44 protein-coding genes (1 of these 44 running past the window's edge) are annotated in these 57671 nt (G+C 68.0%); 19 read left to right on the top strand and 25 right to left on the bottom strand.

Annotated elements, in window-relative coordinates:
* On the bottom strand, positions 1–1118 hold the 5' portion of the coding sequence (locus ABE483_RS07510; RefSeq protein ID WP_346481444.1) for a DJ-1/PfpI family protein. Its footprint begins 10 nt before the window's first position; the window shows 1118 of its 1128 coding nt (coding positions 1–1118); the start codon lies at positions 1116–1118; the stop codon falls past the left edge of the window.
* Between the two features lie 191 nt (positions 1119–1309).
* Between ABE483_RS07510 and ABE483_RS07505 the strand changes: the two genes are divergently transcribed.
* Positions 1310–2170, top strand: a complete 861-nt coding sequence (locus tag ABE483_RS07505) for a PA4780 family RIO1-like protein kinase (protein WP_313210901.1) — start codon at positions 1310–1312, stop codon at positions 2168–2170.
* 93 nt (positions 2171–2263) lie between these two features.
* On the opposite strand, the gene ABE483_RS07500 is transcribed toward ABE483_RS07505, so the two are convergent.
* The gene (locus tag ABE483_RS07500; RefSeq protein WP_346481443.1) at positions 2264–4396 is read right to left on the bottom strand and encodes a methyl-accepting chemotaxis protein; all 2133 of its coding nucleotides are present in this window, start codon (positions 4394–4396) and stop codon (positions 2264–2266) included.
* A gap of 204 nt (positions 4397–4600) precedes the next feature.
* Here ABE483_RS07500 and ABE483_RS07495 point away from each other — a divergent pair, with 204 nt between their 5' ends.
* Both ABE483_RS07495 and ABE483_RS07490 read left to right on the top strand, forming a co-directional pair.
* The gene (locus tag ABE483_RS07495; protein WP_346481442.1) at positions 4601–5578 is read left to right on the top strand and encodes a L,D-transpeptidase; all 978 of its coding nucleotides are present in this window, start codon (positions 4601–4603) and stop codon (positions 5576–5578) included.
* Positions 5579–5581: 3 nt separating this feature from the next.
* Entirely contained in the window at positions 5582–6271 is a 690-nt protein-coding gene (locus tag ABE483_RS07490) for a M23 family metallopeptidase (RefSeq protein WP_346481441.1), read from the top strand.
* Here the strand turns inward: ABE483_RS07490 and ABE483_RS07485 are convergent, their stop codons facing one another.
* A complete protein-coding gene (locus ABE483_RS07485) occupies positions 6272–6625 on the bottom strand; it encodes a hypothetical protein (protein ID WP_313210909.1) in 354 nt (117 codons plus the stop codon). It abuts the gene before it with no gap.
* A 204-nt stretch (positions 6626–6829) separates the two neighbouring features.
* On the opposite strand from ABE483_RS07485, the gene ABE483_RS07480 reads away from it, so the two are divergent.
* A complete protein-coding gene (locus ABE483_RS07480) occupies positions 6830–7243 on the top strand; it encodes a hypothetical protein (RefSeq protein WP_346463058.1) in 414 nt (137 codons plus the stop codon).
* 99 nt (positions 7244–7342) lie between these two features.
* On the opposite strand, the gene ABE483_RS07475 is transcribed toward ABE483_RS07480, so the two are convergent.
* The 4 genes from ABE483_RS07475 to hflK form a co-directional block, all read right to left on the bottom strand.
* Positions 7343–8635 carry an adenylosuccinate synthase gene (locus ABE483_RS07475; RefSeq protein WP_038686937.1) on the bottom strand — a complete coding sequence of 431 codons (1293 nt, stop codon included), beginning with the start codon at positions 8633–8635 and terminating at the stop codon, positions 7343–7345.
* A 441-nt stretch (positions 8636–9076) separates the two neighbouring features.
* On the bottom strand, positions 9077–9262 hold the full coding sequence (locus ABE483_RS07470) for a DUF2065 family protein (RefSeq protein WP_121038863.1): 186 nt from the start codon (positions 9260–9262) through the stop codon (positions 9077–9079).
* Positions 9263–9331: 69 nt separating this feature from the next.
* On the bottom strand, positions 9332–10195 hold the full coding sequence (locus tag ABE483_RS07465) for a protease modulator HflC (RefSeq protein WP_019186091.1): 864 nt from the start codon (positions 10193–10195) through the stop codon (positions 9332–9334).
* Complete coding sequence (hflK, locus tag ABE483_RS07460) at positions 10192–11313, bottom strand: FtsH protease activity modulator HflK (protein WP_259259501.1); 1122 nt, start codon at positions 11311–11313, stop codon at positions 10192–10194. Before hflK ends, ABE483_RS07465 begins: the two co-directional genes overlap by 4 nt.
* Before the next feature lie 221 nt (positions 11314–11534).
* Here hflK and ABE483_RS07455 point away from each other — a divergent pair, with 221 nt between their 5' ends.
* Positions 11535–12530 (top strand): YhdH/YhfP family quinone oxidoreductase, encoded by a 996-nt coding sequence (locus ABE483_RS07455; protein ID WP_346481440.1) that lies wholly within the window; start codon positions 11535–11537, stop codon positions 12528–12530.
* Positions 12531–12619: 89 nt separating this feature from the next.
* The gene (gene pilH, locus ABE483_RS07450; protein WP_313210920.1) at positions 12620–13003 is read left to right on the top strand and encodes a twitching motility response regulator PilH; all 384 of its coding nucleotides are present in this window, start codon (positions 12620–12622) and stop codon (positions 13001–13003) included.
* Between the two features lie 82 nt (positions 13004–13085).
* Here the strand turns inward: pilH and ABE483_RS07445 are convergent, their stop codons facing one another.
* A complete protein-coding gene (locus tag ABE483_RS07445; protein ID WP_121038875.1) occupies positions 13086–13982 on the bottom strand; it encodes a DnaJ C-terminal domain-containing protein in 897 nt (298 codons plus the stop codon).
* A 250-nt stretch (positions 13983–14232) separates the two neighbouring features.
* Between ABE483_RS07445 and ABE483_RS07440 the strand changes: the two genes are divergently transcribed.
* Together ABE483_RS07440 and ABE483_RS07435 are read left to right on the top strand one after the other, a co-directional pair.
* Positions 14233–14715 carry a peroxiredoxin gene (locus ABE483_RS07440; RefSeq protein WP_346481439.1) on the top strand — a complete coding sequence of 161 codons (483 nt, stop codon included), beginning with the start codon at positions 14233–14235 and terminating at the stop codon, positions 14713–14715.
* A 29-nt stretch (positions 14716–14744) separates the two neighbouring features.
* Positions 14745–15317: a ferritin-like domain-containing protein gene (locus ABE483_RS07435; protein WP_102788120.1), complete on the top strand. Its 573-nt coding sequence runs from the start codon at positions 14745–14747 to the stop codon at positions 15315–15317.
* Positions 15318–15580: 263 nt separating this feature from the next.
* Here ABE483_RS07435 and pbpC read toward each other — a convergent pair whose 3' ends face one another.
* From pbpC to prpB, 10 genes are all read right to left on the bottom strand, one after another.
* Positions 15581–17956, bottom strand: a complete 2376-nt coding sequence (gene pbpC, locus ABE483_RS07430; protein WP_346481438.1) for a penicillin-binding protein 1C — start codon at positions 17954–17956, stop codon at positions 15581–15583.
* Between the two features lie 45 nt (positions 17957–18001).
* Entirely contained in the window at positions 18002–22921 is a 4920-nt protein-coding gene (locus tag ABE483_RS07425; RefSeq protein WP_346481437.1) for an alpha-2-macroglobulin, read from the bottom strand.
* 156 nt (positions 22922–23077) lie between these two features.
* Positions 23078–24535, bottom strand: coding sequence for a bifunctional 2-methylcitrate dehydratase/aconitate hydratase (locus tag ABE483_RS07420; protein WP_070471381.1), 1458 nt, complete (start codon positions 24533–24535; stop codon positions 23078–23080).
* 20 nt (positions 24536–24555) lie between these two features.
* A complete protein-coding gene (gene prpF, locus ABE483_RS07415) occupies positions 24556–25740 on the bottom strand; it encodes a 2-methylaconitate cis-trans isomerase PrpF (protein WP_102788124.1) in 1185 nt (394 codons plus the stop codon).
* Complete coding sequence (locus ABE483_RS07410) at positions 25737–26171, bottom strand: type II toxin-antitoxin system RelE/ParE family toxin (protein WP_346481436.1); 435 nt, start codon at positions 26169–26171, stop codon at positions 25737–25739. The genes prpF and ABE483_RS07410 overlap by 4 nt, the downstream gene beginning before the upstream one ends.
* Entirely contained in the window at positions 26134–26391 is a 258-nt protein-coding gene (locus tag ABE483_RS07405; RefSeq protein WP_019186079.1) for a type II toxin-antitoxin system ParD family antitoxin, read from the bottom strand. Before ABE483_RS07405 ends, ABE483_RS07410 begins: the two co-directional genes overlap by 38 nt.
* A gap of 41 nt (positions 26392–26432) precedes the next feature.
* Positions 26433–27149: a hypothetical protein gene (locus ABE483_RS07400; protein WP_346481435.1), complete on the bottom strand. Its 717-nt coding sequence runs from the start codon at positions 27147–27149 to the stop codon at positions 26433–26435.
* 97 nt (positions 27150–27246) lie between these two features.
* Positions 27247–29862 carry a Fe/S-dependent 2-methylisocitrate dehydratase AcnD gene (acnD, locus tag ABE483_RS07395; RefSeq protein ID WP_346481434.1) on the bottom strand — a complete coding sequence of 872 codons (2616 nt, stop codon included), beginning with the start codon at positions 29860–29862 and terminating at the stop codon, positions 27247–27249.
* A gap of 139 nt (positions 29863–30001) precedes the next feature.
* Positions 30002–31159: a 2-methylcitrate synthase gene (gene prpC, locus ABE483_RS07390; RefSeq protein WP_088432970.1), complete on the bottom strand. Its 1158-nt coding sequence runs from the start codon at positions 31157–31159 to the stop codon at positions 30002–30004.
* A gap of 27 nt (positions 31160–31186) precedes the next feature.
* Positions 31187–32077, bottom strand: a complete 891-nt coding sequence (gene prpB, locus ABE483_RS07385) for a methylisocitrate lyase (RefSeq protein WP_070425708.1) — start codon at positions 32075–32077, stop codon at positions 31187–31189.
* Positions 32078–32234: 157 nt separating this feature from the next.
* Here prpB and prpR point away from each other — a divergent pair, with 157 nt between their 5' ends.
* Entirely contained in the window at positions 32235–33857 is a 1623-nt protein-coding gene (gene prpR, locus ABE483_RS07380) for a propionate catabolism operon regulatory protein PrpR (RefSeq protein WP_346481433.1), read from the top strand.
* A gap of 12 nt (positions 33858–33869) precedes the next feature.
* On the opposite strand, the gene aac(6') is transcribed toward prpR, so the two are convergent.
* Together aac(6') and pdxH are read right to left on the bottom strand one after the other, a co-directional pair.
* Positions 33870–34325: an aminoglycoside 6'-N-acetyltransferase gene (gene aac(6'), locus ABE483_RS07375; RefSeq protein ID WP_313210945.1), complete on the bottom strand. Its 456-nt coding sequence runs from the start codon at positions 34323–34325 to the stop codon at positions 33870–33872.
* Positions 34322–34921 carry a pyridoxamine 5'-phosphate oxidase gene (pdxH, locus tag ABE483_RS07370; protein WP_313210947.1) on the bottom strand — a complete coding sequence of 200 codons (600 nt, stop codon included), beginning with the start codon at positions 34919–34921 and terminating at the stop codon, positions 34322–34324. The genes aac(6') and pdxH overlap by 4 nt, the downstream gene beginning before the upstream one ends.
* 41 nt (positions 34922–34962) lie before the next feature.
* On the opposite strand from pdxH, the gene ABE483_RS07365 reads away from it, so the two are divergent.
* Positions 34963–35790 (top strand): kinase, encoded by an 828-nt coding sequence (locus tag ABE483_RS07365; protein WP_313210949.1) that lies wholly within the window; start codon positions 34963–34965, stop codon positions 35788–35790.
* Between the two features lie 26 nt (positions 35791–35816).
* Here ABE483_RS07365 and ABE483_RS07360 read toward each other — a convergent pair whose 3' ends face one another.
* Positions 35817–36020, bottom strand: a complete 204-nt coding sequence (locus tag ABE483_RS07360; RefSeq protein WP_123730473.1) for a dodecin family protein — start codon at positions 36018–36020, stop codon at positions 35817–35819.
* Between the two features lie 95 nt (positions 36021–36115).
* Between ABE483_RS07360 and ABE483_RS07355 the strand changes: the two genes are divergently transcribed.
* The 6 genes from ABE483_RS07355 (at position 36116) to mdtD (ending at position 41036) form a co-directional block, all read left to right on the top strand.
* Complete coding sequence (locus tag ABE483_RS07355; RefSeq protein WP_313210952.1) at positions 36116–36658, top strand: shikimate kinase; 543 nt, start codon at positions 36116–36118, stop codon at positions 36656–36658.
* The gene (aroB, locus tag ABE483_RS07350; RefSeq protein WP_313219137.1) at positions 36655–37764 is read left to right on the top strand and encodes a 3-dehydroquinate synthase; all 1110 of its coding nucleotides are present in this window, start codon (positions 36655–36657) and stop codon (positions 37762–37764) included. Before ABE483_RS07355 ends, aroB begins: the two co-directional genes overlap by 4 nt.
* A 71-nt stretch (positions 37765–37835) precedes the next feature.
* Positions 37836–38087, top strand: a complete 252-nt coding sequence (locus tag ABE483_RS07345; RefSeq protein ID WP_313210956.1) for a WGR domain-containing protein — start codon at positions 37836–37838, stop codon at positions 38085–38087.
* A gap of 76 nt (positions 38088–38163) precedes the next feature.
* On the top strand, positions 38164–39237 hold the full coding sequence (hemE, locus tag ABE483_RS07340; RefSeq protein WP_313210958.1) for a uroporphyrinogen decarboxylase: 1074 nt from the start codon (positions 38164–38166) through the stop codon (positions 39235–39237).
* 134 nt (positions 39238–39371) lie between these two features.
* Positions 39372–39575, top strand: coding sequence for a hypothetical protein (locus tag ABE483_RS07335; protein WP_346481432.1), 204 nt, complete (start codon positions 39372–39374; stop codon positions 39573–39575).
* A gap of 57 nt (positions 39576–39632) precedes the next feature.
* A complete protein-coding gene (gene mdtD, locus ABE483_RS07330) occupies positions 39633–41036 on the top strand; it encodes a multidrug transporter subunit MdtD (RefSeq protein ID WP_313210960.1) in 1404 nt (467 codons plus the stop codon).
* A 38-nt stretch (positions 41037–41074) separates the two neighbouring features.
* On the opposite strand, the gene ABE483_RS07325 is transcribed toward mdtD, so the two are convergent.
* From ABE483_RS07325 to ABE483_RS07310, 4 genes are all read right to left on the bottom strand, one after another.
* Positions 41075–44605 (bottom strand): ATP-binding protein, encoded by a 3531-nt coding sequence (locus ABE483_RS07325; RefSeq protein WP_346463290.1) that lies wholly within the window; start codon positions 44603–44605, stop codon positions 41075–41077.
* Positions 44606–44658: 53 nt separating this feature from the next.
* On the bottom strand, positions 44659–48123 hold the full coding sequence (locus ABE483_RS07320) for a response regulator (RefSeq protein WP_346481431.1): 3465 nt from the start codon (positions 48121–48123) through the stop codon (positions 44659–44661).
* A 41-nt stretch (positions 48124–48164) separates the two neighbouring features.
* Positions 48165–51671 (bottom strand): ATP-binding protein, encoded by a 3507-nt coding sequence (locus ABE483_RS07315; protein ID WP_346481430.1) that lies wholly within the window; start codon positions 51669–51671, stop codon positions 48165–48167.
* Between the two features lie 194 nt (positions 51672–51865).
* Complete coding sequence (locus ABE483_RS07310; RefSeq protein WP_346481429.1) at positions 51866–55414, bottom strand: ATP-binding protein; 3549 nt, start codon at positions 55412–55414, stop codon at positions 51866–51868.
* A 228-nt stretch (positions 55415–55642) separates the two neighbouring features.
* On the opposite strand from ABE483_RS07310, the gene ABE483_RS07305 reads away from it, so the two are divergent.
* The 3 genes from ABE483_RS07305 to ABE483_RS07295 are packed head-to-tail and all read left to right on the top strand — an operon-like array spanning position 55643 to position 57461.
* A complete protein-coding gene (locus tag ABE483_RS07305; protein WP_313219757.1) occupies positions 55643–56323 on the top strand; it encodes a YceI family protein in 681 nt (226 codons plus the stop codon).
* Positions 56320–56892 (top strand): cytochrome b, encoded by a 573-nt coding sequence (locus ABE483_RS07300; protein ID WP_346481428.1) that lies wholly within the window; start codon positions 56320–56322, stop codon positions 56890–56892. The genes ABE483_RS07305 and ABE483_RS07300 overlap by 4 nt, the downstream gene beginning before the upstream one ends.
* Positions 56893–56894: 2 nt before the next feature.
* Positions 56895–57461 (top strand): YceI family protein, encoded by a 567-nt coding sequence (locus ABE483_RS07295; protein ID WP_019186059.1) that lies wholly within the window; start codon positions 56895–56897, stop codon positions 57459–57461.
* Positions 57462–57671: the final 210 nt, after the last annotated feature.

The raw sequence follows: 57671 nt of genomic DNA, 5'->3' as shown, positions 1-57671 counted from the left end.
ATCGTGTCCTTGAGCTGCTTAGCTTCGGCCATGTCCGGGTGGGTTTCCAGCAGTTTGCCGAGTACCGTGCGCGCCTGGGCCACCTCGCCCAGCCGCCAATGCGCCTGTGCGATGCCGAGCGGCAGCTGCGGTTCGCTCATGTACGGGGCCGCCAGCTGCATGATCGACAGCGCGTCACGTACCGCCGCATCGTCCTGCGCGGCCTGCAGCTGGTAGTAGCCGAGCACGCCGATCAGCTGATCGTGATAGCCCGTACGATTGCTGGCCAGCTCGCGCTTGACCGCCTCCCCTTCACCGGCCAGCAGACGCTGCACCAACGCCATGCTGGCCTCATCGCGCCACGGCGTGCGCGCGATCGGCGTGCGGCCGGTGGCCCGCACGATCGCCTCGGCGACCGCCGGTGTCGAATACGGGTTCTGCCCGGTGATCAGGCGTCCGTCCACCACCAGTCTGGGCATCATCAGCGGCGCCTGTTCCCAGCGCGCGCCGCGCTCGCGCAGGGCCGTCTCCAGCAGGAACGGGAACTCCTTCGCCCAGCGCTTGCCGAACACGCCCTCCTCTGCGTTGGTGAAGCCGGTCATGCGCCGCCCGGCGACCAGCAGCGTTCCGTCTGCCAGCCGCACGTCCATCAGCGCAGCCGGGCCGTGACAGACCGCCGCGACCACTGCGCCGCGATCGTACATCGTGCCCAGCAGACCGCGCAGTGCGGCATCGGCGGGCAGATCGAACATCGCCCCCTTGCCCCCGACCACGTAGACGGCCGCATAGTCGGCCGCCCGGAGGGTGGCGGTGGCGCGGGTGTCGGCCAGCAACGCGGCCGCAGCCGGATCAGCAAGGACCCGTGCATTGAAGGGCTCCTTGGCATCGAACTTGTCGGCCTCCACCGGCCCGCCGCGTGGGCTGGCCACCTGCACGGCCAGGCCGTTGTCGCGGAAGATCAGGTAGGCCTGGGCGAATTCGTCCATCTCGAACCCGGGGCGGGTCTTGCCCTGGTCGCGGCCCTCGCCGCTGACCACGATGAGCACCGTCTCGGCCGCTGCCGGGCCGGCGTGGAGCGAGGGAACGGCCAGCAACAAGGCCAGCACAGCACCGGTACGGCGCAACAGGGACAGCATCATGGGCGGCACTCCTTGGGAAAGTGATCCCAGCCTGCGCGCCGGATGTGAATCAGATTTCAAGCCCGCCTGGGCGTGCACACAGCTGAACGACCCGGCGGCCGAGTGCCGTGTCGATGGCTCCATCGGCCCGAAGATGCGAAAATCCCTCCCCCTCCAGGGCAGGCCCCGCGCCAGCCGATTCCCGAGATACCGTGAAGACCCCCCAAGGCTTGCAGGCGCTGATCGACGACGGCGTGATCGATGAAGTGCTCCGCCCGCTCAAGAGCGGCAAGGAAGCAGCGGTATACGTGGTCCGCAGCGGCGACGATGTGCGCTGCGCGAAGGTCTACAAAGACATGGCGCAGCGCAGCTTCCAGCAGCGCGTGCAGTACCAGGAAGGCCGCAAGGTCCGTGGCAGCCGCGAAGCGCGCGCCGTGGGCAAGGCCAGCAACTACGGCCGCAAGCAGCAGGAAGCGGCCTGGAAGAACACCGAAGTCGATGCGCTGTACCAGCTGCGCGATGCCGGCGTGCGCGTACCCGAGCCGTATGGCTACTTCCACGGCGTGCTGGTGATGGAGCTGGTCACCGATGCCGAGGGTTATTCCGCCGCGCGCCTGGGTGAGGTTGAACTGAGCCCGGAGCAGGCACGCCAGTTCCACCAGATCCTGGTCCGCCAGGTGGTGCGCATGCTGTGCTGCGGCCTGATCCACGGCGATCTGTCGCCGTACAACGTGCTGGTTGGCCCGGAAGGCCCGGTGGTGATCGATTTCCCGCAGGTGGTCAGTGCGGCGGGCAACAATGCCGCACGCACGATGCTGCTGCGCGACGTCAACAACCTCACCGCGTACCTGGGCCGCTGGGCGCCGGAGCTGCTGGAGACCTGGTACGGCGAGGAGATGTGGGCGCTGTTCGAGGCTGGCGATCTGCTACCGGACAGCGTGCTGACCGGTGAATTCGAGCAGGATGAAAGCAGCATCGATCTGGATGGCGTACGCCATGCCATCAACGATGCGCGCGAAGAAGCGCTGATCCGCCAGCAGGGTCGCGAAGCCGCCGAAGAAAACGACGACTGAGCAGGGCGCGCCGCTGCGTCGGGCGGCCGGATCGGCATGAGAAAAGCCCCGCCGATGCGGGGCTTTTCTGTATTACTCAGCGCGCAGGGGCCGTCATGCTGCCTGCAGTGTCGCCGGGCGACGCAGGCTTGCCGCGCTGTTGTCCAGCTTGAACACCGCCACCGATTCGGTCAGTGCATACGCCTGTTCTTCCAGCGCGCGGCTGGCGGCGGTGGCTTCTTCCACCAGCGCAGCGTTCTGCTGGGTCACCTGGTCCATCTGCACGACCACCTGGTTGACCTGCTCGATGCCGGCGGCCTGTTCCTTGGTCGCGGCGGCAATGTCGCTCATCAGCTGATTGGTGCGCGAGCTGGCCTGGGTCAGGCGGGCGATCGCCGCTTCGGACTGCACGGTGACGCTCAGCCCGGTCTTGACCTTGCTGCTGGACTCATCGATCAGGTCTTTGATCTCCTTGGCCGCCGTGCCGGCGCGCTGCGCCAGCGTGCGTACCTCGGTCGCCACGACCGCGAAGCCGCGTCCGTTCTCACCGGCACGGGCCGCTTCAACGGCCGCGTTCAGGGCAAGGATGTTGGTCTGGAAGGCGATGCCGTCGATCACCGAGGAAATCTCGGCGATACGCGCCGAGGACTGGTCGATCTCGCTCATCACCGCGGCCATCTGCGCGATCGCCTGCTCGGTCGCCTTGACCGCCGCACCCGCCGCATGGGCTTCATGGTCAGCCTGGTTGGCCAGCTCGGCGTTCTGCCGGACCGTGGAGGTCAGCTCCTCCATCGAGGCCGCCGCTTCCTCCAGGTTGGCTGCCTGCTGCTCGGTCCGGCGCGACAGGTCATGGTGGCCGGCCGCCAGTTCCTGCGCGGCATCGTTGATGCTGCCGGCCGCGCCCTGGATCTGCTGCACGATACCGGTCAGCTGCACCGCGGTGACATTGGCATCGTCGCGCATCTGCGCGAACACACCTTCGTAGTGGCCATCCATCCGCGAGGTCAGATCGCCGGTGGAGATCGCGCGCAGCACCTGCGACAGGTCGGCGATGCTGGCCTGCGAGCTGGCCATCATCCCGTTGAGCTGGGCGACCATCGCGCGGAACTGGAACTGGAACGCCGGCGCATCGCCGCGCACGGAGAAGTCGCCGGCACGGGCAGCCGAGGCCAGTGTCTCGATCTGCTGGTTGATCGCCATCAGGCTGGCCTTGACGGTGGCCATGGTGGTGGTCAGCACGGCCTTCTCGCCCGGGTAGCTGTCCAGATCACGGCTCAGGTCGCCGATGGCGTAGCGCTGCATCACCTCGACCATGTGGAACTCGACGGCCACGTGCGAACCGACCAGCTCGTTGGTGGCGCGGATCATCCGACCGAAGTCGCCCGGGAAGGCCGTTTCGTCCATGCGATGGCTGATGGCACCGGCCTCATGCTGGCGGGCCATGTCCAGCTGCGCGGTGATCGCGCCCTGGACGCTCTGGCGAACGGTGGCCATTGCGTTGCCGAGCTGGGTGATCTCATCGCGGCCGCCCAGATGGACGTCATGGGCCAGATCACCCTTGGCCATCCGGGTGGCCAGGCCGACGGCGCGCGCCAGCGGACCGGTCATGCTGCGCCCGATCAGCACGGAGGCGGCGATGCCGACCACCAGCGCGATCGCGCCCAGCACCAGCAGCTGCAGCAGGGTCCGCTCGCCCAACCGGATCGCTTCGGCAGCGGCCTGGCGGCTTTCCTTTTCCTCGTAGACCACGCCATCGCTGAGCGCCTGGTTCCAGCCATTGGCAGCGGCCTGCACGGCGCCCAGGGTGAGGGCCGTGGCAGCGGCAACATCGCCCTGCTGCAGCTGTTCGCTCATCTGCTTGTTGAGCGGACGCGCCACCGCGCGGGCGGCCGCGATGGCGTCACCGACGGCGGTGTCTTCCGGCTGCGCGGGCAAGGCCTGGTAGGCGGCCCAGCTGGCTTCATAGCGCGCGACCAGCGCGGCGATGCGCGCCTCATCCTCGGCCAGACCGTCGCCTTGGCGGAGCAGCATCTCCCGGCGCACGACCATCATCTGGTTGTTGGCATCGAGCATGTCCGAGAGCAGCCGCACCTTGGCCACGTTGACTTCGACCACCTGCTGCATCGCGCGCTTCTGTACCGCGCTACCGGTGGCGCCGGTGGCGACGACGGCCGCGACCAGCAGCAACAACAGGCCAAAGCCCATACCTAGACGCCAGACAACGCTGACCTTCCGCAAAAATTCCATGAGACATCCGAAAAACGTGGGGGGGGTGGGCTGGTATCGGCGTCAGACCCAGCGCCTTGACCGACGGCCGTGAGCCCGCTGTGAATGGATTCACATAACCTCGGCGTTGCTCCCGCGTCGCCGCTCAGCCCCCCGTCAGGGTTTTCACGGCAAGTGCGCACGCCCGGCAGGCATGGTGGAAACACGTTCCCGCTGGAGTTGCCGATGTCCCTTCGCCTGCACCGTATCGCCCGCCTCACCGCGCTCGCCCTCGCCCTGGGGGTCTGCTCCGGTTGGGCGGTCGCACAGACGGCACCCGCGCCCGCCGCGATCCCGGACGCCGACGCGACGCCGCTGGCGACCGGGCCACGCTCGGATCTGCATGCGCAGGTGCTGCTGGACCGCGCGCACTTCTCGCCCGGCCAGATCGATGGGGAGCGCGGCTCCAACCAGAAGCGCGCCGTGTCCGGCTTCCAGGCCGCCCGCGGGCTGAAGGTCAGTGGGGAGCTGGACGATGCCACCTGGCAGGCGCTGCAGCCCGATGCCGCCCCGCCGCTGGTGCGCTACACGCTCACCGCGGAAGACGTGGCCGGTCCGTTCCAGCCGGTGCCCAAGGGTCCGGCCGCGCAGGCCAAGCTGAAAACCCTGGGCTTCGGTTCGATCGAAGAAGCGCTGGGCGAACGCTTCCACGCCTCCCCCGAGCTGTTGAAGACGCTCAATCCCGGCGTCGACCTGGGCAAGGCCGGCAGCGTGATCCAGGTGCCCAACATCGCGGCCGCCCCGCTGCCGAAGGCCAGCAAGCTGGTGATCGACAAATCCGACTCCACGCTGCGGCTGTTCGATACGGACGGCAAGGTCTACGCGCAGTTCCCGGTGTCCTCGGGCAGCAAGCATGACCCGCTGCCGATCGGGAAATGGAAGATCCTCGGCATCTCCCGCGATCCCACCTTCCACTACAACCCCAAACTGTTCTGGGATGCCAAGGCGGGCGACAGCAAGGCGGTCCTGCCGCCGGGCCCGAACAATCCGGTCGGCGTGGTGTGGATCGACATCTCCAAGCCCCACTACGGCCTGCACGGCACGCCCGAACCCGGCCATGTCGGCAAGACCGAATCGCACGGCTGTGTGCGCATGACCAACTGGGATGCGCTGCAGGTCGCCGCCGCGGTCGATGCCTCGGTACCGGTCGTGATGCAGGAGTAAGCCATGAAGACCTTTCGACTGCTGGCCGTGGGACTGGTGATCGGCGTGGTCGGTTACTGGCTGCTGGGGCCGGGCCCCTCATCCCGGCTCGGCGCCGCCGAACCGGCCAAGGTGGGCTCGGCCACGAGTTCGGCCCGTGCTGCGCTTGATGCCCCGCGCCCTACGCCGGCCACGACGCCGGTGCCCACCGGCACCTCAGCCACACCGCCCGCGCCGGACGCGGGAAGTGCCGCACCCGCACCGGCGAGCGCGGCCGGAGCGCTGCTGCTGCCCGTGCAGGGCATCGGTGCGGATCAGCTGCAGGACACCTTCACCGATGCGCGCAGCGAAGGCCGCGTGCATGATGCGATCGACATCCTGGCGCCAAACGGGACGCCGGTGCTGGCCGTCGCAGACGGGACGGTGGAGAAACTGTTCGACAGCGTGCGGGGCGGACTGACGGTGTACCAGTTCGAACCAAGCGGCCGTTACTGTTACTACTACGCGCATCTGGACCGCTATGCCGATGGGCTGGCCGAGAAGAAGACGATCAAGCGCGGTGAGGTGATCGGCTATGTCGGCAGCACCGGCAATGCGAGTCCCGAGGCGCCCCACCTGCATTTCGAAATCCATGTACTGGGTCCGGAAAAGCAGTGGTGGAAAGGTGAATCAATCAATCCGTATCCCGTGTTGAAGGGGCAGCAGGCCCTTTGATCAACGCGCACCGGGGGGAGCGTCCCGGATCGCCCGCGCCAGTTGCCAGGCGCGCCCGCGCAGTGCATCCAGGCGCTCATTGAGTTCCTCCGCGTCTGCGCGCCACTGGAAGTGGCCGTTGCTGTAATCCATGCCCAACGCAACATCATTGAACGACCCCATGCCGCCATAGGCGCGCAGCACGCTCTCCGGCGCGCCTGGATCGCCCTGCTCAAGCTGGGTGATGACCCGCTGCATCCAGTCGGCCCAGTGGGTTTCCCCGTCGCCGCGCAACAGCGCTTCAAGCTCGGACACCACCGCATGCAACGCGCGGTCCGCGCTGCTCATGCCGGTGGCCACGTGATCTTCAGACACCCGGTCTGCCCTGCTGATTGGTGAGGTGCACAGCATGCCATGGCCCCGCGCTGGCGGGCGTGGTCACTGCGGTCCGATGGCTGCGGGCAACCAGTAAAACTACTGGCGCGAATGCGGGAAATTGCCGTTGCCCCGCGCATCGACGCGGCGGACACTGCGTGCTGAAGACATGCCCCCCTCCCCTGCGGTCTGGAGACACCTGTGATGATGCTCGCGCACCGCGTTGCCCTGCTCCTTCTATGCGGCGCTGTCGCCGCAAGTGTTGCCGCGGCGCAGGATCTGCCCGCCACCGCGCCGGATCGTTTCGCGATGCTGGACCGCAATGGCGACGGCAAGGTCAGTCGCGATGAGTACGACGGAGATGCCTTCTTCCGCCTGGTCGATGCGGATCACAATTACCGGGTGAGCGTGGAGGAAGTGCAGGCGGTGCTCGGCCCGCAACGTGATGGCGAGTTCTCGGCCGCCGAATGGGTCCGCATCGCCGACCTCAACGGCGACGGCGAATTGAGTGCCGAGGAGATGCGTCGCTCATCGCAGATGCGTTTCCAGACCCTGGATGCCAACCACGATGAGAATCTGGAACTGTCGGAACTGCAGATGGGCATCGGCCGGCGCTGACCCGGGCTTGGCAACGAAAAAGCCCCGCTTGCGCGGGGCTTTTCTTTACGCCTTACACCGTTACGCCATACCGGGAATGGCCCGGCACTACGCGCCTGATCAGGCGAACGGATCCTGCAGGACCATGGTGTGGTCGCGGTCCGGGCCGGTGGAGACGATGCTGACCGGGCAACCGGCCAGCTCTTCCAGCGCGCGCAGGTAAGCGCGGGCGGCCGGCGGCAGGTCGTCCCAGTTGGTGATGCCGTGGGTGTTCTCGGTCCAGCCCGGGAACTCCAGGTACACCGGCGTGCATTCTTCCCAGCCCTGCGCGTCCAGCGGGGCGTATTCGGTACGCTTGCCGCGGTATTCGTAGGCGATGCAGACCTTCAGCTTTTCCATGCCGTCGAGCACGTCGAGCTTGGTGATGCACAGGCCGCTGATGCCGTTGATGGCGACGGCGCGCTTGAGCGCGACGATGTCCATCCAGCCGCAACGACGCGGGCGGCCGGTCGAGGCGCCGTACTCGGCACCGCGGTCGCGGATGCCCTGGCCGACTTCATCGTCCAGCTCGGTCGGGAACGGACCACCGCCGACGCGGGTCGCGTAGGCCTTGGCGATACCCAGCACGTAATCGATCGCGTCCGCGCCGACGCCGGCACCGGCCAGCGCGCCGCCAACGGTGGTGTTGGAGCTGGTGACGTACGGGTAGGTGCCGTGGTCGATGTCCAGCAGGGCGCCCTGGGCGCCTTCGAACAGCACGCGCTTACCCTGCTTGCGCAGGTCGTGCAGGATGCCGGCAACGTCGGACTTCATCGGCTCGACGTATTCGCCGAAGGCCAGCGCTTCGTCGTAGGTCTTCTGGAAGTCGACCGCGTCGGTCTTGAGGTAATTGGTCAGCACGAAGTTGTGGTAATCCAGCGCGGTACGCAGGAGTTCTTCCAGCTGGGCCGGGTAATGCAGGTCGGCGATGCGGATGCCGCGACGCGCCACCTTGTCTTCATACGCCGGGCCGATGCCACGGCCGGTGGTGCCGATCGCCTTGCCGCCGGCAGCGCGTTCGCGCGCCTGGTCCAGGGCGATGTGGTACGGCATGATCAGCGGCGCGGCCGGGGAGATCTTCAGGCGCGAACGCACTTCCACGCCGGAGGTTTCCAGCTCGGCGATTTCCTTCTGCAGCGCAGCCGGGGAGATCACCACGCCGTTACCGATCAGGCACAGCGCGTCGGCACGCAGGATGCCCGACGGGATCAGGTGCAGCACGGTCTTCTTGCCATTGATGACAAGCGTGTGGCCGGCATTGTGGCCGCCCTGGAAACGTACTACGGCACCGATTTCCTCGGTGAGCAGATCGACGATCTTGCCCTTGCCTTCATCGCCCCACTGGGCACCCAACACGACAACTGACTGACCCATGACGGGTAACTCCTGGTTTTTGTGCGGCCATCGGGGCCGCGGGTTTGGGACCATGCCGGGGTGGCCGATCAGCGCGGGGTGGCGGGCTCCAGCGGGGAGCGCGCCGACGCTGGGGTACCCAGACACGGAAAAAGCCGGACGAGTGACTCTGAAACAGAGTGCCCGTCCGGCTTTTGTGCATTATCCGGGTTTCCGGTGGCTGCTGCCACCCCGGCGGCCGGTGGACTTCACCGGCCGGTCAGGACCGCCGCGGGATGGAGTCGGCCAACGGCCGGTTCCAAGGCGGTAGTGCCGGCCGCTGGCCGGCTCCAGAGCTTTCGGTAGTGCCGGCCGCTGCCCGGCTCCAAGCCGTTCGGTAGTGCCGGCCGCTGGCCGGCTCGCAGGATGGCCTGGAGCCGGCCAGCGGCCGGCACTACCAACGAGCGCATGGCGGGAACCCTTTCAGTGCTTGAGCCACCACAGGGTAGTGAGGCCCGCCAGCAGGATCACCCCGCCCCAGGTGCGCAGGGCACTGCTGCGCAGCATCAGCAGCTGCTCGGCCATGCGCTTCCAGGCCAACGGGGCGGCGAACAGGAACAGGCCTTCGAGCACGGCGACCAGGCACAGGGCCGAGAACAGATCTTTCATGACATCTCCACAAACAAAACGGGGACCCGGTCTGCACCGGGTCCCCGTGGATGACTACCGCCTGCGGCCTCAGCGATCGCTCTTGAGGTACTGCAGGAACGGGTCGTTCTTGTCGAGCACGATCACGCCGTTGCCGTCGGTCATGGAGCCACGGTAGGCCTCCAGGCTGCGGTAGAAGGCGTAGAACGACGGGTCGGCCGAGCCGGCCTTGCCGTAGATGCGGGCGGCATCGGCATCGCCGGCACCGCGCAGCTGCTGGGCGTCGCGCTCGGCTTCGGCCACGATCACGGTGCTCTCGCGGTCGGCCTGGGCACGGATGGTCAGCGACTGCTCTTCACCCTCGGCGCGCAGCTTGGCCGCTTCCTGCTTACGCTGGGCGCGCATGCGCTCGTACACATCGTTGATCACCTGGCTGTCGGTCGGCAGGTCGATCTGCTTGATGCGCAGGTCGATGATCTGCATGCCCAGCGCCTTGACCGACTCGTTGATGCCGGTCAGCTGGTTGGCGATCAGTTCGCTGCGATCCCCGGACACCAGCTGCTGCAACGAACGCGAGTTGATCTGGTTGCGCAGGGAGTCGGTGATGATCGGGGCCAGGCGGGCATTGGCCACGCGGGCATCGCCGCCGGTCGCACGGAAGTACGCGCGCACGTCGGAGATGTAACCGATGGCGAAGAAGTCGACGCTGACGTCCTTCTGCTCGGCGGTGAAGTAACGGGCCGGGGCGGTGTCGAGCACCTGGAAACGGCGATCGAACACGCGCACCGTTTCCACCAGCGGCACCTTGAAGTGCAGGCCCGGCTTGATGTCCGCACGGACCACCTTGCCCAGGTTCAGCACCATCGCGGTCTGGTCCTCACGGACCACGTAGACCGAACCCAGCAGGCCGAGCAGGACCGCTACGGCCAGACCAATCCACAGTGAACTTCTCATCGGCTGCCCTCCTCACGACCGGTCGGGCGCGTCGTCGGACGCTCCGCATTGCGAACGCCATCCACGGCCGTGCTGGCAGGCAGCGACGGCAGCATGACTTCCGGGGTCACCGCCGGAGCGGCATTGGTGCTGGTGCGGTTGTCGCCCGGCATCGGCACGTAGATCAGCTGGCGGCCATCGCCACCGATGATCTTGCGGTTCTCCGAGAGCACCTTCTGCACCGTTTCCAGCCACAGGCGCTTGCGCGTGACCTCCGGGGCGTCCTTGTACTGGACCTGCAGCAGGCTGAACCGCTCGGCATCACCCTCCGCCTTGGCGACCACGGCCTGCTTGTAGCCTTCAGCGGTGGTCCGGGCCCGTGAGGCCTGGCCGCGCGCTTCCGGAACCACCTTGGCCGCGTAGGCCTGGGCTTCGTTGATCAGACGCTCCTTGACCTGCTGGGCACCGTTGACCTCATCGAAGGCCGGCTTGACCTCCTCGGGCGGGCGGGCATCGGGCAGGGTCAGGCCGGTCACGGACAGACCGGTGCGGTAGCTGCCGAGCGAGGCCTGCAGGCGCTCTTCGGCGGCCACGGCCAGCGGGCCACGGTTGTTGAGCACGTTGTTGAGGTCGGCACGACCGACCTGCTCACGCACCGCGCTCTGCGCGGTCTGTTCCAGCACCTGGTCGGCATCGACCGAGCCGAACAGGTACAGGCGCGGATCGTCGATGCGGTACTGGACGTTGAGCGAGACGTTGACGATGTTCTCGTCGCGGGTCAGGACCGGCACCTGGCTGCTGAACGTCTTGATCTCGGTGGCATTGACCTTGGTCACCGATTCCAGCGGCCACGGCAGCTTGAAGTTCGGGCCAGGCTGCAGGATGCGATGGAACTGACCGAAGCGCAGCACGACGCCGCGTTGCTGTTCGCCGATCAGCTGGAAGCTGGAGAACAGCAGCAGCAACACCGCAGCCACTGCGACCCACCGCAGGATGCCGCCATCGAACAGGTCTTTCAGCGGACCGGGCAAACCGCCCCAACCGCCGCCATTGCCGCCACCGCGAGGACCGAACGGCCCACGTCGATTCTCGTCGGGGCCTTGTCCGCCCTTGTTGCCGCCGGGTGTATTCCAGGCCATGCACGCTCCATCAAGGTAAGGTTGCCTGCGGGCCACTCCCGCACCGTCAACCGTTAAAACGTTAAATCGCTGTCGATTCTACTAGATGGGGCAGATCGACAGGATTGGAAGGGGGCACGCATCTCGGGGAACGATTCATAACCGCCTCCGCGACCGTCCGTGAGGGTCCCCGCGCGCCGGAGCAGCGGGTAAGGTGGTGTTTTCCCCCGTCAGGCATCTTCATGGCAATTCCCGACCGGTTCAACGCTTTCCGCATCCACCAGGACGATACCGGCTACCACGCCGGGCTGGAACCGATCGGCCTGGACCAGCTCAACCCCGGCGAGGTGGTCCTCCGCGCGCACTGGTCCTCGGTCAACTATAAAGATGCGTTGGCCGGCACTGGCAAGGGCAAGATCCTGCGACGCTTCCCGCTGGTCGGTGGTATCGACGTGGCCGGCACGGTGGTCGCTTCGACCGACCCGGCCTACCGCGAAGGCGATGCGGTACTGGCCACCGGCTGCGGGCTGAGCGAGACCCGCGATGGCGGCTACAGCCCGTATGTGCGCCTGGCCGCCAGTGCGGTGATCCCGCAGCCGACGGGACTCACCCCGCGTGAGGCGATGATTGTGGGCACGGCCGGCTTCACCGCTGCGCTGGCCCTGGTGCGGATGCTGGACAACCGGCAGACCCCCGCCCACGGACCGCTGGCCGTGACCGGGGCGACCGGCGGGGTCGGCTCGCTGGCGGTGGACATCTTCACCCGGGCGGGTTTCGAGGTGCACGCGATCAGCGGCAAGGCCGACCAGGCCGACTACCTGCGTGGACTGGGTGCCCGCGAGGTCCTGCCGCGGGATGTGCTGGCGACCGCCCGGCCGATGGAATCGGCGCGCTTCGGCGGCGGCCTGGACAACGCCGGCGGCGCGATGCTGACCAGCCTGCTGGCCCAGACCGTGCCCTACGGCTCGGTTGTCAGTGCCGGCCTGGCCGCGGGTCCGGCGCTGGACATGACGGTCATGCCCTTCATCATCCGCGGCGTGTCGCTGATCGGTGTGTCGTCCTCCAGCGCACCGCGTGATCTGCGCGAAGCGGTCTGGGCGAAGCTTGGCGGCGCCTGGAAACCGGCGCATCTGGAGACGATCTGCACGGGCGAAGTCGGGCTGGATGGCCTGCCGGCGGCGTTCGATACCCTGCTCGCGGGCGGCCACCACGGCCGCACGGTGGTACGAATCGACTGAGCGTGGCAGCCGGGCGACGGACGGCACGTCCGGCGCTTCACGACGGTGCGAGGCCCGCACTACACTGCGGGCATCACACGGGGAACACCATGGCACGCATTCTGATCGTCGACGATTCACCGTCGCAGCTGTTGGGGATACAGCGGATCGTCGAAAAACTCGGTCACCAGATCCTGACCGCCACCGATGGCGCCGCCGGGGTCGAAACGGCCAAGGCCGAACTGCCCGATCTGGTGCTGATGGACGTGGTGATGCCCAACCTCAATGGTTTCCAGGCGACCCGCACGCTGGCGCGCGACGCCTCGACCAAGCACATTCCGGTGATCCTGGTGACCACCAAGGACCAGGACACCGACCGCATGTGGGGCATGCGTCAGGGCGCCAAGGCCTATATCACCAAGCCGTTTTCGGAAGACGAACTATCCGAGGTGCTGGAGCGCGTTTTCAGCCACCAGGAACCGCCGACGGCGTGATGCCGATGGCGGCGGTTGGTACCGACCGTTGGTCGGTACGCACCAACAGTCGGTACGCCGCTGCATCGGCGCACCGCCTGCCTCACACCTTCTCGCCGAACGCCTTGGCCAGCGCCTTGTAGGCCTTCTTCTGCGCTTCGTCGGTCGGCGCCGGCGCAATGATCTCCAGCTCCACGATCTGATCGCCATCCGGGTTGCCCGGCAGGCCGCGGCCACGCAGGCGCAGCTTGCGGCCGGCATCGGACTCGGCCGGCACCTTCAGCTCCACCGCACCGCCCAGGGTCGGCACGCTGATGCTGGTCCCCAGCGCGGCCTGCCACGGGGTCACCTGCAGGGTGTACAGAATGTTGCGGCCATCCACCTCGAACTGCGGGTGCTCGGCGTATTCCACTTCCAGCAGCAGGTTGCCGCCACCGGTGCCCTGCCCGGTCAGGCGGATCACCTGGCCCGGGCGGATGCCCTTGGGCACGCGCACATCCAGCTGCTTGCCGCCCACGTTGATGCGCAGGCTGTCGCCCTGATAGGCCGCTTCCAACGGCACCGACAGCTTGGCGCGGGTATCGCGGGTCGGCTGCGGCCCCTGGCTGGCGCCGCCGAAGCCACTGGCGCGACCACCGCCACCGCCGCGCTGGCGCGCGAACAGGCTCTCGAAGAAATCGCTGAAGCCGCCGCCACCGGCGCCGCCCCCGAACACCTCTTCGAAGTCATAGCCCTGGCCACCGCCATAGTTCGGCGGGGTATGGAACTCCTCGCCGGGCCGGTAGCCCTGCGCCTTGAGCTGGTCATAGGCCGCGCGCTTCTGCGGATCGCGCAGCGCCTCGTAAGCCTCGTTGACCGCCTTGAATTTGTCCTCGGCCCCGGCTTCCTTGCTCACATCCGGGTGGTACTTGCGCGCCAGCCGGCGGTAAGCAGTCTTGATCTCAGCATCGCCCGCGGTGGGTTCCACCCCGAGCGTGGCGTAGTAATCCTTGAATTCCATCCAAACACCTCGACTAAGTTCGGCCACCCGCGTGGGCGGGCGCCGTCCGCGCAATTCTAGCCGCTGCGGACCGGCCCACCGTGACGCCGGGCGCGAATGATCCTGCGCAATGCGGCGGACATCCCAGCCGGCTACGCTGCCCCGGTAGCCCGCCTCTCCCGCTCCAGATGGGTCTGCACGTCCGGTTTTCAACGTGTTGACATGGCCATCCCATGCCCCTCACTACCCTGCCTGTGTCCAAGGAGTCCGCATGACCATCCACGTTGGCGACCGCATTCCCGAAGTCACCCTCAAGCGCATCCGCGAGGGCATGGAGACCATCGACACCCATGCCCTGTTCGATTCGCGCAAGGCGGTGCTGTTCGGCGTGCCCGGCGCATTCACCCCGACCTGTTCGGCACGGCACCTGCCCGGCTTCATCGAGCAGTTCCCCGAGTTCCGCCACCGCGGGATCGAAGTGTTCTGCATGGCGGTCAACGATCCGTTCGTGATGAAGGCCTGGGGCGAGAGCCAGCAGGTGCCCGACGGCCTGCAGCTGTTGTCCGACGGCAATGGCGAGTTCACCCGGGCCCTCGGCCTCGAGATGGATGCCAGCAGCTCCGGGATGGGCATCCGCTCGCGCCGCTTCGCGCTGTACGTCGAAGACGGTGTCGTGCGCGAAACCTTCATCGAGGAACTCGGAAAATTCGAGGTGTCTTCGGCCCAGTACGTGCTGGAGCATCTCCCCCGCTAGACCCACGCAACAGAGGAACCCGGCCAGCCATGTCAACGCCAGCCAAGAACACCCCCAACAACGCCCGCCCGCCGGGCATCAGCGACACCGCCACCCTGCGTGCCAAGGCCCGCAAGGACATCGAGGATGGCGCGATCACCGACAGCTACAGCGCCGACCGCAAGGCGGTGATCAAGCTGCTCAACGATGCGCTAGCCACCGAGTACGTCTGCGTGCTGCGCTACTACCGCCACTACTTCATGGCCAAGGGCATGCTCGCCGATTCGATCAAGGCCGAGTTCCTGGAGCACGCACAGCAGGAACAGGCGCACGCCGGCAAGCTGGCCGAACGCATCGTGCAGCTGGGCGGCGAGCCGGATCTGAACCCGGATACGCTCACCGCGCGCTCGCATGCCGAGTACAAGGAAGGCAGCGACCTGCGCGACATGGTCCGCGAGAACCTGATTGCCGAGCGCATCGCGATCGACAGCTACCGCGAGATGATCAACTTCGTCGGCGACAAGGACACCACGACCAAGCGCATCCTCGAAGAGATCCTCGCGCAGGAAGAAGAGCACGCCGACGAATTCGCCGATCTGCTGGACGGCTGGATCGGCGAGTAACGCCAGCCGCATGCCGACTCTTGGCCCTGTAGTGCCGGCCGCTGGCCGGCTCCTGACGCTGTAGTGCCGGCCGCTGGCCGGCTCCTGCAGCATCCGAACGGCGTGCAGTGCCGGCCAGCGGCCGGCACTACCGTTGATGGTGTGATGCCGGCCAGCGGCCGGCACTACCGTTCATGGGGTGATGCCGGCCAGCGGCCGGCACTACCGTTGATGGGGTGATGCCGGCCAGCGGCCGGCACTACCCGATCGCGGGCAGCAACCCGTCAGCGCAGGATCCGGAACCGCACCTCCGTCCACGCACCATCGGCGGCCAGCGCGGTCAGCGTGTGCTCACCCACCTCGTCGAAATCGCGCTGGAACAGCCGCGCGCCTTCAGTGCGGGCGATCCAGCGGTCATCCAGCAGCCAATCCACGGTCGTTTCATTGCCCAGTGCACGCAGTTGCAGGCGAACGCCGCGCTCGGCATTCGGCGCGCGTGCGAGGGTGGCGCGGTCGTTGAGCCCCTCGATATGCAGCGTCCCACCACTCTCTCGACCATCGTCGCTGCAGTCCGGGGACAACGCAGGCAACTGCGAGGCCTGACGCTGCGCGTGCGGCAACCACGGCGACAACAGCGCCGGCCAGCGCGCGATCTCACGCGACTCCGCCGCATGCGGTCGGCTGCACTCCGGCGACAGCCGCAGCCCCGTGCGCGCATCCACCTGGAACCGCTGCAGACCCGGCTGCCACAGCCGCGCCTCGCGCTCGGCGAAGGTCGGCGGCACCGCCCCATCGAGCACGAACGCCGGCATCCGCCGCTGGCACAGCGCGGGCGCCATCTGCTCGGCCAGACCACCGGTCGGCCAGCAGATATCGGCCTGCGCCACGCTCGCCGGCATCGGCGCCGCACGGGCATCGCCGGCCTGGCGCGGCAGACTGTCGACCACCTCGAACATCAGCGGCAACGCGGTCACCGCGCCGTACTGCCCGGGCAGCGGCGTGCCATCCGGGCGCCCCACCCACACACCTACCGTGTAATGGCGCGTCGTGCCGATCGCCCAGGCATCGCGGTAGCCGTAGCTGGTGCCGGTCTTCCAGGCCACACGTGGGCGGCCGGTGACATCGAAGGTGCCGGTGCCGTAGCCCGGGCGGGGATTGGACTCGAGCACCTCGCGGGTGATCCACGCCGCGCCGGGGGACATCAGGCGGCGCTCGATCACCGCATCCCCGGCGGTATAACGCACCCGCCCGGCGATACCGTTGCGGTTGAACGCGGCGAAGGTGCCGACCAGATCCTCCAGCCGCGCGCCGGTGCCGCCGAGAATCAGCGAGAGATTGGGCGCACTGCCGTGCGGAAAGCGCAGATTGATGCCCGCATGCGACAGGCGTGCCGCGAAGCGCGCCGAGCCGACGCGATCCAGCAGGTCCACCGCCGGCACATTGAGTGACAACCGCAGCGCCGTGGCGGCACTGACCGGCCCGTTGAAGGCCGCATCGAAGTTGCCCGGCCGATACCCGCCGAAGCTCTGCGGCGCATCCACCATCAGGCTTTCCGAATGGATCAGGCCATCATCCAGCGCCATGCCGTACAGGAACGGTTTCAGCGTTGAGCCCGGTGAGCGCCACGCCTGCACCATGTCCACATGGCCGAGCCGCTGTTTGTCGCCGAACGCCACCGAACCGACGTAGGCACGTGCCTCCAGTGTGCGGTTGTCCACCACCAGCAACGCCGCCGAGGTGCGCTCGGGCAGCTGTGAAAAGTAGGACGACACACGCTCTTCCAGCGTGCGCTGCAGGCCGATATCCAGCGTGCTCTCGATCCGCGCCGCCCGCGGCTGCGCCGAGCGCAGGCGCTGCGCCAACAACGCCGCATGCAGCGGGGGCTGCAGGGCGCGGGTGACCACCGGCTCGATGCGCGCATCGTCGACCTCCTCGCGTGACCACACACCGAGTGACACCATGCGTTCGAGCACCTTGTCACGCGCCCGCTGTGCCGCCTCCGGATGGCGGTCCGGACGCAACCGGCTGGGCGACTGCGGCAGCACCGCCAGCAACGCCGCCTCGGCATGCGACAACTGCGAGGCTGGCTTGCCCAGATAGGCCCAGCTCGCCGCCTCCACGCCTTCGATGGTGCCCCCATAGGGCGCACGTTCCAGATACAGCGCCAGGATCTGCGCCTTGCTCAGGTGCAGTTCCAGCTGCACCGCGCGCAGCAGCTGCTTGGCTTTGCCCCACGGCGTGCGCGTATGCGGATCGAGGATTCGCGCAACCTGCATGGTCAGCGTTGAACCACCGGAGACGATCCGCTGCTCGAACAGCCATTGCTTGCCCGCGCGCAGCAGGCCCCACGGGTTGATGCCGGGATGCCGCCAGAACCAGCGGTCTTCGTAGTTCAGCAGCGCCTGCAGATACAGCGGCGAGACGCTGTCGGCGGAGGCCGGGTAGCGCCACACCCCGTCCGCATCGGCGAACGCACGCAGCGGCGTGCCATCGCGCGCAACGACCAGGGTACTGGTGTCGCGTTGCCTGGGCAGCGGCGGCGGGAACGCGAGGTCCAGCACCAGCAGCAGTGTGAGCAGCGCCGCCGTTCCCCAGCGCAGGCAGGGCAGCACGTTGCGTCGCACGGATGCCCACGACCGTTTGGAAAAAAGAGACATCATGTCCATTCAGCAGGCGGGCCGTCATCGCGACGGCCCGCCCTGCGATCAGGGCTGCACCACGGTCAGCGAGGCCGGGAGGCTGCGCCCCACCCCGCGCAGGTCGGGACGGTACATGTCCTCCACCAGCGGCGGCGGCACGCGGTAGGTGCCCGGCGTGACCGCACGCACCAGATAGAACACCTTGGCAGTGCTGCCCCGCGAGAGTTTCAGCGCGGCCACATAGCGGTCATCGCGGAACTCCTCGTGCTTGATGTTGGCCGCATCGCCGCGGTCGTTGACGCTCAACCCGTCGACCACCACATCGGCCCACTGCTTGGCATCGCCCAGGTTGAAGTTCTCGATCTCCAGCCCGGCCGGGAGCAGATCGGTCAGCAGCGCATCGGGCATGTCCACGTTCGGGGTGACGCTGACCCGCACGATCAGGGCCTCGCCTTCCTTCAGCGGACGCGGCGTCCACGGCTTGCCATCAGTGGTGTACCAGCTGCGCTCCACGCCGAGCGTGCGGCTGTCCGGCTCCGGCGGGTTGCGCGGAATGCCGGCCACTTCCAGGCTGGCGAACATCGGCGGCTCCCCCTGCGGGGTGAAGCGCACGCCCTTGGCCAGCGCGGCGTAGTCGACGCTGCGGCCGAACATGCGGCGTGCCGAGATGCTCTCGCTCTCGCCCCCCACCACCAGTTCGCCCGAGACCAGCTTGGTCTGGTTGGCCGACAGCGCCTTGCCCATGCGCGCCAGCGCCACCTGCTCCTGGGTGCTCAGCCACATCCAGCCACTGTTGCGGCGGGCGTCCAGCGCGCGACCGAGATCGACCGCGCGTGCATCGTAGGCCGGCTTGGACAGCTTGCGTTCGTGCAGCAGCGCGATCATCAATGCGTCATCGCGCACCGCGCTGCCGTAATCGCCGAAGTAGGCCGGACGGTCGTCCGCGCTCTTGGCAAAGCCGGCGGCAATGGCCGCATCGCCGCGCTTGTGGTCGCCCTGCAGGGACAGCGCGATGCCCAGGTGCACCAGCGACAGGCCGGTCAGCGACTTGCTGCGTTCATTGTCGTACAGCGCGCGCAGGGTACCCAGCGGTGCACGGTTGACCCGGGCCAGCACGTAGCCCGAATACGCCTGGTTGGCGAACTTCAGGTTCTCGCGGCGGTCCTCGCCGTAGAACTGGTTGCCACCGGACAGCAGATCTTCACTCAGGCGGTTCAGCGCTTTCTGCAGCACGTTGTCCGGTACGGCGAAGCCGGCGTCCTTGGCGTCGAGCAGGAACTCGGCGATATACGGCGTCAGCCACGGATTGATGTAGCCGTCGTCGCCCCACATCGAGAAGTTGCCGTTGGCGACCTGCATCGAGGCCAGGCGGCCGAAGGCACCTTCCATGCGCTCGCGGCGGGTCTTGGCATCCAGCCCGTCCGCACCCAGCATGGCCGAGGTCGCTTCATCCAGCATCAGCGCGGCATAGCCCTTGCTGGTGGTCTGCTCGGCGCAGCCATACGGATAGTTGAGCGCGCCATTCAAGGCACTGGCGAACGGAATCGGCGGCAGCGCGCTGACCAGCATGCGTGCGGTCACCGAGTCGTTCATCAGACCATCGGCCAGGCCGGCGTCCATCGTGACGGCGGCCAGCGGATCCAGCGTGCGGGTCTGTGCGCGCAGCACCTGCGGCCACGCCGCGCGCACCGGCAGGTCATAGCGGCGATCGACCTTGAAGCCGTTGCCGTCCACGCGCACGCGGACCTTGGCTACCGTGTAGCCCTCGCGCGCGGTCAGCGGGAAGCTCAGCGTGCTCTTGGCGTCGGCGTTGAGCTTGAGCGTGCGGCTGGCGTCGCCCAGGGTCAGCGGCCCGATGCCATCGACCTGCACCTTGAACTCGCCCGGCGTGCCGGTGAAGTTCTGCACATCCAGGGTGACCGTGCTGGTATCCCCGGGCGCCATCACGCGCGGCATGCTGGCTTCGGCCAGGATCGGCGCGCGCACCACGGTCTCCACATCGCGCTTGCCGTACTGGTCATCGGCGTACACCAGCGCCGAGACGCGCAGGGTGCCGTTGAAATCCGGCACCTTCAGCGCGATCCGCGCGATGCCCTTGGCATCGAGTTTCACCGGGCCGGAGAACAGGTCCACCGTCTGCACCCGCGCGGTCGGGCGCTTGGCCTGCGGCATCGCGGCCAGCGCCATGTCGCCACCGAACTTCAGCTTGCCGCTGCTGCCGTCGAAGCTTTCGATCACGCGGCTGTAGATGTCATACGCATCCACGCCCAGACGACGCTGCGCGAAGAAGTGCGCAGCGGCATCGGGCACCGGGAAGCGGGTGATGTTGAGGATGCCCACATCCACCGCCGAGACGGTCACATGTGCGACCTTGCCGGCCAGCTGCGGGGCGCTCACGGTGACCGGCAGCGTCTGCTCCGGGCGCATCTGCTTGGGGGCCACCAGGCCCACTGCGATCTGCCGCGCCTTGCGGTCCATCGGCACATGCACCACGCCGACCGCACGGGCCGGGGTGATCTTGCTCGGGGCACTGCCGCCACGGAACACCAGCGCCGTGATGTAGACGTCGTGACGTTCCCATTCGGCCGTGACCGGAATGTCGTAGGTGCTGCCCGGCTTGGCGTCGATATCCTGGACGTAGAGCATCTTGTCGCTCTCGACCATCAGCACGCCCTTGCCGGCATGCGGCGGGGTCACGGTGACGCGCACGGTATCGCCGGCCTTGTAGCCGGTCTTGTCCAGCGCCAGCTTGACCTTGTCCGGGCGTGCATCCAGGCCGCGGTTGTCGTCGTTCCAGCTCCAGCCGGCGTTGAACGGATAGCGGCTGGTCAGCCCGGTGGCCGGGTCGAACACGTCCAACCGGTACTCGCCCCACTCCACCGGAACATCAACGCCGACCGCCGCACTGCCGGCATCAACGGTGCGGGTGTCCTTGTTCTCGAAGCGGCGGGTGAAGTCGTAATCCCAGCGGTTGTCGTTGAAGGTCCAGTGGTAATCGCGCAGCTCGCGCACCAGCGTGACCTTCAGGCCCTTGGCCGGCTGCGGCTTGCCTGCCGCGTCCACGCGCATCAGTTCGAAACGCGCATTGCTGTTGGCATCGGCGCCGTCCTTGGGATCGAACAGCGGGCGTACACCCACCAACGCCGTGGCCGGCCACATCACCCGCTTCAGGGTGCGGGTCACGGTGCGGCCACCGGTTTCATACACGCTGCCGGAGAGCACCACGGCGATCGGTGCGGTCGGCTTGACCTCGGCCGGCAGCTCCACGTCCTGGCGCAGTTTGCCGTCGGCCGGGAATTCGGTATCGATGACGTCGCGCGCCTCGCGCGGCAGCGCGGCGGTCGGGTCGCCGAAGAAGTAGCCCGGCAGCGACTCGACCGGCGACTGCTCGGCCGCTACGGCCAATCGCGCGGTGAAGCGGTTGCCATCGGCCGGCGCACCGTACAGATACGCCGCATCGGCCTGCAGCTTGAGCGGCTCGCCCGGCTTGAGCGTCTTCTGCGCGCTGTCCAGGTCCAGCTTCATGCGCTCGGGCAGGAACTCCTCGATCCGCAGGGTCATACCCTGGATCGCTTCCTTGCTGGCCGGGTTGGTGCGGAACTCCACCTGCCAGCGCCCGGTCGGGGCCTCGGCGGGGATCAGCTGCTCGAAGCTGAAGTAACCCTGCTCGCCCGGGGTCAGGCGGGTCTCGCGGAAGGTCTTGCCGTCCGGCTGCTTCAGGCGCAGGAAGACGGGCTGCGGCTTCACCGGCTTGCCGTCGTTGTCGCGCAGCAGTGCGGAAATGCGCACGGTCTCGCCGGGACGGTACAGGTCGCGGCCCGACCAGGTGAACACGTCGAACCAGGCGTTGTCGCGCCCGGCCACGGCGAACTCGCTCAGGTCCAGCGCGGGCTGGTTGAACGGCAGCATCGAGGTATCGCCGCCACTGCTGGCGATCAGCACATGGCTGGCATCCAACGTGTAATTGAGCAGCGCATTGCCGTTGCCGTCGGTTGCGCCCTTGAGCACCACCTCACCCTTGCCATCGAGGATGCGCAGCTCGATCTTCTTCAGCGACGCCCCGCTCTGCAGCGAGGCGGTGTGCACGAACAGCTTGTCCTTGTAGGCACGCGTATGCAGGCCGATGTCGCTGACGGTGAAGAAGGCGGTGTCGTACTCGCCTTCGAACGAACCGCTGCGCTTCATCACCGCGAAATACAGGCCGGGCTGCTGCAGCTCCTTGATGTCCTGGGTCGGCAGGTAGGTGAGCACGCGCTCGTTCTGCTTGCCGCCGATCACGAAGCGGTTGACGTACACCGGCTCGGCCAACTGCGACATCGGCGTCTTGTCGCCGTAGTCGCTGTCCAGCTCCCAGCTGCCGCGGCGCCCGCCGCGCTGGTACTGGCTGAAGAAGTTCGGCAGTTCCTTCTCGCGCACGCGCAGGAACTCCACGTCCACTTCCGGCACGTTGACCGAGACCACCGGCAGGCCGCGGCTGTCCTTGGCGGGCAGCACGCTGCCCTGCGAGGCGAACCCGGCCACCGGCTTGAGCTCGCCGGTGAAGACCTTCTGGCGCAGCTCCTTGCCGATCCGGCTGCCATCGGCGGCGAGCAGATCGGGCGAAACGATCAGCGAATATTCCTTGGCCGCCTCCACGAACGGATAGCGCAGGGTCTTGCCGTCATCGGACAGCGACCAGCTGCTGTCCTCGGTGCCGACCTTCTCGGCGAAGCGGACCAGTGCATCGAAATCCTGGGTGCCGACCAGCGGGCGCGAGAACTCCAGCGCCAGCGACAGGCCGTCGCTCTTCTGATCGGGGTAGGCCCGGACCAGGGTGAACTCGGTGACCGCCTCGGCCTTGGCCGTGATCGGCGCGCCGGACGGGGCTGGTAGCTGGCCGCTGTCGTTGCGCTTGCAGCCCCCGACGCCGATGGCCAGGCCGGCGACCAGCGCCAGGCCCGCGATTCCCTTCCAGCTCCACTGCCCGAACCGACTGCGGCTAGCCATGACGTCACTCCTTGAACAAGGCGGCCAGTATACGGGCCGTCCCCGTCCGTTCACGGGCGACCCCGGGCGATCCGGGCGTCATGGGTGACCGGCAGGGCCACCGCCAAGGGCAGCCGCCAAGAGCCATCGCTAAGGGCAGCCGACCAACGGTCGGCTCTACCCGGCGACGTAGAGGTCGACGTACTCGTGCACCGGCATCGCTTCCAGCGCGACCGGGTCCAGCGACGCCTCGATGATCCGGCGCTGCTGCACGGTCGGGAACACCCCGGCCAGGTGTCGGCGGAACTTGTCCTCCAGCAGCGGGATGCCCTCGGCCCGGCGCCGCGCGTGGCCCAGCGGATACTCGACCACGGCCTCCATCGTGCTGCCATCGGCGAACGTCACGTGCAGCGCGTTGGCGATGCTGCGCTTGTCCGGGTCCAGGTAGTCGGCCGTGAACTGCGGCTCTTCCACGCAGGTGATCGTCGCCCGCAGCGGATCGATGCGCGGATCGGCCGCCACGTCGTCCTCGTAGTCCTCGGCAACCAGCCGGCCGAAGATCAGGCCGATCGCCACCATGTACTGCACGCAGTGATCGCGGTCGGCCGGGTTATGCAGCGGGCCGGGTTTGTCGATGATGCGCAGGCAGGCCTGCTGGGTGCGCAGGGTGATCTGCGCGATGTCTTCGCTGCGTTTGCCGCTGGCGCGCATCTGCGCATGCACCTGCATCGCCGCTTCGACCGCCGTCTGGCCATGGAACTCGGCCGGATAGCTGATCTTGAACAGCACGTTCTCCATCACGTAGCTGCCGTACGGCCGCTGGAAGCGGAACGGCTGCCCGCCGAAGGAGACATCGTAGAAGCCCCAGGTCGGCGCGGTCAGCGCGCTGGGATAGCCCATCTCACCGGCCGCGGCCATCAGCGACAGGCGCACCGCACGGCTGGTGGCATCACCGGCCGCCCAGCTCTTGCGCGAGCCGGTGTTGGGCGCGTGCCGGTAGGTGCGCAGCGACTGCCCATCCACCCAGGCCAGCGACAGCGCATTGAGCATGCGCTCACGATCCAGACCAAGCAGGTGTGACACCACCGCGGTGGAGGCGACCTTGACCAGCACCACATGATCCAGCCCGACCCGGTTGAACGCATTCTCCAACGCCAGGCAACCCTGGATTTCATGCGCCTTGATCATCGCCTCCAGCACATCGCGCATGGTCAGTGGCGCCCGGCGCAGCGCCTCGGCATTGCGGCTGAGCCAGTCGGCGGTAGCCAGGATGCCGCCGAGGTTGTCGGAGGGATGCCCCCACTCCGCGGCCAGCCAGGTGTCGTTGAAATCCAGCCAGCGGATCATCGCGCCGATGTTGAAGGCGCCCTGCACCGGATCCAGCTCGAAGCGCGTCCCTGGCACCCGGGCGCCGTTGATCACCTGCATGCCGGGCACCAGCGGCCCGAGCAGCTTGCTGCAGGCCGGGAACGATAGCGCCGCCAACCCGCAGCCCAGCGTATCGATCAGGCAGTGCCGCGCGGTGGTGTACGCCAGCGGCGAGCTGACCGGGTAGTCGCGGACGTAATCGACGATGTCGGTCAGGACCGTGTCCCATGGCGGGCGCTGGTTGCTGTGGCTGTCATGACCGGACATCGCGATTCTCCTGTTGGGACTTACAAGGTGGCGGCAGGCACCCTTACCGCACCGTCCATCAAGACGCGGGCACTGCGGCTCATGATGGCCTTGGTGACCGTCCACTGACCGTCAACGAGCGCCGCCTGCGCGCCCACGCGCAACGTGCCGGAGGGATGACCGAAGCTCACCGATTCACGCTCACCGCCACCGGCGGCCAGGTTCACCAGCGTGCCCGGGATCGCGGCGGCAGTGCCGATGGCGACTGCGGCGGTGCCCATCATCGCGTGGTGCAGCTTGCCCATGGACAGCGCGCGCGCGTGCAGGTCGATCTCGCCCGCGGCGATCTGCTTGCCACTGGAGGACACGTAGTCCTGCGCCGGGGCGACGAAGGCGACCTTCGGTGTGTGCTGACGGGTCGCGGCCTGCTCGATGGTCTCGATCAGCCCCATGCGCACCGCGCCGTGCGCGCGGATCGCTTCGAAACGCGCCAGGGCGGCCTTGTCCTCGTTGATCGCCGGCTGCAGTTCGGTGCCGGTGTAGCCCAGATCAGCCGCGTTGAGGAAGATGGTGGGAATGCCGGCGGTGATCATCGTGGCCTGGAAGCTGCCCACGCCGGGCACGTCGAGCGTGTCGACCAGATTACCGGTGGGGAACATCGCCCCGCCCTCGCCATCATCGGAGGGATCCAGGAACTCCAGCTGGATCTCCGCGGCCGGGAAGGTCACGCCATCGAGGTCGAAATCGCCGTCCTCCTGCACCTGGCCCTCCACGATCGGCACGTGCGCCAGGATGGTCTTGCCGATGTTGGCCTGCCAGATCCGCACGGTGCACAGGCCGTTGTGCGGAATCCGCGCCGGATCGATCATTCCGTTGCTGATCGCGAACGGGCCCACCGCCGTGCTGAGGTTGCCGCAGTTGCCACTCCAGTCGACAAATGCCGTCTCGATCGCCACCTGGCCGTACAGATAATCCACGTCGTGCTCCGGCACCGACGGCGCGGAGATGATCACGCACTTGCTGGTGCTGGAGGTCGCGCCGCCCATGCCATCGGTGTGCTTGGCATACGGGTCGGGCGAGCCGATCACGCGCATCAGCAGCGCATCGCGGGCCGGGCCCGGCACCTGCGCGGCGGCAGGCAGGTCGCTCAGCTTGAAGAACACACCCTTGCTGGTGCCACCGCGCAGGTAGGTGGCGGGAATGCGGAGCTGGGGGAGATGGGTCATGAAATCATGTCCGTGCAGGATGGATGGGGACGAGCGGATGCGTCATCCGCTTGAATGGCGCTGCGTGCACCGGAGGACGGTCGTGGCGTCTGATCCATCAATGCATCGAGCCCGCGCGAGGTATCCCAGACGCGAAGGATGTCAACGCGGTCCGGAAGGTCAAGGTAATAGACCAGATAGCGATCAAAGACGGGCAAGATCACGAATCGCAGTGGGACCGGCAGGTCATCGCTGACCCAAGCGTGCCGAGCGGACCCTGCCCCAGGACATGCCGCGATCCGCAGCAGTGTGGCATCCACCGTCGCGATGAACCGTTCGCCCAGCACCAACCCTCCCTGACGCGCGAACCAGAGCGCAGCGTCGGCCACGTCCTGTTCCGCGCGTGGCCGCCACTCAATCCGCTTCACGATCCAACCGCTCTGCCAGGTCACGGCGCATCCGCTCGAAAGTTGCCGAGGTGACCGGGGCACTTGGGCCAGACGCCAAGCCCTCCGCAATCAACCGGCGCAGCAGCTCTTCGGCCTTTTGCCGCTGGCGCTGGCGGATCAGGTCGCGCACGTAGTCGGACGTACTGGAGTACCCCCCCTGGCTTACTTCCTCATCGACAAACTGTTTGAGCGGATCGGTGAGCGAGATGTTCATCGTGGCCATGATCAGACCTCTTTGGCAATTTTTGCCATAAAAGTGTGCACCTACATCCCATTGACCGCAACTCCGCCTCGTTCATCCCGCCGCTCCACTATTTCGGCCGCCGCACTACGACGCTCCCAGCGGAACAGCCACAGGATGATCAGCTTGGTGCTTCCGCTGACCACGGCCAGCAGCAGCAACGGCCAGCCCAGACGCAGGCGCATGGCGAAAGCGAACACGATGGTGGAGATGTCCATCAGCAGGATCAGCTGGCTCATCCGCAGCGACACCGCGCCCGTGCGGCCGGAGCGCCAGATCAGCAGGATCTGGTGCGCATAGCCCTGGGCCAGCAGCGCGGTAACGGCCACGATCATCGCCGAGGCGAGCACGCGACCCTCATCCACGTGCCGTTGCCCCCACACCAGGCCCAGCAGTGCGCACAACAGCGCCACGCACGCCACGACAAGGCTGGCGGTCGCAGTGCGGCTGAGCCGGTCCGTCCAGATCTCTCTCAGGATCAGCAGCACAAGCACCGAGGCAAGCAGGCGCGGCCACACGATGAAGTGGTTGAACGGCTGGATGCTGTAGCCGTAGACGAAGAACGACAGGTAGGCGAGGAAACTGACCGTGAACTGGTTGAGCGACAGGATATCGGTGGCGCTTGCGCCCGCCGTCGCGCTCGCGCGGCGCTGCCACACCTTGCGCAGTTGGGCCCACACACCCACCAGGCTCAGCAGGATGAAGGCGGTATTGATCGCGCCCGCCACGGTGTAAAACATGTCGCCGCCTGTCCCGGTTATTGTGGAACCTACGCGCCGATGGCCCCATGCCAGCGACGCGCCAGGCCCGCACCTCGCGGGCGGGCCTGGCATACCGTCACATCGCCTGCGCCGATTCCAGGAAGTCCTGGGCGAACCGCTGCAGCACGCCACCGGCCTCGTAGATCGAGACCTCTTCGGCGGTATCCAGCCGGCAGGTGACCGGCACCCGCAGCTGCTCACCGTTGCGGCGATGGATGACCAGGGTGAGTTCGGCACGCGGCACGCGATCGCCGAGCACGTCGAAGGTTTCAGTGCCATCGATGCCCAGGGTCTTGCGGTTGACGCCTTCCTTGAACTCCAGCGGCAGCACGCCCATCCCGATCAGGTTGGTGCGGTGGATGCGCTCGAAGCCTTCGGCGGCGATCGCTTCCACACCGGCCAGACGCACGCCCTTGGCGGCCCAGTCACGCGAGCTGCCCTGGCCGTAATCGGCACCGGCGATGATGATCAGCGGCTGCTTGCGGCCCATGTAGGTTTCGATCGCTTCCCACATGCGGGTGACCTGGCCTTCCGGCTCCACGCGCGCCAGCGAGCCCTGCGTGACCTGGCCATCGATCACGGCCATTTCATTGATCAGCTTCGGGTTGGCGAACGTCGCGCGCTGCGCGGTGAGGTGGTCACCGCGGTGGGTCGCGTAGGAATTGAAGTCCTCCTCGGGCAGGCCCATCTTCGCCAGGTACTCGCCGGCCGCGCTGCTGGCCATGATCGCGTTGGACGGCGAAAGGTGGTCGGTGGTGATGTTGTCGCCGAGCACGGCCAGCGGGCGCATGCCGGTCAGGCTGCGGGCACCGGCAAGCGCGCCTTCCCAGTAAGGCGGGCGGCGGATGTAGGTGCTCTGCGGGCGCCAGTCGTACAGCGGGCTGATCGGGGCGCCGTGCTCCACCTTGAAGGTGAACATCGGGTCGTAGACCTTGCGGAACTGTTCCGGCTTGACGCAGGCCTTGACCACCGCGTCGATCTCGGCATCGCTCGGCCACAGATCCTTCAGCGTGATCGCGTTGCCGTCGGCATCATGGCCGAGCGCATCCTTTTCAATATCGAAGCGCACCGTGCCAGCGATCGCATAGGCCACCACCAGCGGCGGCGAGGCCAGGAAGGCCTGCTTGGCGTACGGGTGGATGCGGCCGTCGAAGTTGCGGTTGCCCGAGAGCACGGCGGTGGCATACAGGTCGCGATCGATCACTTCCTGCTGGATCTTCGGGTCCAGCGCGCCGCTCATGCCGTTGCAGGTGGTGCAGGCAAAGGCCACGATGCCAAAGCCCATCTGCTCCAGTTCGGTCAGCAGGCCGGCTTCTTCCAGATATAGCTGCACGGCCTTGGAACCGGGCGCCAGCGAGCTCTTCACCCACGGCTTGCGGGTCAGGCCGGCGCGGTTGGCGTTGCGCGCCAGCAATGCCGCGGAGATCACATTGCGCGGGTTGCTGGTGTTGGTGCAGCTGGTGATCGCGGCGATGATCACCGCGCCATCGGGCATCAGGCCATCGGCCTGTTCCTGCCTGCCCGAGGCCAGCTTGCCTTCATCGGCGATGCCGCGCGCAGCCAGGTCGGTCGTCGCCACACGCTTGTGCGGGTTGGACGGGCCGGCCATGTTGCGCACCACGGTGGAGAGGTCGAACTGCAGCACGCGCTCGTACTGCGCGGTGACCAGGTCGTCGGCCCACAGGCCGGTGGCCTTGGCGTAGGTTTCCACCAGCGCGACCTGGGCATCTTCGCGGCCGGTCAGGCGCAGGTAGTCCAGGGTCTGCTGGTCGATGTAGAACATCGCCGCGGTGGCGCCGAACTCCGGCGTCATGTTGGAGATGGTGGCGCGGTCACCGATGGTCAGCGCGTTGGCGCCCTCCCCGTAGAACTCGATCCACGCCCCCACCACGCGCTCCTTGCGCAGGAACTCGGTCAGCGCCAGCACCACGTCGGTGCAGGTGATGCCCGGCTGCGGTCGGCCGGTCAGCTCCACGCCGATGATGTCGGGCAGGCGCATCCAGGACGCACGGCCGAGCATGACACTCTCCGCTTCCAGGCCGCCCACGCCGATCGCGATAACCCCCAGCGCGTCCACATGCGGGGTATGGCTGTCGGTGCCGACGCAGGTATCCGGGAAGGCCACGCCCTCGCGCACCTGCACGACCGGCGACATCTTCTCCAGATTGATCTGGTGCATGATCCCGTTGCCCGGCGGAATCACGTCGACGTTCTTGAACGCCTTCTTGGTCCAGTTGATGAAGTGGAACCGGTCTTCATTGCGGCGGTCCTCGACGGCGCGGTTCTTCTCGAACGCGGCCTTGTCGAAGCCGGGGAATTCCACCGCCAGCGAGTGATCCACGATCAGCTGGGTCGGCACTACCGGATTGATCTGCGCCGGGTCACCGCCGGCATCGGCGATGGCATCGCGCAGGCCGGCCAGATCGACCAGGGCGGTCTGGCCGAGAATGTCATGGCACACCACGCGGGCCGGGAACCACGGGAAATCCAGGTCCTGGCGGCGCTCGATCAGCTGCCGCAGTGACGCATCCAGGGTGGCCGGGTCGCAGCGGCGCACCAGGTTTTCGGCCAGCACGCGCGAGGTATACGGCAGCGTGGCATAGGCGCCGGGCTGGAGCGCGTCGACTGCGGCCCGGGTATCGAAATAGTCCAGCGCGGTGCCGGGAAGGTTCTTGCGGTACTGAGTATTCATGGCTGGCGATAGCTGCTTGTTGGCGGGCCGGGGCGTCGTGACACCGGCGAAGAAGGAGTAGCGACGCCGCAACGGAGCAGACCGGCATCGCGCCGGCCTGGTCCGCAAGGCACCCGCGAACGGGTGCGGTACGTCTGTCTTACTTGCGCTGGTCGATCGGCACGAAGGCCTGGTCTTCCGGGCCGGTGTAGTTCGCACTCGGGCGGATGATCTTGCCGTCGATGCGCTGCTCGATGATGTGCGCGCTCCAACCGGAGGTGCGTGCGATCACGAACAACGGAGTGAACATCGCCGTCGGCACGCCCATCATGTGGTAGCTGACCGCGCTGAACCAGTCCAGGTTCGGGAACATCTTCTTGATGTCCCACATCACCGATTCCAGGCGCTCGGCGATGTCGTACATCTTGACGTTCTGCTGCTCGGCGGACAGATCGCGCGCGACGTCCTTGATGATGCTGTTGCGCGGATCGCTGACGGTGTAGACCGGGTGGCCGAAACCGATCACGACTTCCTTGCGCTCCACGCGGGCCTTGATGTCGGCCTCGGCATCGTCGGGGCTGTCGTAGCGCTTCTGCACTTCGAAGGCCACTTCATTGGCGCCGCCATGCTTGGGACCGCGCAGTGCACCGATACCGCCGGTGATCGCGCTGTACATGTCGCTGCCGGTGCCGGCGATGACGCGGCAGGCGAAGGTCGAGGCGTTGAACTCGTGCTCGGCGTACAGGATCAGCGAGGTATGCATTGCCTTGACCCACGAATCCTGCGGCTTCTCGCCGTGCAGCAGGTGCAGGAAGTGGCCACCGATGGAGTCATCATCGGTTTCCACGTCGATCGCACGACCGTTGTGGCTCCAGTGGTACCAGTACAGCAGCATCGAACCCAGGCAGGCCATCAGCTTGTCGGCGATATCGCGCGCGCCGGGATGGTTGTGGTCGTCCTTCTCCGGCGACACGCAGCCGAGCACGGAGACGCCGGTACGCATCACGTCCATCGGGTGCGCCGACGGCGGCAGTTCTTCCAGCGCGGCCTTGACCGCGGCCGGGATGCCACGCAGCGACTTCAGCTTGGTCTTGTAGGCGACCAGCTCGGCGCGGGTCGGCAGCTTGCCATGGACCAGCAGATGCGCGATTTCCTCGAACTCGCTGGTGTTGGCCAGATCGGCGATGTCATACCCGCGGTAATGCAGGTCGTTGCCGCTGCGGCCGACGGTGCACAGCGCGGTGTTGCCGGCGGCGGTGCCCGACAGGGCGACGGATTTCTTCGGCTTGAAGCCGGGGGCGGTAGTGGTGTCGCTCATGATCCCTCCAGAAAACAGTGTGCGGTCTTACTTCTTGGCGGCGAACAACGCATCGAGCTGCTGCTCGAAGGCGTGGTAACCGATACGGTCGTAGAGTTCCTCGCGGGTCTGCATCGCCTCCACCACATTACGCTGGTGGCCCTCGCGGCGGATGGTCTCATACACGTTCTCTGCCGCCTTGTTGGCAGCGCGGAACGCGGACAGCGGGAACAGCTGGATGGCGACGCCGGCCGAGGCCAGCTCGTCGCGGCTGAACAGCGGCGTGGCGCCGAACTCGGTGATGTTGGCCAGCACCGGCACCTTCACCGCATCGACGAAGCGGCGGTAGGTATCCAGATCGTAGGCGGCCTCGGCGAAGATGCCATCGGCACCGGCCTCGACGCAGGCGATGGCGCGTTCGATCGCGGCATCCACGCCATCGACCTGGATGGCATCGGTGCGTGCGATCAGGAAGAAGTCCGGATCGGTCTTGGCATCGGCGGCGGCCTTGACCCGGTCCACCATCTCGCCCTGCGACACGATCTCCTTGCCCGGGCGGTGACCGCAGCGCTTGGCGCCGACCTGGTCTTCGATATGGCAGGCGGCCGCGCCGGCCTTGATCAGCGACTTGACCGTACGCGCGATGTTGAACGCGCTCGGACCGAAACCGGTGTCGATATCCACCATCAGCGGCAGGTCGCACACATCGGTGATACGTCGCACGTCGATCAGCACGTCTTCCAGGGTGTTGATGCCCAGGTCCGGCAGGCCCAGCGAGCCGGCCGCGACGCCGCCGCCGGAGAGGTAGATCGCCCGGTAGCCGGCGCGCTTGGCCAGCAGCGCGTGGTTGGCGTTGATCGCGCCGATCACCTGCAACGGCGATTCGGCGGCCAGTGCGGCGCGGAAACGGGCGCCAGCGGAAGAAACGGGGGTGCTCATGCGACATTCCATCGTGATTGACCCGTTGATAGGCGCAAAGGCCGTGCCAGGTGACAAGTGTTTGATTTCATTGAGGCAGCGAGGTGACTGCGACGTTTCACATTGAAACATTGAAACATCTGTAACATGGCTGAAACTGAACCATTGAAACAGCCTCATGTCGATCAGCCTGCCCCGCCACCGCGCCCGCCTGTCCGATCCCGATGCCGGCCAACTGCCGGTGATCTGGACCGTCAGCGTGTCGCGCCTGACCGGACTGCTGGGGGATGTGATTCCCGAGTTCGACCGCCGCGCCCGCATCGTGCCGATCAACCTTGGTTTCGAGGAGGCAGTGGATGTCATCGGCCAGCGCCTGCGCCGCGAACACTGCGATGTGGTGATCGCCGGTGGTTCGAACGCGGCCTACCTGCGCAGCCGGCTGGAGGTGCCGCTGGTCCCGATCCAGGCCAATGGCTTCGATCTGATGGAAGCGCTGGCGCGCGCGCGCCGGATCGCCCCGCGGATCGGTCTGGTCACGCATGCCACCGACGTGCCGACGTTCGGCAGCTTCCAGCACAGCTTCGGGCTGGACATCGAGCACCGCCGCTTCGTCACCCGTGAGGATGCGCGCGACTGCATCGCCGATCTGCGTGCCAACGGCATCGAGGTGATCGTCGGCACCGGCATGGCGATCGACCATGCCGAGCAGGTCGGCCTGCCCGGGGTGCTGCTGTACTCGGCCGATTCGGTGCGGCAAGCCTTCGAACATGCCTTGGAGCTGACCCAGACCCTGGCCCGTTCCGGCGCATCGTCACTGCGGCGGCGGGCACCGGCCAAGCGCCGGGATGCCGACCACGCCCTGCTCGGTGACAGCGCGCCGATGCAGCAGGTGCGCGAGCACATCGCGCTGTACGCCCCGTACGACAGCACCGTGCTGGTGACCGGCGCGACCGGCACCGGCAAGGAGCTGGTGGCGCGGCAACTGCATACCGCCAGCGGCCGCCGGGGCCGTTTCGTCGCGCTGAACTGCGGGGCGATCAGCGAGTCACTGCTGGAAGCCGAACTGTTCGGTTACAACGAAGGCGCCTTCACCGGCGCACGTCGTGGCGGTCGTGTCGGTCTGGTCGAAGCCGCCGAGGGCGGCACCTTGTTCCTCGATGAAATCGGCGAACTTCCGCTGCCGTTGCAGACCCGGCTGCTGCGGGTACTGGAAGAACGCGAAGTGCTGCGCGTGGGCGCTACCGAGCCGACGCCGGTGGACGTGCGCGTGGTCGCGGCCACGCTGCAGACGCTGGAATCGCTGGTGGACACACAACGCTTCCGCCGCGATCTGTACTACCGCCTGGCCGCGCTGCGCATCGCGCTGCCGACGCTGCGCGACCGGCGCGCGGATGTGCCCTTGCTGGTGAGCCACTTCTTCCGGCAGCTCGCGGATACGGATTCGCCCCTGTCGCCCGAGGCGCTCGCGCGGCTGCGCGACTACGCCTGGCCGGGCAACGTGCGTGAGCTGCGCAACATGGTCGATCGCCTGCGCATCCACTGGCAGCAACAGCCGGGCGCGCTGACGTTGCCGCAGATGCTGCAGTGGTTGCCGGAACTGCACGCGGCGCAGCGGCCACTGGCGGTTCCAGGCGGCGGCACCCCGGCAGCCCTCACTGCTGCCTCGACGGCGCGACCGGATGCGGCCGCGCTGCGGCGGTTGCTGGCCGACTGCGGCGGCAACCGCGAGCAGGCGTGCGCGCAGCTGGGCGTATCGCGGACAACGCTGTGGCGTTGGCTGCGCGAGGGGTCGGTGGGTTGAACAGACCGCGCGTCAGCCAGCCGGATCCAGCGGCAGCCGGAAATACACCACGCGCTCGGTTTCCTCGAATCCACAGGCCCGGTGCGCCGCCTGGGCAGTCACGTCTTCAAGCCGGCTGTCGGAGGCCAGCTCACTGCAGCCCTTCGCGCGCGTCCACGCCTTGGCCGCCGCCAGCAGCGCGCGGCCCAGGCCACGTCCCTGCCAGTCCGGCTGCACGTACCAGCCTTCCAGGAAGCCGACCGGCGTGGTCTCGGTTCCGTTGACGTAGTCGTGCCGGAGCCGCACCTCGGCAAATCCGACCGCTGCATCGGCGCAGGCCAGGAAGACGGCAGCGTCGGCGTCAGCCAGGGCGTCCTGGAGCTCCCCCAGCGTCTCATCGGCATCAGGCCACAGACCCCGCCGCAGGCTTGCCCACGCCGTGGCGTCCACACGCGTCGCGTGCCGGATGACCGGCGCGGCGGCGTTCACGGGAACAACATCCGCTTGCTCCACTGCCCGTCCACACCGGTCTCATAGCACCAGCGCTCGTGCAGGCGGAACTGCGCGCCGTACCAGAACTCGATCCGCTGCGGCACCACGCGCAGGCCGCTCCAGCCGTCCGGACGCGGCACGTCGCGGCCCTCGAAGCTGGCCTCGGTGGCCGCCACGCGTGCGTCGAATGCTTCGCGCGAGGCCAGCGTCTTCGATTGCAGTGACGCCCACGCGCCGATCTGGCTCATGCGCGGGCGCGAAGCGAAGTACGCATCGGCCTCGGCGTCGCTGACCTTCTCCACCCCGCCTTCGATCCGCACCTGGATGCCGGCTTCGCGCAGGCTGCGCCACAGGAACAGCAGCGCGGCGCGTGGATTGGCCTGCAGTTCACGCCCCTTGTGGCTGTCCAGATGGGTATAGAACACGAAGCCGCGCTCGTCGAACGCCTTCAGCAACACGGTCCGCGCGGAGGGCTGGCCGTTCGGGTCGGCCGTGGCCACCGTCATCGCATTCGGTTCGACTTCGCGGCTTGCCTTGGCTTCTTCGAACAGCCCGGCAAAGGTGGACAACGCTTCGGCATACAGATCGGTCATGGCGGTTTTCTTGTCACGCGGTTTGGGTTTATTGTCGCTGCATGCCTGCACCTGCGTACATGCCCCCGACGAAAGGTTTTCCGGATGCACTGGTCGCGCAGGCGCTGGACGACGCGCTGAACTGCGGCGCGGCCGTTCCAGTATTGGCGATCAGCGGCCTGCAGGGGAGCGGCAAATCGACGCTGGCGGCCCAGGTGGTCGCATTGGCGGCATCGCGCGGCCTGCGCGCGGCCATGCTCTCCATCGACGATGTGTACCTCACCCGTGCCCAGCGCCAACGTCTGGCGCGGCAGGTGCACCCGCTGCTGCTGACCCGCGGCCCGCCGGGCACCCACGATCTGGCCCTGGCCCATGCCACCTTGGACGCGGTCGCGGCCGGCGGCCCGGTCGCCCTGCCCCGTTTCGACAAACTGGCCGACGAGCGCCTGCCCGAAAAGGACTGGCCGCGCCTCGACGGCCCGCTCGACCTGCTGGTGTTCGAAGGCTGGTTCCTGGGCACGCCGGCACAGGACGAGGCCGACCTGGATCCACCGCTCAACGCACTCGAGCGCGACGCCGATGCCGACGGCCGCTGGCGCCGCTGGTGCAATCACGCGCTCGCGCAGGACTACCCCGCGCTGTGGCAGCGTTGCGACCGGCTGTGGTTCCTCCAGCCGCCGGACTTCTCGGTGATCCCGCGCTGGCGCTGGCAGCAGGAGCAGAACCTGCAGGCCGCCCAACCCGACCGCAGCAGCATGAGCCGCGCCCAGCTGGAGCGCTTCGTGCAGTACTACGAACGGGTCAGCCGGCAGGCGCTGCGTACGTTGCCGGCGCTGGCCGATACGGTGATCGCACTGGACGAACAGCGCCGGATCGTCGCGCCGCGCTGACCGCGGCATCGACGGAAACGCAGCACTCAGCCGACCAGGAAGGTCACCCGCAGATTCACCCGCCATTCGGTGATGTTGCCCTCGCCATCGGTGACGACCTTGGTTTCATTGATCCAGGCGCCCTGGATGCCCTTGACCGTCTCGGCCACCTTCTTCAGGCCGCTGCGTACCGCGTCCTCGACGCTGGTCTTGGAGGACGCGTTGATCTCGATGATTTTGGCGACGGACATGGGGCACTCCGGTGGCGCGCGGGAGAGTCCGCGCCGGCCCACCATGGGGGCCGGCACGTAAAGGCGATGGCACGGAGATGTTAGGATCGAGGGTAATGAATCCCGCGCCGAACCTCATCCTGATTGGCCCGATGGGCGCCGGCAAAACCTGCATCGGGCGCCGGCTGGCCGAGCGCTTCACGCTGGACTTCGTGGACGCCGACCAGGCCATCGTGGACAGCACCGGCGCCAGCATTCCGGCGATCTTCGAACACTCCGGGGAGGCCGGCTTCCGCCAGCACGAGCGCCAGGTCCTGCACGCCCTGCTGGACGGCCACGGCCAACTGGTCTCCACCGGCGGTGGCGCGGTGCTGGATCCGGACAACCGCGCCGCGATCGCACGCCGGGGTTTCGTGGTCTACCTGCGGGTCAGCGTGCCAGCCCAGCTGGAGCGGCTGGCCCGTGACCGCGGCCGCCCGCTGCTGCAGCGGCCGGACCGCGAACAGGTCCTGCACGACATGGCCGCTGCCCGCGACCCGCTCTACCAGGGCCTGGCCGATCTCACCCTGGATACCGATCTCTACACGCCCGCCGAGGCCACCGCGCAGCTGGTGCTGCGCCTGGCCGCGCAGTGGCAGCGACAGGAAACACCCGAATGACCCCCTCCCCGCGTACCGTTGCCGTCAGCGGCGACACCCCCTACACCATCCACATCGGCCCGGGCCTGCTCGGCCACGGGGAGCTGCTGGCCCGCCACGTGCGCGGCCGCCATGTGCTGCTGCTCAGCGATTCCTCGGTCGCCCCACTGTATCTGGCCGGAGTGAAGTCGGCGCTGCTGGCCGCGCGCCCGGATCTGCTGATCGGTGCGCTGGTGCTGCCGGCCGGCGAAGCCTCCAAGACCTTGGCCCACTTCGGCGATGCGATCACCGCACTGGCCGCCCTCGGCGCCACCCGAGATGCCTGCGTGATGGCCCTCGGTGGCGGCGTCGCTGGCGACCTGGCCGGCTTCGCAGCCGCCTGCTGGATGCGCGGCGTGGACTGCGTGCAGTTGCCGACGTCACTGCTGGCGATGGTCGACTCCTCGGTCGGGGGCAAGACCGCAGTGGACATTCCCGAAGGCAAGAACCTGGTCGGTGCCTTCCACCCGCCGCGCGCCGTGATCGCCGATACCGCCGCCCTGCGTACCCTGCCGCCGCGTGAGCTGCGTGCCGGCCTGGCCGAGGTGATCAAATACGGTGCGATCCGCGACCCGTTGTTTTTCCAGTGGCTGCAGGCCGAACACGCCGCGCTGCTGGCCGGCGACGACACCGCGCTGGCCCAGGCCATCGCGCGCAGCTGCGAGCACAAGGCCGAGATCGTGGCGCGCGATCCGCTGGAAAAAGGCGAGCGTGCCCTGCTCAACCTGGGCCACACCTTCGGCCACGCGATCGAAACCGAACAGGGCTACGGCGCACCGGGCAACGACAACCTCAACCACGGCGAAGCCGTCGCGGTCGGCATGGTCCTGGCCGCACGCCTGTCGGCCCGGCTGGGCATGAGCGAGGACGCCGACACCGACCAGCTGCGCGAGCTGCTGCTGCGCTACGAACTGCCGGTGGCCATTCCTGCCGGCCTGCAGCCTGAGGCGCTGCTGGCCCGGATGCGGCTGGACAAGAAGAACGTCGCCGGCCGCCTGCGCCTGGTGCTGTGGCGTGGGATCGGCCGGGCCGAAGTGGTCGCCGATGTCGACGAGGCCGACGTGCTGCGCGTGCTCGCCGCCGGCTGAGCCTGCGACCTTCCGCCGCACCTGCCCCGACGCTGACGGCCACCTCCGGCGTTCACGGCTACAATCGGGGCATGCGCGTCTTCCTGCACCAACACGCCCGCGGTGCCGATCCGGCCCGCTATCTCCAGCTCACCCTGCAACCGGACCTGTTCGGCGGCTGGGAGCTGCTGCTCGAATCTGGCCCGATCGGCGGGCGCGGGCAACTGCGGCGCGAGCTGCATCTGCAGCAAGACCTGGCGCTGGCCGCGTTCGAGAAGGCGCGCGACGCGCACCTGCATCGCGGCTACGAAGTGACCTACACCAGCGGTGATCCGCCGCCTTGAGCGGCCATCGCACCGCCATCGCCCTACCGCCATACCCCCTTCGGCCCCGCGCCACCAGATCCCAAGGAAGCGTTCCGTGACCAGCCCCTCCCGCCATGATCGCCTGCTGCGCGCCCTGCGCCGCGAACCGGTGGACTGCACCCCCGTCTGGCTGATGCGCCAGGCCGGCCGTTACCTGCCCGAGTACCGCGCCACCCGCGCCAAGGCCGGCAGCTTCCTGGCGATGGCCAAGAACCCGGACATCGCCTGCGAAGTCACCCTGCAGCCGCTGCGCCGCTTCGACCTCGATGCCGCCATCCTGTTCTCGGACATCCTCACCATCCCCGACGCGATGGGCCTGGAGCTGTACTTCGTCGAAGGCGAAGGCCCGAAGTTCCGCCACCCCGTCCGCGATGCGGCCGCCATCGCCAAGCTGGCCGTGCCGGACATGGAAACCGAACTGCGCTACGTGATGGACGCCGTCCGCGTGATCCGCCGCGAACTCGATGGCAGCGTGCCCTTGATCGGCTTCTCCGGCAGCCCGTGGACGCTGGCCTGCTACATGGTCGAAGGCGGCGGCAGCAAGGACTTCGCCCGCATCAAGGCGATGGCCCTGAACGAACCGGCCGCCCTGCACCAGCTGCTCTCGGTCGTCACCGACGCGGTGATCGCCTACCTTGCCGCCCAGCGCGCGGCCGGCGCGCAGGTCCTGCAGGTGTTCGACACCTGGGGCGGCGTACTCAGCCCCACCATGTACCGCGAATTCTCCCTGCGCTACCTGACCCGCATCGCCCAGGAACTCGAACGCGGTGAGGGTGCCGAACGCACCCCGCTGATCCTGTTCGGCAAAGGCACCGGCCTGCATCTCGGCGCCCTCGCCGACACCGGCGCGGACGCCCTCGGTGTCGACTGGACGCTGGACCTCGCCGACGCCGTCGCCCGCACCGGCGGCCGCGTCGCCCTGCAGGGCAACCTCGACCCCACCACCCTGTACGGCAATCCCGCCGCCATCGAACGCGCCGCCGGCCAGGTGCTCGACAGCTACGCCCAAGGCAACGGCGGCTCGCGCGAAGGCCACGTCTTCAACCTTGGCCACGGCATGTCGCCCGACATGAATCCCGACCATGTCCAGGTGCTGGTGGAAGCTGTACACCGCTTGAGCCGACGCTGATCGCCATCGGCAGGTAGCCGGCCAGCGGCCGGCACTACCCGGGCATGGTTGACGACGCGCGCGTTCTGCATCCAGGACGCGTGCGCTCGTTTCCACCCTCGAGACGCACCACACGTGCCGTCCGCAGGCGATGGGTGCCGATCATTGCCGCGCTGCGCGCGGCCATCCACGCATGGCGTGGATCTACCCATGCCATTTCCGGCATCGCGTCCATTCCCGGCCATCAGGGCGAGCGTGTGATTGCCTGCATTTCCGTGGCAGCCAACCAACTGTCATGGGTGCGACACCGACCGAGCCGATGCTTCGGCTTCGGCTTCGGCTTCGGCTTCGGCTCTTGACCACACCCTGATCCCACATCGGCGATCATATCGCCCTCGTTGACGAAGGCCCGCACCATGACGACCAGCAGCTACGCCTCGATCCGGCCCCTGTTGTGGCTCGTATCGCTGGCCATCTTCATGCAGATGCTGGACTCCACCATCGTCAACACCGCATTGCCTGCCATGGCCCGCAGCCTCGGTGAAAGCCCGCTGCAGATGCAGTCGGTCGTCTTCAGCTACGCCCTGGCCGTCGCCACCTTCATCCCCGCCTCCGGCTGGATCGCCGACCGCTTCGGCACACGACGCACCTTCCTTGTCGCGATCATCCTGTTCACTCTCGGCTCGCTCGCCTGCGCGCTCGCCCAGACCCTGCACCAGCTCGTCGGCGCCCGCGTCCTGCAGGGCATCGGTGGTGCCATGCTGTTGCCGGTCGGCCGCCTGGCCGTCATGCGCTCGGTGTCCCGCGAAGAATTCCTTCGCGCCATGAGTTTCATCGCCATCCCCGCCCTGATCGGCCCGCTGATCGGCCCCACCCTGGGTGGCTGGCTCGTCGAAGTCGCCTCCTGGCACTGGGTGTTCCTGATCAACCTGCCGATCGGCATCATCGGCTACGTCGCGGCGATGAAGATCATGCCGGACCACTACGCCGAACACCGCACACGCTTCGACATCGCCGGCTACCTCATGCTGGCCTTCGGCATGGTCGTACTGTCCCTCGCGCTGGACGGCATCTCCGGCATGGCCACCCCGCATGCACTGGTCATGCTCATGACCGTCGCCGGCCTGGCCGCCCTCGTCGGTTACTGGCTGCACGCCGCCAACTCCACGGCGCCGCTGTTCTCGCTCGCGCTGTTCCACGTGCCCAGCTACCGCATCGGCATCCTCGGCAACCTGTTCTCACGTATCGGCAGCAGCGCCATGCCGCTGCTGATTCCACTGCTGCTGCAGGTCGGCATGGGCATGAGCCCGATGAATGCCGGCCTGTTGATGATCCCGGTCGCCGCGGCGGGCATGGTCTCCAAGCGGTACGCGGTCAAGCTCGTCGAGCGCTTCGGCTATCGCCGCGTGCTCATGGTCAATACCGTGCTGGTCGGCCTGGCGATGGCCAGTTTCATCTTCATGACGCCCGGCCAGCCGCTGTGGATCCGCATCATCCAGCTGGCCCTGTTCGGTGCCGTCAATTCACTGCAGTTCACCGTGATGAACACCGTGACCCTGCGCGATCTGGACCGCGACTTCGCCAGTGCCGGCAACAGTCTTCTTTCGATGGTGATGATGCTCGCAACCGGCTTTGGTGCGGCCGCTGCCGGCAGCCTGCTCGCCGCGTTCAATCATCTCGATGCTTCGCATGGCGCGACGGCTGCGCTGCACGCCACCTTCGTCTGCGTCGGCGCCATCACCCTGACCTCCACGCTGATCTTCTGGCAACTGCCGGACACGCGGCCCTCGCCACGCGACGTTGAGGAAGTCGCCGAGTAACGGCGGGCACGCACCGTCAGCGGACCAACGGTCCGCTGCTACCGGGTGGCGTGCAATACGCGCGCGATCGCCTCCACCAGCAGATCGCCGGTGACCGGCTTGCGCAGGAAGGCATCGAAGCCTGCGTCGCGGGCCTGCTGCTCGATCGATGGATCGGTGCGCGCCGTGACCGCGATCAGCGGCATCTCGAACCCTTGGCTGCGCAGGTGCTCAGCCAAGGCGATGCCGCCCAGTCCTGGCAGATCCAGATCCATCAACACCACCTCGAACGGTGCCTCGCTGACCTCGCGCAGCGCCGCCAATGCGTGCTCGGCATGGACCACCTGGTGGCCACGCGCCGATAGCAGGCCACTGACCACTTCGGCCACGGTCAGATCGTCCTCCACCAGCAGGATGCGCAGCGGCGGCAATACCCATTGCTCGCCCTCGGCCGCGCCCGGCGCGCCGGTGGTTCCCTGCTCCAGGGGCAACGGCAGGGTCACCGTGAAACGCGTTCCCACGCCGAGCTGGCTCTGCACGCCGATCTGCCCCTGCATCGCCAGTGCCAGCTCGCGGCAGATCGCCAGACCCAGCCCGCTGCCCCCGTACTGCGCGGCGGTGCGGGCGCCATCGGCCTGCTCGAAGCGGCGGAACAGTCGCTCCTGTTGATCGGTGCTGATGCCCGGTCCGGTATCGGATACCTCGATGTGCAACCCGCGGCCGGCCGTGATCGCGCGCAACGTCAACCGTACTTCGCCGTGGCTGGTGAACTTGACCGCGTTGCCCAGCAGGTTCAGCAGGATCTGGCGCACGCGCAGCTCGTCACCGACCGTGCGGGTGCCGGCCGGCAAGGTGTTGTCGACCACGAACCGCAGCCCCTTCTGCCCGGCCAGCGCGGCCATCAACGCGCAGACGTCGTCGATCGGTCGCTGCAGCTGGAACGGCTGCGCCTGCAGTTCCAGGCGCCCCGACTCGATCCGGGCCAGGTCCAGCGCGTCGTTGACCAGATGCAGCAGGTGCTCGCCTGCGTGGCGGATCGACTCGGTGTAGCCGCGCTGCTGGGGGTTCAATGGCGAGGACAAGAGCAGCTCGCTCATGCCCAGCACCCCGGTCATCGGCGTGCGCACCTCATGGCCCAGGTTCGCCAGGAAACGGGTCTTGGCCATCGAAGCCTGCTCGGCCAGCTCCTGCTTCTGCAGTGCCAACTGGTACGCATGCCGGCGCTGCAGCCGGCGCCGGTACAACCAGGCGAACAGACTGAGCAGCAGCAACACGGCCGAGGTCAGCAGCAACAGGCCCGACAGGCTGCGCCACCACGGCGGCAACACCCGGAACTCCAGCACCTGCACCCGCGACCAGATGTGGTCGGCCGAACGGGCCTGGATTTCCAGCCGGTAGCGGCCCGGCGGCAGGCGCGAGAACAGGCGTTCGCCGCCGGGCCCCACTTCCACCCAATCCGGGTCGTAGCCGGCCAGCCGGTAACGGTAGTTGTTCGAGGTGGAATCGGCGAAGGACAGCAGCCGCGCGACGATCCGCAGATCGCGGTCGCCGTCGGCGATGTCCAGCGGAACCGCATGGGTCAGGTCCAGGACACGCTCGCCACGACGCACCTCGACCCGCTCGATCACCAGGGGCGCGCGTCGCGTCGCCGGCTTGACCTGTGCCGGGTCGAATACCACCACCCCGGCAGGCGTGCCACCCACGATCCGACCACTCGGGGTCAGCGTCAGCGTGCGGCGGCGAAATTCCTGGCTGGGCAGGCCATCATGTACGCCGTATTGGCGCACGCTGCCCGCCTCCGGATCGACACGCACCAGGCCGCGAGCATTTGCTGCCCAGACCACGCCCTGCCGGTCCACCACCAGGCCGGTGGCGGTGATCGCGGGGTAGCCGGCACTGCTGCCGATCACTTCCTGCAGGGTCAACCGATCGCCCTGCCAGCCGTAGTGCGAGAGCTTGCCTTCCTCGGAAAGCCAGACACTGTCATCGCCGGCCAGCGCCATCGCATGCACGCTCGCCGCGGGGCCACCCGGCAGCGGCTCGAAACGCGAGCGCGCCGCGACCCACTGCAGCAGCCCCCGCCCGGTGGCCACCCACAGGCGGTCCTGGGGACCGCACCGGATATCGAGCGCGTTCTGGCCAGCGCTCAATCCGGCGTGGCCGAGCGCGACGCGATGCAGGACCCGTCCATCGAGATCGCGCTGCTGCAGCCCGTTGGCCGAGGCCGTCCACAGGCGCTGCCCGTCGCACAACGCCAATGATTCGATCGCGCCCTCCATCGTGGCGTCCACCGCCGCGTCGCGCCCCCAGCGCCGCATCCGCTTCTGCCGGGGGTCATAGCGCAGCAGCGCGTCCCAGGATCCGATCCAGACCTGGCCGCGCGGATCCTCCAGCACCGACTGCAGCCATTGCGTGCCGTCCACCCAGGTCCGGTGCTGTTCGATCTTCCCGCTGACCGGGTCGAACTTGTCCAGGGCACCATGCGTACCCACCGTCCACACGCCGCCGTCGGCGGCTGCGCCCATGCCCAGCACATACGCATTGCGCAGCGAGGCCGGGTCATCTTCCAGGCGCGACAGCACCGAGAACTGCCACCATCGCGGCAGCAGATGCCACAGGCCGCCGTTGGTGCTGGCCAGCCAGATGCCGCCCTCGCGATCTTCGTAAGCGCCGGTCCAGTTCGGCCGCACCTGCCCGCGCGCGATCGCGCTGTACAGTGGCACCTGCTGGAACTGACCGTCCATCGCACGGCCCAGGCCCGAGCGGGTGTCCAGCCAATACCCGCCCTGCTCGTCGCGCAACATCATGCCCAGGATCTGATCGCCATCGGCAACGGCCCAGGGAGCCGGTTCGAAGCGGCCATCCGGGCGGCGCACCGCCACCCCGACATTGCTGCTGATCCACAGGCTGCCATCGGGCTCGGCGGTGAGTCCATTGATGACGCGCGCCGACAACTGGGCACTGGGCACCGGTTCGAAATCGTGTCCGGTCCAGCGCGCCAGGCCGGCTTTGGATCCGATCCACAAGGTGCCATCCAGGGTGGTGGCCAGATTGCCGACCGATGCCGCCGGCAGGCTGCGTGGATTGCCCGGCTCGGGCATGAAGCGGGTCAGCGTGCCATCACGCTCCAGCCGGTGCAGGCCGCCCTGGTAAGTGCCGAACCAGATCGCACCGTCCGGGGTGGACGCCACGCTCCAGATCGTGTTGCTGCCGATTTCCGGATGGCTGTCGCGATCGTAGAAGCGGATCTCGCGGCGATCGGCCGACATCATCGCCAGGCCGGCGTTCTCCGTGCCGATCCACAGCTGATTGCGCGCATCCACGTGCACGCTCCAGACGTGGTTGTCGCGCAGGCCGTCCTCGGCACGCCAGATGCGGTAGTTGCGGCCGTCGTAACGGGCCAGGCCATCATTGGTGGCAATCCACAGATAGCCGTAGCGATCCTCGGCCATGCGATTGACGGTGTTGGATGGCAGGCCATCGAACACGGTGAGCTGCCGCGGCGTCGGCGGTACCGGCTGGGCCGACGCAAGCGCCGGCCAGAGCACACACAGGCCGATCAGCAACGGCCACAGCACACGCAACACCAATGGCTCTCCCGGGTCTGTCCCTCGATTCACTGCCGTCGCCCGGAACGGGCCTGTCACCCCCGACCACCCCGGTCGTCGGGCAACGCCCCGCATAGTAAACCGTTCCCTGCGCCGGCACGATCCACGCGCGGCAAGGCGAGCCGTTGTATCGCCGCGTGCAGCACATCGCCCTGCAGCGGCTTGTGCACCACACCGTCCGCCCCTGCGGCGATGACCTGCATCTCCAGGTCCGGCTCCCGTCTCGCCGTGAGCACCAGTACCGGCAGGCGTTGGCCCTGCTGACGCAGCAGGCGCAGCAATGACAGCCCGTCCATGCCCGGCAGGTCCAGATCCAACAGCATCAGCTGTGTGCCGGGGCGGGCCAGCGCGGTCAGTGCCGCCAGCGCGTGCGCGGCATGGACGACGGTGTGACCGCGCAGCCGCAGCAGTGCGCCGACCACCTCGGCCACCAGGGGATCATCTTCCACCAGCATGACCTGCAGGGCATCGAGCGCGTCGCCCTGCGGTGCCGCCGCGTGGGGCTCGATCGGCTGGCAGCCTTCCAGCGGGACACTCAGCGTGGCCTGCCAGCGGTGATCAGGCAGCCGCACCACGCTCACGTGCCCGTGCATCGCGCCGATCAGTACATCGACATCGGCCAGCGCCTCGCGCACCTGCAACGTCGCTGGAGACGGACAGGCCCCCGGTTCGGCGAGCACATCCATCAGCAGGCCACTGCGGCCTGGCCGCCAGCCGATGCGCAGGGTCAACCGCACTGCCCCGATCTGCTCTGCCAACCCGCACGCGAGCAGTGCCACGGCTTGCCGCAACCGGTCCGGGTCGCCCACGACGCTGGCGCCGGGCTGCACTGGCGGGGCCAACGCGAGGCGGCAGCCCCCCGCCTCCAGACCACCGGCCACGGCGGCGTGTACCTCGTCCCACCACGGCCCGATGGCAAAGCCCCGCGGATGCAGCGTCACCTTGCCGGCCTGCAGCCTGGCCATCTCCAACGCCTCGTCCACCACCTGCAGCAATGCACGTCCGCCCTGCTGGATATGCAGCACTTGTTCGTGCGCGCCGGCTGGTAGCGGCGTGGTCAACAGCAGTTCGCTCATGCCAAGCACACCGGTGAGTGGTGTCCGGACTTCATGCCCAAGCGTGGCCATGTAGCGCGCCTTGGCCTGCGCGGCCTGCTCGGCCCGTGCCTGGCGACGCGTGGCGGCCCGCCAGGCGAGCGCTCGCTGCCGCCGCTGCCTCAGCGCCCACACCAGCACCGTGCCCGCACTGGCGGCGAGCAGCCACAGCAACACCCACGCCCCGGGATGCGCCCACCCGTTGTAGGCCACATGCAGGTGCACCTGCTGCAGGGCCGACCATTGCCCATCCACGTCACGTGCCTGGAATTCCAGTACATGCTCACCGGCCGGCAGACGGGGGAAGCCGCGCGTGCCGCGTCGCCCGGCGCGGACCCATTCGGGGTCTTCGCCCCGCAGCCGGAATCGATACCCCGTCACCCCATCGGGTCGGCCGCTCAGCAGGCGCGCCGACAACTGGATGTCGCGATCATCGGCGTTGAGCTGCAGCGGATCGGTGGAAGGCAGCTCGACCCAGCGCCGCTGTCGGCGCACCTTCACCTGGTCGATCACCAGCGAGGCCGGTGTCGTGGCGTCGACCATGCCCGCCGGATGCAATACGAGCACGTCGCCTTTGGCCTCCATGGCGAGCAGATGCGCTCCGGCAGCAACCAGTCCGTTATCGAACACGATCATCGGCAGGCCATCATCGGCGGTGTACAGCCGCGCACTGCCGCGATCCGGGGCCAGACGCACCACCCCGCGCGCCGTAGTGGCCCATAGCGCACCATCCTGGGCGCCGGTCAATCCGCGTGGCAATGCGGCTGGTATTCCCTGCCCCGCGTCAACCCGCCGGCTGTGAGGCGGGCGGCCAGGCACATGCTGGTAGGCCGACCATCCTTCCGCATCGGCCGCCCAGAGCCACCCATCGGTGCCCAGATGCAGCGCGCCGATCTCCCGCCGCCCGCTGCCCGGCACCGGGAGAAAGCGGCTGGCCGCCACGTGCCACTGTTTGAGACCCTCGCCATCCCCCAGCCATACCTCTCCGCCGGGGCTGCACTGGAGCGCGAACCCCGCTACGCCCGGACGCAGGCCCGCCGCCTCGTAGGCAGCACTGGCCAGGACCCTGCCATCGCCCGAACGCTGCTCCACGCGGCCATTGCCGGCGAGCCACACCCGATCGCCACAGGCCAGCAATGCGGCCTGCGTCGACGTCCCCGACGACACACCGGCCGACCCCACCTGCCAGCGCTGCCGACGCCGGCGCGATGGATCGAACCGGGTCAGCCACGGCGCCGCGAAGACCCACACCACGCCCTGCGGATCTTCAACCACCACGTGGCGATCGGCACGGGCTGGATCCTGTGCATAGGACCACCGCGTGTGGGAGAAGCCCTGCTCCGGCGAGAGACGGGCGAGTGTGCCGCCGCGTGCCCACCATGCGTGGCCATCTGCCGTCGGGGCCAGGCTGCCTGCCGCAGCGGAGATGGGTCCCGCCGGTGCGGCAAAACGCTCCAGGTGCCGCCACTGGGCGCCGAGTCGCCACACGCCCTGGCGACTTCCCGACAACCAGACCCGCCCCTGCCGGTCCTCGAACACCCGCCCGATGCGCGACACATCGCGCCCGTGCGGCCGGGGCAGTTGGAGTGCGTGGTGGTTCCGGCCGTGCTGATCCTGCCACCACACCTGGTCGCCATCGCCGAACCAGTCCCCGCCGCGCCACGCCGCCCCGAGCCAACGGGCCGGTGTGCGGTGCCCGGCAACGGGTTGCAAGGACGGCAGCTGCCGCACCCGCGACCCCTCGGCCGTGCTGGAATGCAACCGCCCCTGCGAATCCAGGCCGAGCGCGGTCACCGGCCGCGTGGAAGCCCCCAGCATCGCAGGCGTCTGGAACCGATCGTGCTGCCATCTCGCCAGCCCGGCGGCACTGCCGATCCACAGGCCGCCGTGCGGATCGGACACGAGCCGCTCCACCCGTGCCGACGGCAAACCACCACCGCCAGCGGCCGGCAGGTGCTGACGCAGGAGGTGATCGAGGTCGAGCCGGAACAGACCGGCATCGCGGGTACCAAACCAGACGCTGCCATCGTCCATGGGCTGGATCGCCAGAATCGGGCTGGCCGCCACGGTGGGTGCCGGCGGCCCCGCCCACCGGGCGAACTGTTGGCGGTCCGACGAAAGACGCTGCAGATAACCGTTGCCGGTGCCGATCCATAGCTGGTCACGGCCATCGAGGGCCAGACTGCGCACCACGTTGTCGGCCAGACCGTGTTCCATCCGCCAGATCCGGAACCCGCTGCCGTCATAGCGCGCCAGGCCGTCGCCGGTCGCGAACCAGAGATAGCCCTTGCGGTCCTCCACGATCTGATGCACCACGTTGGACGGCAATCCGTCGACTGTCGTCATCCGTATGCCATGGCTGGACAGCGCCAGCACCGGAAACGCCTGCAGCAGCCAGAACAGCAACCCCCACCGTCCGCACCGGCGCCATGGGCGCGGCAGGCAGCTCATGCGCTGCGCCGGCATCTGGCCAGCCCATCGCCCAACGCCGCCCGGCTCACCGGCAGGCGCAGGAACAGCTCGAAGCCGGCCGCGATCGCCTCGCGCTGCGCAACGGCATCCGCGCGCGCAGACAGCGCAACCCGTGGCACCCCCGGCCACCTCCGCGACAGGCGTGCCCCCACGCGTTCGCCATCGATCCAAAGGGCTGGATCGACCACGATGACGTCCCAACCCGCGCCGTCCGCGGCGGTGGGCGGCAATGCATCCGCGCCAGGAAAGTGCACGGGCAGATGGCCCAGAGAGGCCAGCATGGCCAGCAGCACTTCGGCAACGACCGCTGACGGATAGACCACCAGCACCCGCAGTGCGCCGGCCGCAGCCGGTCCCGGCGGCGCACACGATGCCACGATGGCGGTGGGGAGCTCACCGCGCGGCAATGGCAGCGCCACCTGGAAACAGGTGCCCTGGCCGGGAACGCTGGTCACGGTGATATCGCCGCCCATGGCCACCGCCAGATCGCGTGAGATCGACAATCCCAGCCCACTGCCGCCGTAACGGGCCGCGGTCCGCGCGCCATCGGCCTGCTCGAAGCGCTGGAACAGGCGCTGGCACTGCGCCGGCGTCATGCCCGGCCCGGTATCGCATACCCGCAGCACGACCCCTTGGCCATCGCTTAAGCGGTGCGCCTCCAGCCGTACCGTTCCCCGTGCGGTGAACTTCAGCGCGTTGCCGAGCAGGTTGAGCAGGATCTGGCGCAGGCGACGCGCATCGCCGATGACACACGCCGAGGCCGGCAGCGTGCTGTGCCACTCCAGCACAAGCGCCTTGCCCTGCGCCACCGGCAGCAGCAGCGCGTGCAGCGCTTCGATCATCTGCTGCAGCACGAACGGTGCAGGCTGCAACTGCAGTTCCCCCGATTCGATGCTTGCCATGTCCAGCGCGTCATCCATCAGCCGCAGCAGGTGTTCGCCGGCGTAGTGCAGGCTGCTGACCCGGCTGCGCTGGGGTGGCGGAAGTGGTAAGCGCAGCAGCAGTTCGCTCCATCCCAGCACCGCGGTCATCGGCACCCGGATGCGGGTCCCCAGCGTGGTCAGGAAGCGGGTGCGCTGCACGGATGCGCGCTCGGCATGCCCCTGCCGGGCACGCAGCCAGCGCCAGCGCCGCTGTCGACCGCGGCGTACGTGCAAGCGCCATCCCCAGAGCCACACCGCGCCCAGCCCGGCGGCCGTGGCTGCCCACCGGGCCGGCGGCGCCTGCCACCATGCCGGGGCCACCTGCAATGTCACCCGGCGCACCGGCGACCACCGGCCGTTTGCCTGCCGGGCCTGCACCTCCAGCGTCTGCAGCCCCACCGGCAGACGCTCGAACACGCGCAGGCCGGTGGCATCACTTTCCTGCCACTGGGCCTCGTGATCCTGCAGCCGGAACCGATACTGCATGTGCGACGGCGCACCGCCACTGAGCAGCCGCGCGGCAACGCGCACGTGCCGATCAGCGCCGGTGAGCGGCACCGGGCCGGCGCCGACCGGCAGCGTGATCTGCGCCTTGCCACGGCGAGCGGTGATCGCATGGATGACCAGGCCCGGCGCGCGTTCAGGGCCCGCGACACCGGCCGGATCGATCAGCAACAGCCCGCCTTCGCTGACCGCTGCGGCGAGCCGACCCTCGGCGGCGCGCACCAGACCGTGCGGCAGCACGCCCTGGGCCGGCAGCCCCTCATCGCCGCCGAACTGACGTACGCCGCCGCCATGCGGGTCAACCCGGATCAGGCCACGTGCATCGCCTGCCCATGCAATGCCCGCTGCGTCGACCACCAGTGCGCGTGCCAGCAGACGCGGGTACCCGTGCGTGGGGCCGAAGCTGTGGGTCTTGCGCAGCTGCTGGCCATCCCAGCGGTAGCGGCGCAGTACCCCGAGGCTGCTGATCCAGTAGTGGCCATCCTCGCCGCGGGCGATCGCCCCGGCTTCACCGCGCGGCGCTCCCTCGACGGCGGCGAAACGTCCCTGTGCCGGCAGCCAGCGTTTGATGCCGCTGCGGTCGGTTGCCCACAACAGGCCATTGTCATCGCACAGCAACTGGGGGCCGTGGCTCGGTGGCACCAACCCGAGGGTGTGCGGCGCGGCGGACAACTGCAGCACACCGTCGGCATCGCGTCGCTGGATACGGTCGGCACGGCCGAGCCACAACGATCCGTCGCCGCAGGCCTGCAGATCGACCCTCCCCGCATCGCCGTCCACGCCCAACAACCAGTGACGGCGCCCACCGCTGCCCGGCAGGTAGCGCGACAACGTGTTGCCACTGGCCACCCATACCTGACCGCGACGGTCTTCGGCGATCGCCACGGTGCCCGCACGCAGGTGATCGGGGCGGTAGTCGAGACCCAGGTCACTACGCCCGCTCACCGTGTCCACGCGCTGCAGGCGCCCGTGGTCGCTGGCGATCCACACCCGCCTGCCATCGGCGGGCGCCAGGGCCAGCACGTGGTCGCCATCGAGTCCGGGCCAACCGTCACGGGCGGCCGCCAGCAGCGTGAACTGGCGCCACCGCGCCGGCAGGTGCCACAGGCCCTCGCCGCGGCCGAGCCACCACAGACCGCCGACCCGGTCCTCCATCGCCTGGCTGACCACGGCAGTGCTCATCACGGCCCCGGAGTATCCACGCAGCGGCACCGGCTGCGACGTCTGCCCGCGCGCGTGAAGTCGCAGTCCGCTTGCGCCGGCGCTCCAGAGGTCGCCCGCGGTACTGCGCAGCACCGGCATCTCCGTGTCCTCCGGCATCCGATGCACCGCGCCGTCGCGCCACCGGTGCACGCCCCGCGATGTGCGCACCCACACCCCGCCGTCCGGATCGGGCCAGAGCACGTGCACGTCAACGCGCTGGTCATCGTGCAGCGGTACCTGGATGAAACGATGTTCCTCACGCCGCAGTGCCCCCGCCGGCGTCCCGATCCAGAGCCGTCCCTGGTGGTCGGTGATCAGGGCAGTCACCCGGCGCACGGCGCCACCGTGCAGCTGCAACGGCACGCGTTGCCAACGGCCGTCAGGCTGCCGTGCGAACAGGCCATCGTCGAGGGTACCCACCCACACCACACCGTCGGGGGTGCTGGCGATCTGCTCGACGCCGATGCGGGGCAGGACCACCGCGCCATTGCCCGGCATGCTCTGGATCACGCGGCGATCAGCAGACAGCGTCAGCAGGCCCTGCGAGGCGGTCGCCAGCCAGAGCTGGTTCTGCGCATCGAGATGCAGCGCGCGCACGTCCACATCCGGCAGCCCCTGCTCCCTTCGCCACGCGCTGAAACGATGACCATCAAAGCGCAGCAGTCCATCGTCGCTGGCGAACCACAGATAGCCGTCGCGGTCTTCCACGACCGCACGCAGCGCCGCAGTCGGCAGCGCGTCTGCAGGGCCCAGCGGCCGGGGCCAGGGCGCCGTGACGGGATCGCCGGCCAGAACAGGGACCGGCAGCCAGAGCACGAGACCCAGCATCACCGCAGCCCAGCGATTGCCCATCGGTGCGGATCGGCCTCCCCCCACGCGTACCCCGACCTTGCTCTCCGGCATGAACAGCACGGTATGTCGAAGCCACGCGAAGAGGGCTGGCAGGATCTGGACCCGGTCACAGTCCGATCAATGAAATTTCAGATCAAAAAAGAAACTTCGAGGAATGGCATTGATCGCACCGATGCGCACAGCGCCTCGGCTGATCAGTGTCGCGGCGACTTCCCGGCGCGGGCCTGCACGATCGCATCGATCAGCATGTCACCGGTCACCGGCTTGCGCAGGAAACCGTTGAATCCGGCCGCCCGCACCTGCTGCTCGGCGTAGGCATCCGAGCGTGCGGTCACCGCGATCAAAGGAAGCTCATAGCCCATTGCGCGCAGCTGTCCGGCAATGGCAATACCATCCAGCGCCGGCAGATCCAGATCGAGCAACCCGACATCGAAGCTCCCCGCAGCGACTTCGGACAATGCCGCCAAGCCGTGCAGCACATGCACCACGTCGTGCCCACGGGTGCGCAGCAGCCCGGCGATCACATCGGCCACGGTGGCATCGTCCTCCACCAGCAGGATGCGCAGGGGCGGCAGCTGCGTGCGCGTCTCCAGGCCGGTTTCACCCGACGCCGCAGCCGACTGCACGGTCCACGGCAGCGGCAGTTCAACGGAGAAGCGGGCGCCATCGCCCAGCCGGCTGTCGATCCGGATGTGGCCGCCCATCGCCACCGCCAGTTCCTGGCAGATCGCCAGGCCCAGGCCGCTGCCGCCATAACGCGATGCGGTGCGAGGGCCATCGGCCTGTTCGAAGCGGTGGAACAACCGCTCCTGCTGGTCCTGGTTGATGCCCGGCCCCGTATCGGAGACCTCGAAGATGATCGCGCGCCCGCCGTCGAGCAGCTCGACGCCAAGGCCCACATGGCCATGCTCGGTGAACTTGATCGCGTTGCCGAGCAGGTTCATCAGGATCTGGCGCACGCGCATCTCGTCGCCACTGACCTGCACCGGACCGGGCAGGTTGAAGCTGCGCTCGAAGGCCAGGCCACGGTGATGGGCCATCGGTTCCATCAAGGCCTCGACCTGGTCCAGCAACGACATCAGATCGAACGGCCGCAGATCCAGTTCCAGTCGCCCAGCCTCGATGCGGGCCAGATCCAGCGCGTCGTTGACCAGCCGCAGCAGGTGTTTGCCGGCATGCTGGATCGAGCCGGCGTAGCCGCGCTGCACGTCATCCAGCGAGGTGGACAGCAGCAGTTCGCTCATGCCCAGCACACCGGTCATCGGCGTGCGCACTTCATGCCCCAGCGTGGCCAGGAACCGGCTCTTGGCCTGTGACGCCTGCTCGGCCAACTGTTGTTTGTGCACCGTCAGCTGCCATTGCTGGCGACGGCGCAGGCGCGCACGTGCCACGTACGCCAGCGCGGCGATCCCGATCAGGCCCAGCAGCGCATAGCCCACGATCGCCCAGCCACTGCGCCACCATGGCGGACGCACCTCCAGATCCAGCGTGCTGGGCGGCGTCCACGCGCCCTGCGAAGTCGCGGCCTGCACCTCGATGCGATAGTGCCCGGCGGGCAGGCGCGAGAGCAGGCGTTCGCCGTCGGCCGCCTGCATCACCCAGTTCTGGTCATAGCCGGACACCCGGTAGCGATAGCGGTTGCCGTGCGGGTTGGCGAATGAAAGCAGACGCGCGGACACGATCAGATCGCGGTCCTGCGGCCCCAGCACGATCGGTGCCTGCGTCGGCAGCATCTGCTGCCCTTCGGCATCGTCGCGGCGGACCTGCACGCTGTCGATCACCAGCTGCGATGGCGGCAACAGCATGTCCGCCGCATCCGGATCGAAGCCGACCAACCCGGTCGCGGTCACTGCCAGGACACGACCGCCGCGTGCCTGCACCGGCGGGCGGTTGCTGAACTCCACATCCGGCAGCCCATCGCGTTCGCCATACAAGCGCAGCCGACGCTCGGCGCCCTGCCAGCAGATCAACCCACGCGGGGTGGTTGCCCAGACCTGCCCGTGCCTGCCCAGCGCCAGCCCGCCCATCGACACAGCAGGCAGGCCCTGGGCAGCGCCGACACGTTCGCGCAGGCTCATGCTCAGGCCATCCCAGCGATAGCGCTCCAGCGCGCCCTGGCGTGCCAGCCACAGTTCATCCGGGCCGGTCCAGGCCGCATCGTAGATGCTGCCGCGGGAAACGCCCGGCACCTGCTCGAAGCGGCCATTGCGCCACCGCATCAAGCCCATGCTGTCGCCCATCACCCACAGCTGCCCACGCGGATCGAACACCATCTGTTCAACCGGGTTCTCGGTCAGCCCACGGTGCTGGTCATTGCGGATGGTGTCCAGCACGTTGCCCTGGGCATCCCGACGCTGGATGCCGAAGTTCATGATCGACAGCCACAGGTCGCCATTCGGCGCCTGACGGATCAGATCGATGCGTTGGCGCACGTCCGCCCCGCCACCGATCTTCCACTCGCGCAGCGTGCGCGTGGCGGGTTGATAGAGGCTCAATCGACCGGCGCGTCCGATCCACACCGCACCATCTTCGCGCGGCAGCAGCGACCACGCCGCGCCCACGCCGATCTGTTTGTCGTCGGCGATCTGGCGCAGCTGGCCCTGCGCATCCAGCGTATAGAGACCGTGCGCACCGGAGATGTAATACGTATCGCCCAGCGCTGCCGCGCCGAGCAGATAGGCGCTGTCCAATGGCTTGCCGTCGAGCTGGTACCAGCTGGAGAAGCGCTTCCAGTCTGGCGGCAGATACGCCAGCCCCTGGGTCAGCATCGCCACCCACAGTCCACCTTCGTGGTCCTGCAGCATGTCCAGCACGCCGCTGCGCGCGGTCAGGAAGCCACTGCCGGCGTCGCCGGCGAGCAGCCGCACCGCACTCGCATCGCCGCGGTACAGGCCATCAGCCGTGCCCAGCCAATAGCCGCCATTGCGGTCATGGATGACCGTGGCCGCACGCACATCGGCACTGAGCGTCCAGGGTGCGGGCCGGACCTGATCATCGGCACCGATCTGGAACAGCCCACCTTCGGTGCCCGCCCAGACCGTGCCATCAGGCTCACGGGTGAGGCGGAACACGCTTTTTCCACCGAGCAGGGCCGGCGCGATCCGGGTGAAGCGATCGCCATCCCAACGGGCAACGCCATTGGAAGTGCCTACCCAGACACGCCCTTGCGGATCGGCCAACAGACTGTAGATGGTGTTGTCGGGCAGGCTGCGCGGATCGTCCGGCGCGGCCTGGTACCTGACCAGCGTGCCGTCCTCGCTGCGGCGGCAGATGCCGTGCTGGTTGGTGCCGATCCACAGCGATTGGGCGGCATAGGCCAGCGACCAGAACTGGCCCTCGCACGCGGCGTTGAGCTCGGGGAACCGCGCGAACGCGCTGCGGTCGGGGCCGAGCATGCTCAGGCCAACCCCATTGCTGCCCACCCAGACCCGGTCCTGTGGATCGATGAGCAGGGTTTCCACTTCGTTGCCGGGCAGCGAGCCGGGCGCGTCCGGATCATGCCGCCACACCCGCAGGCCAACGCCGTCCACGCGGGCCAGGCCATCATCGGTACCGGCCCAGATATAGCCCTGGCGATCCTGGGCCAGCGCCAGCACCATGCGCGACGGCATGCCCTCGGCCGCGCCCAGACGGCGCAAGCGTGGCGTTTCTGCCGATGTCCCTGCGGCTTCCAACACTGGCGGCACTGCGCACAACCACAGCCCCAACAGCACGATGCCTGCACCCCAGCGGCGCGTGCTCATCGATCCGGTCTCCCTGTTGGTGCGGATTGTCACACAGCGATCAGGACGGTGTCCGCATTCTGAGTCGGCTGCCGTGGATGGAACGGGCTGTTTCCGCCTTGGGCGAGCCAGACAGCACAGGCGGGCGGCGCTGTTGTCCGCCGCACCACGATCTGTTGCAGCCATGACGCTGCATCCGATGACGTGGCTGTGCGTATGATCGCCCCAGACCCTGATGGAGGCTGCGCCGTGCTCAAGCGCCTGACACTTTCCCTGCTGCTGGCCGCCACCCCGCTGCTCGCCACTGCCGCCCCCGACAGCTACCGCATCGATCCGGTGCATACCCGCGTGCTGTTCGCGGTGGAGCATGCCGGCTTCTCGCATGCGCTGGGCACCGTGTCCGGCAGCGAAGGCGTGCTGGTATTCGACCCGGACGACTGGCGCACGGCACGCCTGGAGGTCAGCGTACCGATCCAGCGGCTGGACCTGGGCGATGACAAATGGAACACCGCCACGCTGGCGCGCAACCTGCTCGACGGTGAGCGCTTCCCCCAGGCGCGGTTCGTCTCCACGCATGTCGAGCCCATCGACCCGACCCACGCCAACGTTACCGGCCAGCTCACCGTACGGGGGGTGACCCGCGAGGTCACGCTGGCCGTCACCCTCAATGCGCTCAAGCGCCATCCACTGCCGCCGTTCCGCCGTACCGCCGGCTTCTCGGCCACCGCCACGCTCAGCCGCAGTGCCTTCGGCGTGGATGGCTGGGCCTCGATGATCGGCGATGAGGTGCAGCTGCGGATCGAGGCCGAAGCCGTGCGTGATCGCAACGCCGGCGATCCTGCCGATGCCGCGCCCACCGATGCGCCGGGAACTCCGGCCGCGCCAATCGACTCAGATACCCCACAGCCGGTCCAGGAGACCACGCCATGACCGCCAAGAACACGCCGACCCGCTGGGGCGGTGTCAGCCAGACCCTGCACTGGCTGATCGCCGTGCTGATCCTCGCCCTCGGCATCGTCGGGCTGACCATGGGCGAACTGCCCAAGACCCCGAAGTACTTCTGGGTCTACACCATGCACAAATCGATCGGCATCACCGTGCTGGCGCTGGTCGTGACCCGCCTGCTGTGGCGCCTGTACGCCGGCGCACCCCGTCCGGTCCCAGGCACGCCGACCTGGCAGGAGCGCATCGCCTCGGCCACGCATTGGCTGCTGTACGTGCTGATGTTCGGCATTCCGCTGTCGGGCTGGCTGTACGACTCGGCCAGCGGCCTGCGCCCGTTCCGCTGGTTCGGCCTGGTCGACGTGCCGAAGCTGAGCCCACCGGACGAACGCGTCATCCAGATCTCGCACGCCATCCATGAGTGGGGCTTCTGGCTGCTGATCGCCGTGGTCCTGGCCCATGCCGGTGCCGCGCTTTATCACCATTTTTACCAACGCGATGCCACGCTTGCGCGCATGCTCCCGCAGCGCTGGCTTGCCTCCCCCCAGAAGGATTGACCATGAACATCAAGCTCACCTCCCCCGCCGCGGTCGCCGCCGCCCTGGCCGGCCTGCTGGCCACCGCCCCGGTCCTGGCCGCCGATTACGTGCAGGCGCCTGGCTCGGTACTGGCCTTCGCCACCAAGTACGACGGCGAAGTGTTCACCGGCACCTTCCCGGGCTTCGATACCCGGATCAGCTTCGATCCGGCCAAGCTGGACGATGCCAAGCTGGAAGTGACCATTCCGCTGGCCAGCGCCAAGAGTGGCAACAGCGACCGCGATTCGACCCTGCAGGGCGCGGACTTCTTCAACGTGGGCAAGTTCGCCCAGGCCAAGTACAGCGCCACCAAGTTCCGCTCGCTGGGCAACAACCAGTACGCCGCCGACGGCACGCTGGAACTGCGCGGCGTGAGCAAGCCGGTCACCCTGACCTTCACCTGGACCCCGGGCGCGCAGCCCGTGCTGGCCGGCAAGGCCACGGTCAAGCGCCTGGACTTCGGCGTGGGCGGCGGCGACTGGGCCGATACCAAGACCATTCCGAACGAGACCGCGATCAGCACGAAGGTCGTGCTCAAAGCAAAGTAACCCGATCGGACGGGTGCCGGCCGGCTCGCCCAAACCGGGTAGAGCCGACCGTTGGTCGGCCTCCAGAGCAACGACGCCCGCGGTAGAGCCGACCGTTGGTCGGCCTCCAGAGCAACGACGCCCGCGGTAGAGGCGACCGTTGGTGGGCTGCCAGGACGGCCTCGCCGCCAGGGCGGCGACCCACGGGCGGCGGTACCGGCTCCAGGGGTC

Origin of the sequence: Stenotrophomonas sp. TWI602 (assembly GCF_039674045.1) — a bacterium.
Classification (GTDB): domain Bacteria; phylum Pseudomonadota; class Gammaproteobacteria; order Xanthomonadales; family Xanthomonadaceae; genus Stenotrophomonas.
The sequence above is the reverse complement of the archived record's forward strand: the minus strand, read 5'-3'. Positions and strand labels throughout refer to the sequence as shown.

What these genes read in the sequence shown, in the direction of transcription:
- ABE483_RS07500 (WP_346481443.1), bottom strand. Translation starts at nt 4,396, where the DNA reads ATGGAATTTTTGCGGAAGGTCAGCGTTGTCTGGCGTCTAGGTATGGGC.
- ABE483_RS07495 (WP_346481442.1), top strand. Translation starts at nt 4,601, where the DNA reads ATGTCCCTTCGCCTGCACCGTATCGCCCGCCTCACCGCGCTCGCCCTC.
- ABE483_RS07490 (WP_346481441.1), top strand. Translation starts at nt 5,582, where the DNA reads ATGAAGACCTTTCGACTGCTGGCCGTGGGACTGGTGATCGGCGTGGTC.
- ABE483_RS07480 (WP_346463058.1), top strand. Translation starts at nt 6,830, where the DNA reads ATGATGCTCGCGCACCGCGTTGCCCTGCTCCTTCTATGCGGCGCTGTC.
- ABE483_RS07475 (WP_038686937.1), bottom strand. Translation starts at nt 8,635, where the DNA reads ATGGGTCAGTCAGTTGTCGTGTTGGGTGCCCAGTGGGGCGATGAAGGC.
- ABE483_RS07470 (WP_121038863.1), bottom strand. Translation starts at nt 9,262, where the DNA reads ATGAAAGATCTGTTCTCGGCCCTGTGCCTGGTCGCCGTGCTCGAAGGC.
- ABE483_RS07465 (WP_019186091.1), bottom strand. Translation starts at nt 10,195, where the DNA reads ATGAGAAGTTCACTGTGGATTGGTCTGGCCGTAGCGGTCCTGCTCGGC.
- hflK (WP_259259501.1), bottom strand. Translation starts at nt 11,313, where the DNA reads ATGGCCTGGAATACACCCGGCGGCAACAAGGGCGGACAAGGCCCCGAC.
- ABE483_RS07455 (WP_346481440.1), top strand. Translation starts at nt 11,535, where the DNA reads ATGGCAATTCCCGACCGGTTCAACGCTTTCCGCATCCACCAGGACGAT.
- pilH (WP_313210920.1), top strand. Translation starts at nt 12,620, where the DNA reads ATGGCACGCATTCTGATCGTCGACGATTCACCGTCGCAGCTGTTGGGG.
- ABE483_RS07445 (WP_121038875.1), bottom strand. Translation starts at nt 13,982, where the DNA reads ATGGAATTCAAGGATTACTACGCCACGCTCGGGGTGGAACCCACCGCG.
- ABE483_RS07440 (WP_346481439.1), top strand. Translation starts at nt 14,233, where the DNA reads ATGACCATCCACGTTGGCGACCGCATTCCCGAAGTCACCCTCAAGCGC.
- ABE483_RS07435 (WP_102788120.1), top strand. Translation starts at nt 14,745, where the DNA reads ATGTCAACGCCAGCCAAGAACACCCCCAACAACGCCCGCCCGCCGGGC.
- pbpC (WP_346481438.1), bottom strand. Translation starts at nt 17,956, where the DNA reads ATGATGTCTCTTTTTTCCAAACGGTCGTGGGCATCCGTGCGACGCAAC.
- ABE483_RS07425 (WP_346481437.1), bottom strand. Translation starts at nt 22,921, where the DNA reads ATGGCTAGCCGCAGTCGGTTCGGGCAGTGGAGCTGGAAGGGAATCGCG.
- ABE483_RS07420 (WP_070471381.1), bottom strand. Translation starts at nt 24,535, where the DNA reads ATGTCCGGTCATGACAGCCACAGCAACCAGCGCCCGCCATGGGACACG.
- prpF (WP_102788124.1), bottom strand. Translation starts at nt 25,740, where the DNA reads ATGACCCATCTCCCCCAGCTCCGCATTCCCGCCACCTACCTGCGCGGT.
- ABE483_RS07405 (WP_019186079.1), bottom strand. Translation starts at nt 26,391, where the DNA reads ATGGCCACGATGAACATCTCGCTCACCGATCCGCTCAAACAGTTTGTC.
- ABE483_RS07400 (WP_346481435.1), bottom strand. Translation starts at nt 27,149, where the DNA reads ATGTTTTACACCGTGGCGGGCGCGATCAATACCGCCTTCATCCTGCTG.
- acnD (WP_346481434.1), bottom strand. Translation starts at nt 29,862, where the DNA reads ATGAATACTCAGTACCGCAAGAACCTTCCCGGCACCGCGCTGGACTAT.
- prpC (WP_088432970.1), bottom strand. Translation starts at nt 31,159, where the DNA reads ATGAGCGACACCACTACCGCCCCCGGCTTCAAGCCGAAGAAATCCGTC.
- prpB (WP_070425708.1), bottom strand. Translation starts at nt 32,077, where the DNA reads ATGAGCACCCCCGTTTCTTCCGCTGGCGCCCGTTTCCGCGCCGCACTG.
- prpR (WP_346481433.1), top strand. Translation starts at nt 32,235, where the DNA reads ATGTCGATCAGCCTGCCCCGCCACCGCGCCCGCCTGTCCGATCCCGAT.
- pdxH (WP_313210947.1), bottom strand. Translation starts at nt 34,921, where the DNA reads ATGACCGATCTGTATGCCGAAGCGTTGTCCACCTTTGCCGGGCTGTTC.
- ABE483_RS07365 (WP_313210949.1), top strand. Translation starts at nt 34,963, where the DNA reads ATGCCTGCACCTGCGTACATGCCCCCGACGAAAGGTTTTCCGGATGCA.
- ABE483_RS07360 (WP_123730473.1), bottom strand. Translation starts at nt 36,020, where the DNA reads ATGTCCGTCGCCAAAATCATCGAGATCAACGCGTCCTCCAAGACCAGC.
- ABE483_RS07355 (WP_313210952.1), top strand. Translation starts at nt 36,116, where the DNA reads ATGAATCCCGCGCCGAACCTCATCCTGATTGGCCCGATGGGCGCCGGC.
- aroB (WP_313219137.1), top strand. Translation starts at nt 36,655, where the DNA reads ATGACCCCCTCCCCGCGTACCGTTGCCGTCAGCGGCGACACCCCCTAC.
- ABE483_RS07345 (WP_313210956.1), top strand. Translation starts at nt 37,836, where the DNA reads ATGCGCGTCTTCCTGCACCAACACGCCCGCGGTGCCGATCCGGCCCGC.
- mdtD (WP_313210960.1), top strand. Translation starts at nt 39,633, where the DNA reads ATGACGACCAGCAGCTACGCCTCGATCCGGCCCCTGTTGTGGCTCGTA.
- ABE483_RS07315 (WP_346481430.1), bottom strand. Translation starts at nt 51,671, where the DNA reads ATGGGCAATCGCTGGGCTGCGGTGATGCTGGGTCTCGTGCTCTGGCTG.
- ABE483_RS07310 (WP_346481429.1), bottom strand. Translation starts at nt 55,414, where the DNA reads ATGAGCACGCGCCGCTGGGGTGCAGGCATCGTGCTGTTGGGGCTGTGG.
- ABE483_RS07300 (WP_346481428.1), top strand. Translation starts at nt 56,320, where the DNA reads ATGACCGCCAAGAACACGCCGACCCGCTGGGGCGGTGTCAGCCAGACC.
- ABE483_RS07295 (WP_019186059.1), top strand. Translation starts at nt 56,895, where the DNA reads ATGAACATCAAGCTCACCTCCCCCGCCGCGGTCGCCGCCGCCCTGGCC.